Below are 56,973 nucleotides of genomic sequence, written 5' to 3'. Positions count from 1 at the left end.
TCGGGCATTCAGTTGATGCCGGGGATGACGAGCCAGCGGTTCACGAGGATGAGCCAGACCGCGACGAGCACGATCGCGGCGACCGTGAGCGTCAGGCCCGTTCGGCCGCGGGCGATGAGCGCGATCACGAGCACCACGAGCGTCGCGATTCCGAGCACGAGAGACCCGAACGGGATTCCCGGCAGGAACAGCGACAGCAGGAACAGGGCGGAGACGATGGTCTCGATGATTCCGACGACCGAGCCGCCGCGCCCGCGGAGACGTCTGATGCCGTCGATGAGGGCGAGCACGCCGCCGACGAGAGCGATGAGGAGGAGCCATGACAGGGTGATCACGGGTGAAGGGTCCTTCCGGTTGGTGTGGGTATGCACCGCGACGACGGAGAATACTCCATCGCCGCGGCCAGCCTATCCACGGCGTGGCGTCGACCGGGAGGGCTTGCGCGAGTCGTCCCCGGCACGGTATTCCGCGAGGGGAATGCGACCTGATGCTGCCAATCGACCGGTTTCGGAAATGAAACCGGAGGTAACGCCGTTTCGTTCACGGGCGAAGCCGTGATGGACTCGACCCGAACTCAACCCCCGCGTACGGCACCATGTCGCGGGCACAGCACTCCCCACGAACGGAGCTCCACATGTCTCGCGCACCCCGCGGTCGCACCCTGCTCGGCCTCGCCGCGGCATCCGTCGCCGTCGTCGCCCTCGCCGCCTGCTCGAGCGGCACGCCGGCATCGAGCGATGCGGCGACCGACAACGAGTTCGGACTCGTGAAGGCCGGAACGCTCACCGTCGCGACCGAGGGCACCTACCGTCCGTTCAGCTTCCACGAAGACGGCTCCGGCGACCTCGTGGGCTACGACGTCGAGCTCGCCGAGGCGGTTGCAGACAAGCTCGGCCTCGAGGTCGAGTTCCAGGAGACCCAGTGGGACGCGATCTTCGCGGGCCTCGATGCGGGCCGCTTCGACGTCATCGCGAACCAGGTGTCGATCAACCCCGAGCGCGAGGAGCAGTACCTCTTCAGCGAGCCGTACACGGTCTCGCCGGGCGTCATCGTCGTCAAGGAGGGCGACACCTCGATCTCGAGCTTCGCCGACCTCGCCGGCAAGACCACCGCCCAATCGCTCACGAGCAACTGGTACGAGCTCGCCCAGGAGTCGGGCGCGAACGTCGAGGCCGTCGAGGGCTGGGCGCAGGCCGTGGCGCTCCTCAAGCAGGGCCGGGTCGACGCGACCATCAACGACAAGCTCACCTACCTCGACGACGTGAACACCAACGGCGCCTCGGGCATCGAGATCGCGGCCGAGACCGACGACCCGTCGCTCAGCGCACTCGCGTTCACGAAGGAGAAGAAAGACCTCGTCGCCGCGGTCGACGAGGCGCTCGCCGAGCTTCGTGCCGAGGGCGTGCTCGCCGAACTCGGTGAGAAGTACTTCGGCGCCGACGTCTCGGAGTAGCCTCGTAGCCTCTCGACCAGACCGAAGGCGGTGAGGCGATGAGCGGCTGGCAGCTGTTCCTCGATTCCTTCTGGCCCCTCGTGTGGGGCGCCGTGAGCGGCACGATCCCGCTCGCACTCGCCTCGTTCGCGATCGGTCTCGTGCTCGCACTCGGGGTGGCGCTCATGCGGCTCTCGAAGAGCCGGGTGGTTTCGGGCATCGCCCGGTTCTATATCTCGGTGATCCGGGGCACGCCACTGCTCGTGCAGCTCTTCGTGATCTTCTACGGGCTGCCGTCGCTCGGGCTCGTCATCGACCCGTGGCCGAGTGCGATCATCGCCTTCTCGCTCAACGTCGGCGGGTACGGTGCCGAGGTGATCCGCGCCGCGATCCTCTCGGTGCCGAAGGGGCAATGGGAGGCCGGTTACACGATCGGGATGTCGAACGGCATGACACTTCGCCGGCTCATCCTGCCGCAGGCGGCCAGGGTGTCGGTGCCGCCGCTCTCGAACACCTTCATCTCGCTCGTGAAAGACACGTCGCTCGCCTCGGTCATCCTCGTGACCGAGCTGTTCCGGGTGTCGCAGGAGATCGCGGCCTTCAGCCAGGAGTTCATGCTGCTCTACCTCGAGGCGGCGCTCATCTACTGGCTCATCTGCATCGTGCTCGCCGGCGGGCAGGGAATGCTCGAGAAGAGGTTGGACCGCTATGTCGCGACGTGATGTGTCGAACAGCGACCCAGACGATGACATGAAGGGGCCGGATGCCTCGGGCGGCGACCCGCTCGCCCCGCTCGAGACCCCCGACGACTCGGTGCTGCTCTCGGCACGGGGCATCCGCAAGTCGTTCGGTGACAACGAGGTGCTGCGCTCGATCGACCTCGAGGTGCGGCGTGGCGAGGTCGTCGTGCTCATCGGTCCGAGCGGTTCGGGCAAGACCACCGTGCTCCGCGCGTTGAACGGGTTGGAGACGCCAGACGCCGGCACGATCGACTTCGCCGACGGCCCGGTGCTCGATTTCGCGAAGCCGATCTCGAAGGCCCAGCGCTTCGCGCTGCGCGATCGCTCGGCGATGGTCTTCCAGCATCACAACCTCTTCCCGCACATGACCGTCATCGAGAACGTCATCGAGGGACCGGTGCGCGTGCAACGAGTGCCGAAGGCGAAGGCGATCGCCGCGGCATCCGCTCTGCTCGACCGCGTGGGGCTCGGCGAGAAGCGCGACGCCTACCCGTTCGAGCTCTCGGGCGGGCAGCAGCAGCGGGTCGGCATCGTGCGCGCCCTCGCGCTCAAGCCGCAGTTGCTGCTCTTCGACGAGCCGACGAGCGCCCTCGACCCCGAACTCGTCGGCGAGGTGCTGCAGGTAATCAAGGAACTCGCCGACGAGGGCTGGACGATGGTCGTCGTCACCCACGAGCTGAGTTTCGCCCGGCAGGCCGCCGACGAAGTGCTGTTCATGGACGGCGGGGTCGTGGTCGAGCGCGGCGCGCCCGAGCGGATCTTCACCGACCCGACGCAAGAGCGCACACGGAGGTTCCTCGACCGGATCCTGCGGCCGCTCGACTGACGGGGGCGGCAGGCCGGGGGCGGCTAGCGTTGGAGCATGCCCCGCTCGCCCCGTATCAGCGCCGACAACGGGGCACGGGCACGGGCACGGGCACGGCGGGCGCTCGGCGTCTTTCGACTGGCGATCGCCGCGCTCGAGATCACGGCGCTCGTCGGCAACTTCCAGTACGTCCTCGGCTTCCGTCTCTTCGCGACGGCGAACTTCTTCAGCTACTTCACGGTGCAATCGGCCTTCGCTGCGGTCGTGACCCTCGGCGTCGCCGGCGTGTTCGCCCTGTCGGCCCCGCGCGACCCGGCGTGGCTCGGCGTGCTCCGCACCATGGTGACCGTGTACGTGCTCGTCTCGGGCATCGTCTTCGCGATCATCGTCGCGCAGGCGTCGACGCGCGACTACCGCATGGAGGTGCCGTGGTCCGACACGGTGCTGCACTTCGTCGTGCCCGCGCTCGCCGTCATCGCGTGGACGACCGACAGCGTGCTCGCGGTGAACCCGCGGGTGCCGTGGGCGACGGCGGGCTGGGTGCTCATCTTTCCGACGATCTGGCTCGTGTACACGCTGTTCCGCGGAGCCGACATCGGCTGGTATCCGTACTTCTTCCTCGACGAAGCTCAGGTCGACGGGCCTGTGGGAGTCGCGCTCTACTGCGTGCTCATCGTCGTGATCTTCGTCGCCCTGACGGCCGCGCTCGTGGCCGTCAACCGGTGGCTGTGGCGTAGGGCACGAGGTCGTCGAGCACCTCGGTCTGGAACGCCGGATCGTCGAGTGCCTCGAGCCGAGTCGCCTGCTCTGCGGCGATGACACCGAGGAGCACGGGTTCGCCGGAGTCCAGTCCGACGTCGATCCATGCGGCCACCCCGGGCGACTCGCCGACGATCGTGAGCACATCGGCGGCGGGCTCCGCTTCGGCATCGTCGGGCTGGTCCGCGGCATCCGCTCGCCAGAATGCCTGCTCGAAGCGCAACCAGACCGTGTCGACGACGCCCATGCCGAGCAGGGAGATCGCGCGCTGGTGCATGAGCGGCAGCGCCGGGCTGAAGCGCACGGTGTCGGTCTTCAGCACGCCCAGCGGCACCGTGACGATCGCCCGATCGACGTTGAGCGACTCTCCGGAGTCGAGGCGCAGGCTCACCCGCCGGTCGTTGTACGCGATGCGGGTGACCACGCTCGAGACGGCGATGTCGAGCGGTGCCGCGAGCTCGTCGACGTAGTCGGAGAGACGCCCGGTGATGAGATTGCCGAGTTGCTCGAGGCGCCGCGGGTCGTACTGGCCGGCCGAGACGACTGCGGCGGCAGCGCCCGTCGACGGCTTGACACCGCTGTTGATCGAATGCGCGAGCCAGTCGGCCGGGCTCACGCCGTCGGCGCCCGGTTCCGCCGACAGCGGCGCTGCGCCCGAACCCGCGAGAGCGGTCGCGAGGGAGACATCGTGCAGCTGGCTGCTCGCCCACTGCTGCGCAGTGGCGATCGCGTCGGCTCCGGTCGCGGGGATCGGCACGCGAACGCCCGCGGGAGTGGCGGCCGCCACGGTCGGCACGAACGGTCGGGTGTCGACGGATGCCTCGTGCAGTGCGTCGAGCAGGCCGTCGTCGTCGCCCGCGAACACGCTGCCGAGTTCGACCGGTGCGTCGAACCCCGCGGCGTCCACGGAGTGCGCGCGTCCGCCCAGCCGGTCGCGCGCCTCGATGACGACGACCTCGAACCCGGCGTCGACGAGTTCACGGGCCGCAGTGAGCCCCGCGATGCCGGCGCCGATCACGGCGACGCGCTCGCCGGCTTCGCCGAGTCGTGCGACGTCGGCAGCGGCTCGGATGCCCGACGCTCGCGCGCCCGCGAGGGTGCCCGGCGCGTCGGGGTCGGTCGCCTCGCCGGCGATGACGAGTCGATCGGCGACCGGCTCGCCGAGCGCTCGCCGCAATTCGGGCGTGCTCCCGACAGCATCGAAACTGAACGCGCCACGGGCGAACGGATCGGCTCCCCAACGGGAGCGCCGCATCGCCGTGGGCAGCGGAACGCCGTTCGTCGGTGGTGGCGGAGGAGTCGATGGCGTCCTCGTGGGCACCGGGCTCGGGTCGGGCTCGGGCCAGGTGCAGCTCGCGAGGGCGAGTGTCGCGAGTCCCGAAAGCGAGGCGGCGAGGAAGGTTCGCCGGGCCATGCCGCCCGGCGCTCCCCGTGATTCCATGGAATCAGGCTAGCCGACCGACCGGCGGGCCCACCCGGTGCGGCCGGTTACTCGGAATCGGGCATCCCGCTCACCGCGCGGCCGACGAGCCGCTCGCATGGAACGCGGCCGCGAATCGCGGCAGGCTCGCTTCGATCGTCTCCATCGTCGCGGTCAGGCAGATGCGGAAGAACCCGGGTGTCTCGAACATCCGCCCCGGCAGCACGAGCACGTCTTCTCGGTCGAGCGAGGCGGTGAATGCGGCATCGTCGGCGATCGGGGACTTCGGGAACAGGTAGAAGGTGCCTTCCGGCACGGTGACGTCGTATCCGATGTCCCGCAGCGCCGCCACCATGACGTCGCGCTTGCGCTGGAAGCCCGCGATGTCGAACTCCAGCGTCTCGAGGCGGGGGAGCGCGTACTGCATCGAGGCGTTGGGGAAGAGCCATCCGCCGGTGATCTGGATCGCCTCGATCGCGTCGCGGAGTGGCTCGCGGCCCGGCATCGCGGGCGATACGGCGAGGTAGCCGATGCGCTCGCCCGGCGAGAGCAACGTCTTGCCGTAGCTGTAGGCGAGGAAGCTCCATGGGTAGAACTCGACCGGGCTGCGGAAGCGTGCGCCGTCGTACACGATGCGGTTGTACGCCTCATCGGAGATGAGGAAGATGCGCCGGCCGTTGCGCTCCGAGGCCTCGTCGAGCAGAGCGGCGAGACGTCCGAGCGTCTCGACCGGATAGATGCGGCCGGTCGGATTGTTGGGGCTGTTGACGATCACGATGCGCGTACGCGGGGTGATGGCGGCCGCGATCGCGTCGAGATCGAGGTCGAAGGTCTCACGGTCGATCGACACCTTCACGGGCGCGAGGCCGGCCTCGCGGATGAGCCCCTCGTAGAGGAACCATGGCGGCAGGCTGTAGACGACCTCGTCGCCCGCATCGCCGACGAGCTTCAGCGCGGTCGAGATCGCCGCGAACCCGCCCGTCGTGAGGTGCACGTCGGCGGTCTCGAACGGGATGCCGACGTGACGTCGCAGGGATTCGGTCGCGGCCGCGATCGCCGTCGCATCGCCGAAGTTGTAGGCGAACCACAGTTCGTGCTGCGGGATCAGCGCGTCGCGCAGGATCTCGACGTAGGCCGTCGACGCCGGTTCGTGCGGGTCGCCGAACGTGAAGTCGAGCACGCCGGGTTCGTGTCGTCGTCGCTCGTAGCCCGAGAGCCGGTAGAACTCGTAGAGCAACTGGAACGGCGTTGCGGCCTGCACGTTCGCGACGCGATCGGAAGTGAGTCGGTCATCCATGAGCGCTTCCCTCGGGATCTGGGAGGCTCCGCCGACACGGAGTTCCCGTGAATGCCGCCATGGTACTCCGCAGCGAGGCGTGCGCCCTCAGGGATGTCCCGTATCGAGACATCGAGACCCGTCCCTATCGCTGGTCGAGTAGTGAGCGCCAGCGAACGTATCGAGACCCGTCCGCGGGCGGCCTACACGACGAGCGTTGCCGGGTCAGTGGTTCGAGGGGAAGCCGAGGTTGATCTGCGACTCGCTCGGCTCGGGCCAGCGGCTCGTCACGACCTTCGTGCGGGTGTAGAAGTGCACCGACTCGGGGCCGTAGATGTGCGAGTCGCCGAAGAGCGAGTCCTTCCACCCGCCGAACGAGTAGGCGCCGATCGGCACCGGGATCGGCACGTTCACGCCGACCATGCCGACCTCGATGTCGATCTCGAACCGTCGCGCGGTGCCGCCGTCGCGGGTGTAGACGGCGACGCCGTTCGCATAGCGATTGGCGTTGATCAGCGCGACGGCCTCGTCGTAGTTCTCGACACGCACGACCGAGAGCACGGGGCCGAAGATCTCGTCTTCGTAGACCTTCATACCGGGTTCGACGTGGTCGAGGAGCGAAGTGCCGACGAAGAATCCGTCGCCCTCGAACTCGGCGGCGGTGCCGTCGACGACGACGGTCGCGCCTTCGGCGGCGGCGCCGGTCACGTAGGAGGCGACCTTGTCGCGGTGCTCGCGGGTGATCAGCGGACCCATCTCGCTCGCGGAGTCGGTGCCGTCGCCGATCGTGAGCTTCGACATCCGCTCGGAGATCTTCGCGACGAGCTGGTCGGCGACCTCGTCACCGACGGCGACGAGCACCGAGACGGCCATGCAACGCTCGCCGGCGGAGCCGTAGGCGGCCGACACCGCGGCATCCGCTGCGCCCTCGAGGTCGGCATCCGGCATGACGACCATGTGGTTTTTTGCGCCGCCGAGCGCCTGCACCCGCTTGCCGTTCGCCGAGGCGCGCTCGTAGATCGACTTCGCGATCGGCGTCGAGCCGACGAACGAGATCGCGCGCACGACGGGGGAGTCGAGGATCGCGTCGACCGTGACCTTGTCGCCGTGCACGACGTTCAGGACACCGTCGGGCAGCCCGGCCTCTTGGAAGAGCTTCGCGAGGAACACCGAGGCGCTCGGATCCTTCTCCGACGGCTTCAGAACGACGGTGTTGCCGCACGCGATCGCCGAGGCGATCATCCAGAGCGGCACCATGACGGGGAAGTTGAACGGCGTGATCGCGCCGACGACCCCGACGGGCTGCTTCGTCGAGTGCACGTCGACGCCGCGCGCAACCTGCTCGGAGTGCTCGCCCTTCAGCAGGTGCACGAGGCCCGCGGCGAACTCGACATTCTCGATGCCGCGCGAGATCTCGCCGGCGGCGTCGGAGAGCACCTTGCCGTGCTCGCTCGTGACGATGGCCGCGAGCTCGGGCGTGCGCTCGACGAGCAGCTGGCGAAGGCGGAAGAAGACGTCGGCACGCTTGATCAGGCCGGTCGCGCGCCATCCGGGCAGCGCGGCCTCGGCTGCGGCGATGGCCTGCTCGACCTCGGCGACGGAGGCGAAGGCGACGTCGTGCTGCTGCGCACCGGTCGCCGGGTTGAAGACCGGGCCTGTGCGCCCGGCGAGCGCGGTGTCGCGGCCGGCGATGAAGTGCTGAACTCGAGCCATGCTGGTACTCCTCTGGAAGCGTGCCGGACAGATTGACCGAGTTTGGCGCCCTGAGCTTCTCGAAGGGAGCCGGACCTGTGGTCCCTTCGGCAAGCTCAGGAGACAGATGGGCGGTCTAGGCTGGTGCTTCCCAGCATGTCAGAGCAGGAGAGGTCAATCCGGTGGCAGACCGTCGCGAAGATGAGGCGATTCAGACGAATCGTCCGATGTTCGAGATGGCGGATGACGGCCTCCCGACGGTGCGCGAGATCCTGACGATCCCCGCGGTCGCCGACGGCCTGCCCGAAGTGCGCTCCGGCGGTGATGCGCTCGACGCGCACGTGCGCTGGGCGCACGTCTCGGACAGCGCCGGCGTCGCCAGGCTGCTCGACGGCGGTGAGTTGCTGCTGTCGACCGGCTCTGGATGGCCGACCGAGCCCGACGAGCTCGTCGCGTTCATCGGCGGTCTCGTCGAGGCGGGGCTCGCGGGCCTCGTGCTCGAGCTGGGCGTGCACCACCGCTCCGTGCCGACCGCCGTCGAAACGGTGGCGCGCGAGCGCGGGCTCGCCCTCGTGGCGCTCCACAGCGAGGTGAAGTTCGTCGCCCTCACCGAGGCGGTGCACGGCCGCATCATCTCGGCGCAGACGGCGGCGCTGCGAGCCCGCGACGAGGTGCGCGAGCGGTTCACCGCACTCGCCCTGCGCGGCTCGCCGGCCGACTTCATCGTGCAGCAGCTCGCCCAGACGCTCGGCGCCGCCGTCGTGCTCGAGAATCTCGCCCACGAGGTCGTGGCCGCCGACGTGCCCCTCGCGGTGGAGGAGGAGCTCTTCTCTCGGTGGGAGGCGCGCTCGAGGCAGGCGCACCGGGATTCCGAGCAGCAGCGCGCGCACGGCGTCCCCGCGGCCGGCGAGTGGCTCATCGTGCCGGTCGAGGCGCGCGGCATCCGCTGGGGCCATCTCATCGCGCTCCCCGGCCCGGCGCATCCGGCAGGGCGCACGAGCGTGCTCGAGCAAGGCGCGATCGCGCTCGCGCTCGGCCGACTCGCAGACGGCGCCACCGACGAGTGGGTGCGCATCGGACACCGTCGTCTCGTCGACGGACTTCTCGACGGCAGGTTCGCGGGGCTTGCCGCCGCGACGACCCGCATCGAAGCGGCCGGCCTCCAGCTCGAGGGTGCGCGGCTCTTCGGCGTCGTGGTGACGGGCGCGGTGGTCACTGCGGTGGTGGCGGATGCCGCGGCTCGCGAACTCGGCGGGCGGGCGCTCGTCGGGGGCGCTCGCGACGGATTCTTCGCCGCCCCCTCGGCGATCGTGCTGCTCTCGCTGCCGGCCTCCCGACTGCTCGACGATGCCGCGGCGCGGGCATTCGCCACGGCACTGGTGCCCGGCGCCCCGGCGGACCTTGAGCGGCTCGTGGTGTCGATCGGCTCCGAGGCGAACGGACTCGACGCGCTGCTGGGCTCGGTGCAGGAGGCGATCGACTTGGCCCGCAGCCCGGCACCACGCTCGGTGCGCGGCCCGGTGCTGCGCCGCTCTGACGATCGTCCGCTCATGCGGCTCGTGACGGGGCTCCGCGACGACCGCCGGCTGCTCGAACACGGGGAGCGCATGCTCGAGCCGCTCATCGACTACGACCTCGCCCGCAACGGCGACCTGCTCGACGTGCTCGGCGCGTTGCTCGCGAATCCGGGCAACCGCACGGCCGCGGCATCCGCTTCGCACCTGTCGCGTTCAGTGTTCTATCAGCGGCTCGCGCTCATCGGCGATCTGCTCGGGGTCGACCTCGACGACGGCGAGACCCTGACGGCGCTGCATCTCGCGCTGCTCGTGCGGCGGAGCGTCGTGCCCTGAATCGTTCGTCGAGTCGCGACGGAGGAGAGTATCGAGACCTCGCTCCCTGAGCCTGTCGAAGGGGCGGGGGTCTCGATCTGGCCGTGCCACGCCCGCTCGACCAACAGACTTTTACTTGCTATTGACAAGTTCACTTGCAAAGAGCAAGCTGAGTTTGCAACATCCCGCAGACCAATGACGATCCCCCGGAGGAGATCATGACCGCAACGAACATCTTCGTGAACCTGCCCACCACCGACCTCGAGCGCTCGAAGGCGTTCTACGAGGCGCTCGGGTTCAGCATCAACCCCATGTTCACCGACGAGAACGCGGCGTGCGTCGTGCTCGGCGAGAACATCTACTTCATGGTGCTCACCCGTGAGTACCTCGGCACCTTCACCGACAAGCAGATCATCGACCCGAAGACGCATGCCCAGGCGCTCATCGCGCTCGGTCGCGAGTCGCGCGATGACGTCGACGCAGTGCTCGGCAAGGGTCTCGCCGCCGGCGGCAACGAGCCGCGTGAGGCGCAGGACTACGGCTTCATGTACTCGCGCGACCTCGAAGACCCCGACGGCAACATCCTCGAGTTCCTCTACATGGACCCTGCGGCTGCAGACAAGGGCCCCGAGGCGTACTTGGCCGAGCAGGGAGCTTCGGCGCCTTCGGCGTCGGCCTGACCGGGCGAGTTCCATGGCGACACGCGCCGCACGCGGCTTCGGCCAGTACAGCGGCGCAGCACGGGCGCTCGAGCGGGTCGGGGATCGGTGGGCACTGCTCATCGTCCGCGACCTGCTCGTCGGCCCACGCCGTTACGGCGACCTGAAGGCCGGGCTGCCCCGCATCCCGACCAACATCCTGAGCGATCGGCTCAAAGAGCTGCAGGAGTCGGGCGTCGTGCGGCGGGTGCCGACAGTGCGCGGTGGGTACGAGCTCACCGCTCACGGGCGCGCGCTCGAGCCCGTCGTCATCGCCCTCGAACGCTGGGGCTGGTCGGTGTCCGGTGACCAGGCTGAAGGCGAGGTCGTCACTCGTGACGCGCTCGCCGTCGCGCTCCACGCTGCATTCCGTCCCGACGTCGCAGCCGAGCTGCCGACGACCGAGTACGTGCTGCACGTCGGCGACGTCTCGCTCTCGGCGATCGTCGCGGCCCGAGTGCTCGACGTGCTGCCGATCGGCCCCGGGGCGCTGCCGCAACCGCAACGAAGGGTGGAGCTCGACGTCGTTCCCGAGGCGGTGCTCGAACTCCTGCTCGAACCGGGGGAGTTCCGTGACCTGATCTCCGGGGCACTCGAAGCGCCCGCCGGTGTGTCGCCGCTCGCCCGGACAGCCCGTCGCGCGGGCCGCGTGCAGGTGCTCGCGGGCGACGGCGGCCTCGTCAGTCGCTTCACCCGCACCTTTCACATCGACCCGGTCGAACCGGCGCCTCGCGCATCGGGGGCGGCGAACGCCGAGGCATCCGTCGCCTGACCGGGAGCCCGCCGCCACCGTGCGAAAATGCTCCGGTGCGCTCCACCTCCAGGCGGCTCATCGCCGCATGCTCCCTTGCCCTCGTCGCCCTCGCTTCGCTGACCGCTTGTGCCGCCGACGCGGCCACTGACGCGGGTGATCGATTCGAGGCGAGGTTCGCTGACGCCCCGGGCGTCACAGAGGTGGTCATCGCCGGCAGCAACAACCTCCCGTTCTACGGATCCGTGAGCGGCACGCTCACCATCGACGACGCGGCCGACGAGGCGCGCGTGCGCGAACTCACCCACGAAGTCGCCGCATACATCGCCGACGACGCGCCCGACCGGATCGACTGGTCTGCCACCATCGACCACCGGGGCTTCCGGTTCGCCGTCGACGTCGATCGTGCGGCGAACGACGCACGCGTCGACCTCATCGGGCTCGCCCGATCGGGCTCAGCGGTCGGCGGGCACGTCGCGCCCATCAGCGTCGAATTCGAGGTGGCGCAACCGAGCTCCCTCCGCGCCGTGCGCGACCTCGCACTCGAGCACGCCCCATCGGTGCCGCTCGCCGCTGAAGGCACCGTCGACGCCTACTCGGGTGGCTCCGGCCAGGTCGACCGCGACGGGCGCGCCACCGACGCCGACTTCATCGCCTCGGGGCCGCTCGCCGACGACCTCGACGACGAGTTCACGGTGTTCGAGCGCGTGCTCTCGTCGTTCGAGCTCCGCGCAGCCGAGATCGAACCCGGCGTTCTGAGCCTGCGCACGAACACGGCGACCGACGGGAATGCCGCCCGCGCACTCGCGATCTCGCTCCCCGAGTCGGCGTCGCTCGCCATCAGCATCGACGGCATGGCGCTCACGGATGTCCCGACTCTCGCACCGCTCGGAGGGTGACCCCCGCCGCCGGTGGGCCGGGCACATCGGCGGCGGCCACGGACCGGCGACCGGTGCAGCGGGCAGGTCGACCATGTTCTCAGACCGGCCGCAGCGCCTCGTGATCACCGTCGGGGAGGGTGATCTCGACGACATCTCCCGCACGCACGACACCGTCATCGAGCACGATCGCCATGACCCCCGCGATGCGCACGATCTCACCGTCGTCGCCGCGTGACACGAGCCGCTTCATGAGGCCGTCGCCCAACTGGTCGATCTGCACGCACGGGTTGCGCAGGCCGGTGATCTCGATCTCCGCCTCGTCGCCGAGGCGCATGCGGGTACCGCGCGGCAGGCCGAGCAGGTCGACACCTCGCGTCAGCACGTTCTCGCCGAGCGCACCCGGCGACACCGAGTAGCCGTCGTCTGCGAGCTCGTCGAGCAGTTCAGCGTGGATGAGGTGCACCTGCCGGAGATTCGGCGTCGTAGGGTCGCGCCTGACCCGAGAGAGGTGCTGCACGGTGCGACCGAAGTGCGAATCACCCTCCACCCCGAGGCCCGCAACGAGTCGGATCTCCTCACGGAGCGGCTTGCTGAAGCGGTGCGCGTCGTCGCTGGCGACGGCGATCACGGTCGCGTCGGCGGGGGCTTCATCGGGCGCGATCATGTGTCGAGCCTACGACCGACCGGCACCCGCACCGGCACCCGGCAACGCGGCGCTTACGAGTCGAACCCGAGTCCGAGCGCGTCGAGGGTCTTCAGCAGCAGGTTGCGCTTGCCTCCGTTGTGGTCGGCGCGATCGAGCGACCATCGGGTCGCGTTGATGCCGATCGAGGCGGCAGGCTCGGGCGGGAAGGGCAGCGGGCGCTTGCGCACCATCTCGAGCGAGGTGCGCTCGTTCTCGCGCCCCTCGAGCAGGTCGAGCATGACCTCGGCCGCGAACCGGGTCGACCCGACGCCGAGCCCCGTGAAGCCCGCCGCGTAGGCGACGCGGTCGTCGCGCGCGGTGCCGAAGAATGCCGTGAACTGCGTGCTCGTGTCGATCGCGCCGGCCCACTGGTGGCTGAACCGCAGACCATAGAGCTGCGGGAAGGTCGTGAAGAAGTGGCTTGCGAGCTTCCGCCAGGTCTCGGGCCGGTTCTCGTACTCCGCGCGCACCTTGCGGCCGTAGTGGTAGATCGCGTCGTAGCCGCCGAACAGGATGCGATTGTCTTTCGTGAGCCGGGAGTAGTGGAACTGATTGGCGAGATCGCCGATGCCCTGGCGGTCCTTCCAGCCGATTTCGGCGAGCTGCTGCGTCGAGAGCGGCTCGGTCATGAGCACGAAGTCGTAGACCGGCACGGTCATCAGGCGATTGCGCTTCAGGAGCGACGGGAACACGTTCGTCGCGAGCACCGCCTTCCTCGCGTCGACCCGCCCGGCTTCGGTGATCACGGAGACGGCCCCCGTCGAACCCGGCGTGTCGATGCGTTTCACCGGGGAGTGCTCGAAGATCTCGACGCCGAGGTCCTCAGCGACCCGAGCGAGTTCGGCGGCGAGACGTGCCGGGTGCAGCATGCCGCTCGTGCGCTGCTCCCAGACTCCGGCGAGGAAGATCGGCGAAGCGACGGATGCCTGCACCTCGCGTTGATCGAGGAAGACGACCCCCTCCTCGCCGCGCTCGACGGCCTCGGTGCGCCAGTCGCGCAGCCACTGCACCTGATGCTCCTCGATCGCCGGCGCGAGCTCGCCGGTGCGTTCGAAGTGGAAGTCCATGCCGTACTCCGCCTCGGCGGCCTCGATCGCGTCGAGGTTCGCCAGGCCGAGCCGGTCGAGCGTCGCCATCTCCTTCGGCCATCGCGCCATGCCGTTCTCGCGCCCGTGGGTGAGGCTCGCCTCGCAGAAGCCGCCGTTGCGGCCGGAGGCCGCCCAGCCGATCGTCTTCGCCTCGACGAGCACGATGTGCGCGCTCGGGTTGCGGCGCTTGGCGAGCAGCGCACTCCAGAGACCGGTGTAGCCGCCGCCGACGACGACGAGGTCGGCGACATGGTTGCCCGCGAGCTTCGGGCGCCCACCCACTGCGCCGGTAGGCAGGTCGTCGAGCCAGAACACCGACCGCGCGGTGTGCTCGAGCGAATGAGTGACGACGGATGCCGGTGGCCGGCGTCGTTCGAAGACGGTCGTTCCCACGCGAATCACTCCGATGCGATTGTGGTGTCTCCATCCTCCCGCGCGGCGCCTGCCGCACGCCAGAGCGCGGCGTCCCGACATCCGCTCGTCGCCGGAGGCTGGCCGACGCCGCGCCGTGTGCCGACTACCGCCATCCACATATGCAGCAATTCAGGTGCGGAGGTGTGTCGGGTCGCCTGCCACACGTCGACACGCCGTGCGACACGCCTCCGCACCTGAATTGCTGCAGGGGTGCAGGGGTGCAGGGGTGCAGGGGCGGGCGAGGATGCTCAGAGCGGGGCGTGCGCCTCGAGGAACTGGTACACCTCGGTCTCGTCGACGCCCGGGAACGTGCCCGTGGGCAGCGCCGCGAGCAGCGAGGTCGGTGTGCGGGCGGCCGGCCACGAGGCATCCGCCCATCGATCGGCGAGCCCGCTGGGTGCCTGGCAGCACGCAGGATCGGGGCACCGAGATACCGCACGATGCGGTGTCTCGCGGCCGCGGAACCACTTCACGTGCTCGAACGGCACGCCGACCGAGACCGAGTACTCGCCTTCTTTCGCCTTCTCGATGCGGGAGGTGCACCAGAACGTGCCCGACGGGGTGTCGGTGTACTGGTACCAGGGGCTGAACCGGTCTTCGACGTCGAAGACCGTGCGGGCCGTCCAGTTGCGGCACATCGTCGTGCCCTCGATCGCGCCCAGCGCATCGCTCGGGAAGCGCACCCGGTCGTTCTCGTAGGCCTTGATGATCGTGCCCGACTCGTGCACCTTCGTGAAGTGCACCGGGATGCCGAGCCGCGCTGTCGCGAGGTTCGTGAACCGGTGCGCCGCCGTCTCGTACGAGACTGCGAAGGCGTCGCGCAACTCCTCCATCGAGATTCGGCGCAGGTTCTTCGCTTCGGTGAGGAAGCGCACCGCGGCCTGTTCGGGCAACAGGATCGCGGCCGTCAGGTAGTTCGTCTCGATGCGTTGGCGCAGGAAGTCGGCGTAGCCGCTCGGCTCCTCGTGGGCGAGCAGGTGACTCGCAAGCGCCTGCAGGATCGGCGAGCGGGAGTCGCGCGACGGCGACTGCTGCGTCGGCAGGTAGACGCGCCCGTTGCGCTTGTCGGTGACCGAGCGAGTCGAGTGCGGCAGGTCGCCCACGTAGTGCAGTGAGTACCCCAGATGCGAAGCCATGTCGGCGACGAGCTGGTGGGAGACCGGGCCGCCGGTGTGGCCGACGGCCTCGAGCAGCTCGGCGGCCTTCGCCTCGAGCTCGGGGTAGAAGTTGTCGCGGGCGCGCATCTCGGCGCGCAGCTGCGCGTTGGCCCGGCGCGCCTCCTCGGGTGTCGCCGCACGCTCACGGTGCAGCCGGTCGATCTCGTTGTGCAGACTCAGGATGGTCTGCAGCGTCTGGTCGTTCATGCCCTTCGCGACGCGGAAGGCGGGCAGCCCGAGTGCGGCGAACACCGGGCCGCGCTGGGCGCGTTCGACGGCGATCTCGAGGGCGGCGCGGGCCGAGGGGGGATCCGTTCGGAGCAGTTCGTCGACGGATGTCCCGAGCGCGAGTGCGATCGTACGCAGCATCGAGAGCCGGGGTTCGCGCTTGCCGTTCTCGATCGCCGAGACCTGCGAGGGCGCCCGGTCGATCGCGGCGGCGAGCTCGCCGAGGGTCAGGCCGCGGGCCGTGCGGCGGTCGCGGATGCGGCGGCCGAGTGTGAGCGCGTCGGGCGCTGCCGAGTCGGCGGCGAGTGCCGCCGAGCCCGTGCGATCCGCGATGACCATGCTTCGATGGTCACACGGGCGAACGGATGCCGCAAACAGAAGAATCGCGATTCATCTCCGATTCGCAAGCACCTGCCGCGCAAAACGGTCGATTGCTCCTGCTTCTCTACGGAAAGAACGCACTTCTGGGAGATTCGCTCGGCCGACGGTTGCGCGGCGCGCTTGTTCCGCGGAGCAGAAAGAGTGGGAAAGTTCACCCTCGAGATCGTGGGTGAGCGGGTACCCGGCGGGCGCAGAGTGGATGCCACAGACCCCGAACGACGTCGAGGCAGACGTCGAACGGAGACACCGAAGCATCCGCTCAGCACCACTCGGAGGACACCATGAGCACGACGAACCGCCCCGGCGACCAGACCCAGTCCGCTGCCGAACTGCAGCTCGAGTGGGATGCCGACCCGCGTTGGGAGGGTGTCAGCCGCGACTACACGGCCGCCGACGTCGTCGCCTTGCGCGGCCCGGTTCGCGAGGAGCGCACGCTCGCCAAGCGGGGCGCCGCGCGGTTGTGGGACGACATCCAGCGCAACACCGGCACGGCGTTCGCGCCGCAGGAGGACCCGAGGTGGTCGGCCGCGCTCGGTGCCCTCACGGGCAATCAGGCCGTGCAGCAGGTGCGCGCGGGCCTCAACGCGATCTACCTGAGCGGCTGGCAGGTCGCGGCCGATGCGAACCTCTCCGGTCAGACCTATCCCGACCAGTCGCTCTACCCCGCGAACTCGGTGCCGGCGGTCGTGCGCCGTATCAACAACGCGCTGCTGCGCGCCGGGCAGATCGAGCAGGGCACCGAGGCGCAGACCGGCATCAGCGACTGGATGGCCCCCATCGTCGCCGACGCCGAGGCCGGCTTCGGCGGCCCGCTCAACGCCTACGAGCTCATGCACCAGATGATCGAGGCCGGCGCCGCGGGCGTGCACTGGGAGGATCAGCTCGCGAGCGAGAAGAAGTGCGGCCACATGGGCGGCAAGGTGCTGGTTCCGACCAGCCAGCACATCCGCACCATCAATGCGGCACGACTCGCAGCGGATGTCGCCGGCGTGCCGTCGATCATCATCGCCCGTACCGACGCCCTCGCCGCGACCCTGCTCACGAGCGACCACGATGAGCGCGACCGTCCGTTCGTCACGGGGCAGCGCACCGCCGAGGGGTTCTACGAGGTGCAGAACGGCATCGAACCGGTCATCGCCCGCGGCCTCGCCTACGCCGAGTACGCCGACCTGCTCTGGGTCGAGTCGGCCGAGCCCGACCTCGATCTCGCACGCCGCTTCGCCGAGGCCGTGCACGCCACGTTCCCGGGCAAGCGACTGAGCTACAACTGCTCGCCATCGTTCAACTGGAAGCGCCACCTCGACGACGACCAGATCGCGAAGTTCCAGCGCGAGCTCGCCTCGATGGGCTACGCGTTCCAGTTCATCACCCTCGCGGGCTTCCACGCCCTCAATCACTCCATGTTCACGCTCGCGAAGGACTACAGCGAGCGGCACATGAGCGCCTACGTCGAACTCCAGGAGGCGGAATTCGCCTCGGAGGCATCCGGATACACCGCCACGCGCCACCAGCGCGAGGTCGGCACCGGCTATTTCGATCGGATTTCCACCGCGCTGAATCCCACCAGCGCAACGCTCGCCCTCGTCGGATCGACCGAGGAAGACCAGTTCTGACTCAACCGCCGGTCGAGTAGGCGCACCAGCGCCATATCGAGACCACGCAACGGGTCTCGATATGCGCTTCGCGCGACTCGCCAGCGATACCGAAGGAGACACGATCATGAACACGACACCCAGCATGACCATCGAGCGAACGGATGCCGCGGCATCCGAAACCCGCTTCGAATCGAGGCCCGTCACCGGCAGCTTCCAGACCGTCGAACCGCGTATCGAGATCACCGCGCCGCTCGGCGAACGGACTGAACTCGCCGCGCGGTATGGCGAGATCCTGACGCCCGACGCGCTCGCCTTTCTCGCCGAGCTGCACGACCGCTTCGCCGGCACCCGGCACGAGCTGCTCGCCGCCCGCTTGCAGACGCGGGTCGATGCCGCGAACGGCCGCGACCCGAAGTTCCTGCCCGAGACCGCCCCCATTCGCAACGATCCGTCGTGGCGGGTCGCCGGTGCCGGGCCGGGCCTCGAAGACCGCCGGGTCGAGATCACGGGACCGACCGACCGGAAGATGGCCATCAACGCGCTGAACTCGGGCGCGAAGGTTTGGCTCGCCGACCAAGAGGATGCCACGAGCCCGACCTGGGGCAACGTCATCGAGGGCCAACTGAGCCTCTTCGACGCGCTGCGCGGCCGGCTCGAGTACAACAGTCCCGAGGGCAAGCAGTACCGCGTCGAGCGCCCGCTCGCCGAGACGCCGACGATCGTGATGCGCCCGCGCGGCTGGCACCTCGTCGAGAAGCACCTGAAGTTCCACGACCGGGCCGGGCGGGCCATGCACGCCTCGGGTTCGCTCGTCGACTTCGGGCTGTACTTCTTCCACAACGCGCACGCGCTCATCGCCGCGGGCCGCGGGCCGTACTTCTATCTGCCGAAGCTCGAGTCGCACCGCGAGGCGAAGCTCTGGAACGACATCTTCGTCTTCGCGCAGACCCGGCTCAGTATCCCGCAGGGCACGGTGCGCGCCACCGTGCTGATCGAGACGATCCAGGCCGCATTCGAGATGGACGAGATCCTCTATGAGCTGCGCGACCACTGCGCCGGGCTGAACGCCGGCCGATGGGACTACATCTTCTCGATCGTGAAGACATTCCGGTCGCGCGGTCGTCGCTGGGTCATGCCCGACCGCAAGGCGATCACGATGACGGTGCCGTTCATGCGGGCGTACACCGAGCTGCTGGTCGCGACGTGCCACAAACGCGGAGCGTATGCCATCGGCGGCATGAGCGCGTTCATCCCGAACCGCCGAGACCCCGAGGTCACCGAGCGCGCGCTCGCCGCCGTCGCGGCCGACAAGAGCCGGGAGGCGGGCGACGGCTTCGACGGCACGTGGGTCGCGCACCCCGACCTGATTCCGACCGCTCGGGCGGAGTTCGACGCCGTGCTCGGCGACCGGCCGAACCAGCTCGGCCGGCTGCGAGACGATGTGCACGTGACCGCGGCGCAGCTGCTCGACATCCCGTCGATCGGCGGCGAGGTCACCGAGAGCGGGGTGCGCGACAACATCTCGATCGGCATCCGCTACATCGAGTCGTGGCTGCGCGGCACGGGCGCTGCGGCGATCGACAACCTCATGGAGGATGCCGCGACGGCCGAGATCTCACGCTCGCAGGTCTGGCAGTGGCTGAACGAGAACACCGTCACCGCCGAGGGCACGCGCGTCGACCAGACCTCGATCGTGCGGCTCATGGCGGCTGCCGTCGCCGAGCTGCCGCGCTTCGAGGGCGACCGGTTCGACGACGCGATCTCGGTGTTCCGCAGCGTCGCGCTCGAGCCCGAGTTCCCGACGTTCCTCACGGTGGGGGCCTACGCGCGCTTCCTCTGAGCGCTTCCTCTGAGACGGAATGCGGGTTGAGCCTGTCGAAACCGTCCTCCCGGGCAGGCTTCGACAGGCTCAGCCCGCACTGGTCTGGCAGAATCGATGCTCGTGACCCAGTCGACTGACACCGCCGTGCGCATCCGGCCGGCTGCGATGAAGGATGCCGCTGCGCTCTCGTCGCTCGCCGCCGAGACGTTCCCCCTCGCGTGCCCGCCCCACACCACCGCCGAGGCGATCGCCGACTTCATCGCCGAGAACTTCGGCGTGGATCGCGTCGAGCGCTACCTGGCTGACCCCGAGCGCATTCTGCTGGTCGCCGAGACCCTCGACGCAGGCCGTCTCCTCGGTTACACGATGCTCGTCGGCGGCGAGCCGGGCGACGCCGACGCCGCTCGCGCGGTGACGGCGAGGCCCGCGATCGAGGTGAGCAAGGTCTACGTGCTGTCGGAGTCGCACGGCACGGGCGCTGGCGCCGCACTCATGCGCGCGTCGCTCGATGCGGCGAAGGCGACCGGAGCCGTGACGGCCTGGCTCGGGGTCAACGAGGAGAACGCGCGGGGGCTCGCGTTCTACGAGCGCCACGGCTTCTCGAAGGTCGGCCGCAAGCACTTCGTCGTCGGCGGTCGCGTTGAAGACGACTGGGTGCTGGAGCGCTCACTCATTCTCTCGTCAGTCGAGTAGGCGCGCGGGTGGCGTGCCCTTTCGTCGGTCGAGTAGGCGCGCCAGCGCCGTATCGAGACCTCGTGACGGGTCTGGATACGCTTCTGCGTCGCGACTCGACCGGCGGGTGGCGCGTTCTTTCGTCGGTCGAGTAGGCGCGCGGGTGGCGTGCCCTTTCGTCGGTCGAGTAGGCGCGCCAGCGCCGTATCGAGACCTCGTGACGGGTCTCGATACGCTCCTGCGTCGCTACTCGACCAGCGGGGCGGGGTCAGCGCAGCGGCACGCCCACGTCGCTGCCACCCTCGGGCGTGAGCCTCGCGTTCATCGCGAGCAACGTCGGCGCGGGCACGAAGCCGCCCGCGAAGAGCGCCTCGCCCTGCCGGAACCACGGCGACCGCGCGATCAATGCCGCCGGTGCATACCCGAAGTACGTCGCGAGACCGTCGAGATCGATGGGGGAGCTCATCTTCATGAGGGCGAGGTTGTCGCACTGGGAGATGATGCCGGGGTGCACCTTCGACGGACGCTGCGTCGAGAGCAGGAGCCAAAGCCCGAACTTCCGGCCCTCGGCGGCGATCTGGATGATGCGCTCCCGCACGGCGACCGCGAGCGGTGAGCTCAGCTCGGGTGAGCAGAGATTGTGGGCTTCGTCGATCACGAGCAGCACCGGTCGCCGCTCCTCTCGACGGGCCCACAGCTCGTCGAGCACCGAGAGTGCGATGACGAGGTGCTGGTCGGGCGTCGAGAAGCCGCCGAGGTCGAGCACCGTGGCATCCGCCCGCTCATCGATGACGAGTGTCGCCTCGCGGTCGCGACCGGCCCAGACCTCCCAGGTCAGGATGCCCATGTTCTCGATGCGGAGACCGAGCGCGCGGCGCGCGGGGTCGTCGGATTCGAGCAACTCGGGCAACAACTCGCCCGGTTCGACCACGCTCAGCGTGTCGCGCAGGTGCACGGCCGCGTTGAACTCCTCGCGGTCGACCACGGGGTCGAGGCGGAGCACCGCCGCCTTCGCCTCAGTCGTCATCGCGGTGAACCGTGCGCGCAGCAGATCGGCACCTGCGGTGTTCGGGCGGAGCACCCGGATGTCGCGTTGCGCCAGCAGCTCGGCGGTGGGCCCGCTCGCATCGGGGTTCAGTTCGCCGAGCCGAACGAAGTCGGAGTTCGGGTCGAACACGACGACGGGCAGCGCCGTGTGCGCGATGAGCTGCTCGAGCACCACGCCGAGCGCGTAGGTCTTGCCCGAGCCGCTCTGACCGCACCAGAAGGTGTGCCGGTTGAAGCGATGCGACAACAGTCGTGCCGGCCGGCTCGGTGGGCTGAGGTTCACCCCGATCTCGAGGGTCGCGCCGAGCGCCGCGTGCACGAGGTCGATCGTGGCCGCGTCGGCCGCTGCCACGGCGCCGGCTACGAACCCGTGGCTGCCGCGTGCGTCGAAACGTGCGCCGTCGATCACGCCGAGGAGGCGTCCGCGCAGGGCCTCGGGCCCGCCCGCCGCGCCCGTCTCGCGCTCCTCGACGAGGGCGAGCTGCCGGCCTCGTCGGGTCGTGATGACGAGCAGGGTGCCGGCGATGAACGGGGTGCCCGAGGCATCCGGAATCGCGAACGATCGTCCGTCGTCGGAGTGCGCCTGAAGCTGCGTGCTGGGCTCGGCCATGCGCCGATCATGCCACGCGCTCGAGGCCGGGCGCAGTGCGACCGGCCGACGCGCCCTACGTCGTTATGCCGCCGACGAGGCCGTTCGTGCCGCGCGACGCGCGAGCCACCAGATGCCGAGGCCCGACACGAGGAAGATCGCGGCGAGCACGACCCAACCCGAGAAGCCGTTCGAGATCGCCGTCGCGTTGACGACGAGCGGGGCGGCGAGCGCGCCGACCGAGAAGCCCATGCCGAATACGCCCTGGTAGCTGCCCGCCTGCACGGGGTCGGCGAGTTCGAAACTGAGCCCCCAGCCGCCGGCCTGCGAGAACACCTCGGCGAAGGCGTGCGTGATCGCGGCGATCACGAGCACGGTGATCGCGAAGCCGATGGGGAGCCCTGCGGCCGAGGCGTACACGAGGCAGGCGGCGGCCATCAGCCAGGCCGCGATGCCAGACACTCGGGCCGCGACCCGCAGGTCGTGCGTGCCCCTCGAGAGCGGCACCTGGAAGATCACGACGATGACGGTGTTGAGGATGAGCAGTGCGGCGATGAGGGCCTCGGGCGCCGTGGTCTCGTTCGCGATCCAGAGCGGCACCCCCAACTCGGCGACGCCGAACTGCATGCCGAACACCGCGGTGAGCGCGGTGAGCAGCAGATACCTCGGGTCGCGCCACGGGGAGTGCCGGCGCCAGCTGCGACGCTCAGCCGCGGCTGCCTCGGCGCTGGCGGCGGCATCGAACGACCCGGTCGCGGTGGTCACCGGCGGCGTCGCGACCCTCGCGGGCGCATCGACGCTCGAGGGGAGCTTGACGAGTTGGATCAAGCCGAGCAGGTAGAGCGCGCCTGCGCCGAGGATGAGCGCGCGGTACGCCTCGGCTGTGCCGATGGCGAGCGCGAGCGCGCCGAGTCCTGAGCCGACGGCGATGGAGATGTTGGTGATCGCGCGCAGCACCGCCCGCGCGTTCACGCGGCCCTGACCTTCGAACGCCCGGGCGATGATCGCCGCCCGCGTCGAGTTCGCGGCCTGTCCGAAGCCGCCGCAGACGACGGCGATCGTGAGTGCGCTGATGAAATCGCCGGCGAAGACGTACGCGATCAGCGCGAGGCCCTCGATCGTGGTGAAGACGATGAGGAGGCGCTTGGCGCTGAAGCGGTCGGCGAGCCATCCGCCGGCGAGGGTCGCGCCGACCCCCGCGGCGCTCGACGCGGCGAGCACGATCGCGACCTCGTGCGGAGCGAGGCCGACGATGAAGGTGAAGTAGAGCACCGTGACGGTGAGGAAGATGCCGCGGCCGACGCGCGAGATGAGGGTCGCGCCGACGAGGATGCGCAGCACCGGGTCGGCCACGGATGCCGCGACGCGGGCGACGAGCGAGGGCTTCGGCGGTGATTCGGGGTCGACGGTCGGCACGGTTCCCGTGTCGGGGGGCGATGCGGGGGTAGGGCTCACTCGTTCAGTTCTTCCAGAATCGCCGCCGTGTCGAAATTGATGTAGCGTTCTGCTTCATGTTGCGATACGTGCTCAACGAGGGCGACGTCGCGGCCGTGCGCTTCGGCATCTCGCCGCTCTGCGAACTCGGACTGTCGCTGCGCGCGATCGACGACCCCGCCCGATTCCCCCTGCAGCTGCCGTGGCTGCGCCGCACCGAGGCGGCGCGTGCCGACCTCGACGTCGAGGCCCTGCACGGCCTCATCGACGAGCGACTGTGGACGCCCGACTTCATGAACCCGCGCCCCGAATCGCCGCTGACGCGCCTCGACGACGAGTTCGAGCAACTGCTCGCCACGCCCCCGCAGACCTTCATCGGCGACCTCGTCGCGGTGCACGGGCACGTGCCGGCCGTGTTCGCCGGCTCGCCGAAGACCGCCATTCGGCGCATCGTGCGTGCGCTGCACGAGCTCTGGGACGCCTCGTTCGCGCCGTACTGGCCGCGCATGCGTGCGGTGCTCGAGGCCGACGTCGTCTACCGGGGCCGCCAGATCGCGCAGAGTGGGCTGTCGACCATGCTGAACGGCATCTCGTCGACGGTCGACTACGAGGGCGGTGTCGTCTCGGTGCGACTGAGAGACCCGAACGACCGCCTGCAGCGCATCGACGGCCTCGGCCTCACGCTCGTGCCGACGATGTTCACGCGCCGGGGCTCTGCGCCGGTCGGCGACGGCCCGCCGATGATCATGTACCCGGCACGCGGGCAAGGCGCGCTCTGGGAGACCGAGCAGGTGGCCAACCCGGCCGCGGTCGCCGCGATCATCGGCGAGGCGCGGGCGAGCCTGCTCTCCGCGCTCGGCGACCCGGCGTCGTCGACCGAGCTGGGGGTGCGCTTCGGCGTCACCCCATCGGCCGTGAACCAGCACCTCCGCGCCCTGCGCGATGCCGGCCTCCTCGTCTCGACGAGGTACGGGCACAGCGTGCTCTACCTCCGCAGCGAGCTCGGCAGCGCACTGCTCGACGCCCGCACCGGCTGAGGAACCCGCGGGCGTGCTCGCTGAGCTCGTCGAAGCGGGCTTCTGTCGATGAGCGCAGGGTGAGCGCGCGACGAGCTCAGGCCGGGTCGGGCGAGACCCGCAGCACGAGCTTGCCGCGCACGTGCCCCGCTTCGAGCAGGCGGTGCGCCTCGGCACCCTCCTCGAGCGGCAACTCCCGCTCCACGTGCACACGCACGGCACCGTCGTCGATCAGCCGCGTGATCACCGAGAGCGTGCGGGCATCGGGCGAGACGGTGTAGCCGCTCGAACGGATGCCCCGGGCCGCCGCCTCCTCGGCCATGGTCGGCCACGAGCCGGTGGGCACCGTCACGATCAGCCCGGCCGGACGCAGCACGTCGAGGGAACGGGTGCCCGTGGCATCCGTCGCATTGCCGATCAGGTCGATGACCACATCTTGGTCGGTGGCGACCTCTTCGAATCGTTCGGAGTTGTAGTCGATGATGCGGCGTGCACCGAGGCCGCGCACGAAGTCTGCGTTGCGGGCGGAGGCGGTGGCGGTGACGACGGCGCCGAAGTAGGCGGCGAACTGCACGGCGAAGTGGCCGACACCGCCGGCGCCGGCGTGGACGAGCACCCGCTGGCCGTCGTGCACGCGCGCCGTATCGACGACCGCGCCCCACGCGGTGAGCGCCGCGAGCGGCACCGCCGCCGCTTCGGCGAACGAGAGGGATGCCGGCATGCGGGTGATGCCCATCGAACTCACCGAGATCAGTTCGGCGTAGCTGCCGCCGGTGCGGGGCACCCGGCCCATGCCGTAGACGCGGTCACCCGGCTGCAGCGGATGGGCCGTGTAGGGCACGGCCTCGACCACGCCGGCGAAATCGCCGCCGAGCACTGCCGGGTAGGCGGGGATCGCCCTGGAGACGCCGCGCCCGGCTCGGGTTTTCGCGTCGATCGGGTTCACGCCCGCTGCAACGACCCGCACGAGTACCTCGTCGCTGATACGAATCGGGTCGGGCACTTCGGCCATGTGCAGCTCGTCGGCTCCGCCGGTCTGATCGATCACCAATGCCCGCATCGACACACCCTCCTGAGATTGCCCTTTGCACAGTATCCGTCATCGCTATGATCGCACCGACCCCCGGGTGGCCGTGGTTTCGCCGAATCTGGGGAGTGCGCATGCGTGCGGTAAGGGGCGCCCCCTCGTCGGCCGAGTAGGCCGCTTGCGGCCGTATCGAGACCTCGTGACGGGTCTCGATACGCTTCTTCGTCGCTACTCGACCAGCGGGGAGGCGACACCGCTGTATCGAGGGCGTCGCTCCTCGACGAGCGTTGCGGTCGTCAGGCGCGCGTGTGCTGCAGCCAGCGGGCGATGCCCTCGCGCAGCAGCGCCGTCTGCACGGGCAGCCCGTCGTCGCGAGCCGGCAGTTCGACGAGTGGCGCGTCGAGAGCGGTAGCCCATCGCTCGGCGAGGGCGTACGGATGCACCGGGTCGCGGGGGGCACCGACGACGAGTGACTGGATGCCGCGGGCCCCGAGCCCGGCGAGCTCGGAGTCAGCCGTGAACGCGCGGTTGCGCGGCATCTCGACGAGCCGCATCGCCCGCCGCGCGGCATCCGGAGCCGTGAACTGCGTCAGCAGCCCTCGTCCACCCGCGGGCGAGACCGACGCGATGTACTGGAAGATCGAGCGCTCGCGGAACTCCTGCATGCCGGCCGGCCCCGCATCGGCGAGGATCTGGCCGATCACCGGGAACGCCCGCAGATTCTCTGGCAGCGACTCGTCGCTGAACGACGGCCGAACGAACACGGCACGTTCGATCGGCAGCAGTTCGTCGAGCGCGAGCCGCAGCGCGAGAGCGGCACCGAGGGAGACGCCGATGACGGTCAGCGGTGCGGATGCCTCGGGCGCCGGGCCGCCGGCATCGGAGATCGTCTCCCGTACGCTCGCGGCGACTTCGGCGGCGAGCCGGTCGATGCGGAAATCCTCGGGCTCGCCGACCGTGAGGAACCCGCCGTGCGCACGGATATCCGGTGCGATGATGAGCTCGTCGGGCCCGCTCGCGGCGCGCACCGCCGGCGTGAACAGGTCGAGGGGTTGTCGACGGTCGGCACCGAGGCCGTGCAGGAGGATGGTCGTCACGCGAGAGCACCCGGCCGGTAGATCGCGCGCGGGTCGTGGTCGGCGCCGGCGGGCCGGATCGCAGTGAGCAGCTCGTTCGCGAACCCCACGAGGATCGCGATCTGGTCGTCGTCGCGGTCGACCCAACGGCACTGCGGCTCGGCGGCGACCGGAACGAAGTCGTCGTGCTGCTCCCACACGACGAGCGTGCGCTCGGCGCCGAGCACGTACTGCTGCCACCAGACCTGGCGCAGGTACCCGCGTGGGATGCCGCGCCACGGCTTGGAGGTCGTCTTGATCTCGCAGAGTTCGAGGGTGCCGTTCGACGTGATCCTGAGGCCGTCGGGCGTCGCGAGGTGACGGCGTTCGAACTCCGAGTGGAAGAGCAGCGTCGACGGCTCGATGCCGTGACTGTTGCGTGCCCACTCGGCGATGACGGGTTCGCGCTCCCGGCCGTGGTCGGTGTACCGGCTCCCGCCGAAGCTGTACCGGCTGCCGTGCAGCTTCTCGTGCGCCGCGGTGCGCACCGATTCGCGGGTCGCGAGCTTCGCGGCATCCGTCGCAGTGATGCCCTGCGAGCGCGCCCGCAACCAGCCGACCCGATCACTCGAGTCGGCCACGACGCGCGACTGGCACGCATGCCGCGGGCGTTCGTCGACCGCGACCGCCGTCGTCACGCTCTCGAGATCGAAGAGGGCGAAGGGGGTATCCGGCACCTTCCGAGCGTACCGCTGCGCGCGGTCATCGGGGCGCCGCACGCGCGGTCTCCTGCAGCAATTCAGGACGGGAGGAGCGTGTCGCGGCGTGTCGCGGGGTATTCGCGGCGGATCGTGGGCGCGACACACCTCCCTTCCTGAATTGCTGCAGTGGTCGCGTGGCGAGGTGGTCGCGTGGCGAGGTGGGCGGGTGGCGAGGTGGGCGCGTGACGGGGTGGGCGCGTGGCGAGGTGGGCGGGCGCCGCGAGCAGGGGCAGCGGATGCCGGGTCAGCGCGCTGCGAGCGCGTCGATGCCCTCGGGGGAGAGCGCGTGGTGGATCGCGAGCATGCTCGCGCCGAGCACAGCAGCATTCTCGGCCGCGGCGGACTGCACGATCGCGAGGTGCTCGGTCGCGAGCGGCATCGAGCGGGTGTAGACGACCTCTCGCACGCCGGCGATGAGGTGCTCACCGGCTCTCGCCATCGAACCGCCGATGGCGACCACAGAGGGGTTCACGAGGCTGACGCACGCGGTGAGCACCTCGCCGATGTCGCGGCCGGCCTGGCGCACCGCCTGGATCGCGTCGATGTCGCCGCGCTTGACGAGTTCGACGACGTCGTTGCCGGATGTCGCGTCGACACCCTGTTCGCGAAGCGCCCGGGCGATGGCGGGGCCCGAGGCGAGGGCTTCGAGGCATCCGCGGTTGCCGCAGTGGCAGGGCACCTCGCTGCCGCGCGCGACGCGCACATGGCCGATGTCGCCCGCGATGCCCTGCGCACCGCGCTGCAGCAGGCCGCCCGAGATGATGCCGGAGCCGATGCCCGTGGCGACCTTCACGAACATGAGGTGTTCGACCTGCGGCCAGGCGAGGGCGCGTTCGCCGAGCGCCATGATGTTCACGTCGTTGTCGACGAGCACCGGCACCTCGAGGTGCTGCTGCACCCAGCCGGGCACGTCGAAGCGATCCCAGCCGGGCATGATCGGGGGGTTCACCGGGCGGCCGGTGGAGTGTTCGACCGGCCCGGGCACGCCGATGCCGATGGCCGCGAGCTCGTGCCGGTCGCGGCCGAGTCCTTCGATGAGTGCTCGGCCGGCGTCGACCATCCAGCCGAGCACGGCATCGGGGCCCTCGGCGATGTCCATGCGCTCGCCGTGTGAAGCGAGCACCGTGCCGGTGAGATCGGTGACGGCGAGCGTGGCGTGCGAGGCGCCGAGGTCGGCGGCGAGCACGATGCGCGCCGCCGGGTTGAGCGCGAACTGCGAGGGCGGCCGGCCGCCGGTCGAAGCGGCATCGGCCACGGGGGAGACGAGCCCGAGCTGCATGAGTTCGTCGACGCGCGTCGCGATCGTCGATCGTGCGAGACCGGTGGTGGCGGCGAGGGACGCCCGGGTGCGGGGTGCGCCGTCACGGAGGAGCTGGAAGAGCTCGCTCGCCCCCGAGGCGCCGAGTGCTGATCCCCGGCTGATGTCAACCATGCACTGAGTAAAGCACACGGTCTTCGCTCACACGTAAATCTCGAAGGTGTAACGACTTCGGCAACTTTTGACGAATGACTAGCAGAAGTCTCGATCCTTGTGTCACCATGTCGACCATGACAACGGACGTCATCGCCCCGACCCGCACTCTTCGTGCCGGCTTCGTCGGTGGCGGCTTCATGGCCGCCGTGCACTCCCGGGCCGCTCGCGCCGCACGGGCCGAGCTCACGGGCGGTGCATCCTCATCGGCTGATCGAGCTCGCGATGCAGCGCGACGGCTGGGGCTGACCACGGCGTTCGACTCGGTCGACGCACTGCTCGACGACCCCGACATCGACGTCGTGCACGTGTGCACGCCGAACGCGACGCACGCGGCGATCGCACGGGCCGCCCTCGAGGCCGGCAAGCACGTCATCTGCGAAAAGCCGCTCGCGACGTCGGTGACGGATGCCGCGGCGCTGACCGCGCTCGCCGACGAGCGCGGCCTCGTGGCCGCCGTGCCCTTCGTCTATCGATTCCACCCGATGGCTCGCGAGGCACGAGCCCGCGTCGCCCGCGGCGAGACCGGGCGCCTGCTCAGCGTGCAGGGTGCATATCTGCAGGACTGGCTCGCTGCACCCCATGACGACGACTGGCGGGTCGACGCCGCGCTCGGGGGGCCGTCGCGCGCCTTCGCCGACATCGGCTCGCACCTCGTCGATCTGCTCGAGTTCGTCTCGGGGGAGCGCATCGAACGGCTCAGCGCCTCGACCCGCACCGTCTACGAGGCCCGCGCCACGCACGACGCCATCGCCACCGAAGACCTCGTCGCCGTCGTCGTCGAGCTCACCTCGGGCGCCGTCGGCACACTGCTCGTCTCGCAGGTGGCGCCCGGGCGTAAGAATGCCCTCTCGATCGAACTCGCGGGCACCGAGGCGAGCGTGCGGTTCGAGCAGGAGCGCCCCGACACCCTCTGGCTCGGGCGCACCGACGCGTCGAGGGTCATCGAGCGCGACCCGGCACGGCTCGCCGAAGACGCGGCCCGGCTGGCGATCGTGCCGGCGGGGCATCCGATGGGCTATCAAGACGCGTTCAACGCCTTCATCGCCGACGCCTACGCGGCGATCGGCGGCGCATCGCCAGAGGGGCTGCCGCGCTTCGACGACGGCCTGCGCGCAGTGCGCGTCACTGAGGCGGTGCTGGAGTCCGCGGCATCCGGCAATTGGGTGGAGGTGGCCGCATGAACGCCCAGCAGCAGCCGACGGGCGAAGACCGGCGCGGCGCTGTGCTCGCCGCCGAGCCGGTGCTCGTGGCCATGGGGCTCGAGAAGTCGTTCTTCGGCGTCACGGTGCTGCACGGCGTCGGCCTCACGCTCCGGCCGGGCGAGGTGCACGGCCTCGTCGGCGAGAACGGCGCGGGCAAGTCGACGTTCATGAAGATCCTCGCGGGCGTCTACGAACGAGACGCGGGCACCATCACGCTCGGCGGCACCGAGGTGGCGTTCAGCCACCCCGTCGAAGCGGCACGCGCGGGGCTCGCCACCGTCTTCCAGGAGTTCAACCTGCTGCCAGAACGCACGGTCGCGCAGAACGTGTTCCTCGGCCGCGAGCCGCGGCGCGGCGGCTTCGTCGACAAGAAGGCGATGCTCGCCGAGACGCGGTCGCTGCTCGCCGACCTCGGCATCGACACGATCGACGCGGATGCCCCGGTGCGCACGCTCACCGTCGCCGAACAGCAGATCGTCGAGATCGTGAAGGCGCTCTCGGTCGACGCCAGGGTCATCCAGATGGATGAGCCGACGGCCGCGCTCGCCGACCACGAGGTGGAACTGCTCTATACGATCGTGCGGCGGCTCGCCGAGCGCGGCGTCGCGATTCTCTACGTCTCGCACCGGCTGAAGGAGATCTTCGACCTCTGCGACACGATCACCGTGCTGAAAGACGGCGCGCTCATCTCGAGCGGCCCGGTCGCCGAGCTCGACACCGACGAGCTCGTGCGCCGCATGGTCGGACGCCCGATCTCCGCGTACTTCCCCGGGGTCGAAGAGGGCACGGTCGTCGGCGATCCGCGGCTCGAATTGCGCGGCGCGGGCAACGCCTACGTCGACGGCATCGACCTCGAGCTGCGCGCCGGCGAGATCGTCGGCGTCGCCGGACTGCAGGGCTCGGGTCGCACCGAGCTCGTCGAAGCGCTCTTCGGCATCGCGCCGTTCACCCGCGGCGAGCTGCTCCTCGACGGACGGCCCGTTCGCATGACCTCGGCCCGGCAGGCCGTGAAGGCGGGCATCGCGCTCATCACCGAAGACCGCAAGGCCCAGGGGCTCGCCCTGAATCAGTCGGTCGGCGACAACGCACTGCTCGTGATCCGCTCGGTCTTCGCTCGTCGCACGAGCGAGGCGCGCCGCGAACTACCGGGGGTGCTCTCCTCGCTCGAGGTCGCCTCGCGCGGCGTCGACCAAGAGGTGCAGTACCTCTCGGGCGGCAACCAGCAGAAGGTCGTGCTCGCGAAGTGGCTCGCGACGAAACCGCGCGTCGTGCTGCTCGACGAGCCGACCCGCGGCATCGACGTCGGCGCGAAGGTCGCCGTGTACACGCTCATGCGACGGCTCGCGAAAGAAGGAGTCGCCATCCTCATGATCTCCTCCGAACTGCCCGAGGTCATCGGCATGTCCGACCGCATCATCGTCATGCACGACGGCCGTGCCTCGGCAGAGCTGCCGGCGCGCAGCGATGAGGCGACGATCCTCTCGGCGGCCACCGGCACGCTGAGGGTCGGCGGCGCGAAGGTCGTCGGTACAGCGGATGCTTCGGAGGGCGATTCGACGGGCTCAGTGAGCGACACGGATGCCACGGACGAGGAGGCCGGCCGATGAGCACCGTCACCGCGACATCCGCTCGCCGAGGCCGTCGTCGTCGCCTCGACGCGAGCCTCATCGTGGGCATCGCGCTCGTGGGCGTCATCATCATCGGTGCCATCCTCGTCGCGAGCGTCGGCCGCAACTTCTTCAGTGCCGGCAACATCCGCGACATCCTCACGGGCATGAGCGTGCTCGGCTTCGTCGCGATCGGCCAGACCCTCGTGATCCTGTGCGCCTCGCTCGACCTGTCGGTGCCCTACGTCGTCAGCCTCTCGAGCCTCATCGCGGCCGACACGATGCGGGGCAACCCGGCGAACATCCCGATCGCGGTGCTCGCGGTGCTCGTCGTCGCCGCACTCATCGGCCTCGCCAACGGGCTCATCGTCACGAAGCTCAAGGTCAACGGGTTCATCGCGACCCTCGGCACGGGCCTCATCATCAAGGGCTACCTCGACACGAACTACAAGGGCACGAGCGGCGAGGTGCCGTGGGAGTTCCAGCTGATCGGCGCGACCGGCGTCGGCCCGGTGCCCGTGTCGACCCTCATCATGCTCGTCGTCGCGCTCGCCGGGGCCTTCTTCCTCGCCCGCACGCGGGTCGGCAACCACATGTTCGCCGTCGGCGGCAACGAACAGGTCGCGCGCCTCTCGGGCATCCGCACGGCACGGCCGGTCATCGTCGCACACATGCTGTGCTCGATCACCGCCGCGCTCGCCGGGCTCCTGCTCGCGAGCCGGCTCGGCGTCGGCAGCCCCACCGTCGGCACTCAGGGCGGTTACGACCTGCTCTCGATCGCCGCCGTCGTGCTCGGCGGCACCCTGCTCATGGGCGGTCGCGGCTCGATCTGGGGCACGATCGGCGGGGTCGCGATCTTCGCCGTCGTCGACAACGTCATGAGCGTCATGCAGGTCAACCCCTTCCTGAAAGACGTCGTGCGCGGGGTCGTCATCGTCGCCGCGGTCGCCGTCTACACGAGTCGATCGCTCGACCGGCGACGGCCGCGATTCGGCGCAGGGTCGCCGACGCCCGGCGCGGATGCGGCAGGCTCCGCCGCTGCACGCACCGGGTCCGACCGGCCCGACTCCGGAGGCGGACCCGCCGGACCGCCGGTCGCCGTGCATGAGAAGGAGGGATCGGCATGAGCGCCGCGACATCCGATCAGCCCACCGCCGGCCAACGCCTCGCCGGTCTCGGCCGCACGCTCGTGAGCCCGCGCGGCGCCGTCTTCCTGCTGCTCGTCGTGCTGCTCGTGGCGATCACGGTGCTGAACCCGTCGTTCGCCGAGCCCTCGCAGTTCATCCGCTTCGTGCAGCGGGTCGCGCCCGTCGCCATCGTCGCGATCGGACAGTACTTCGTGATCGTCGGGGGCGAATTCGACCTCTCGATGGGCTCGGTCGTCACCGCCCAGGTCGTCATCGCCGGCAACCTCATCGGCCAAGACGAGGCGAAGTCGCTGCCGGTGCTCGTGTTCATGCTCGCCTTCGGCGCCGTCATCGGCCTCGTGAACGGCCTCATCGTCACCCTGCTCAAGGTGCCGAGCTTCATCGCCACGCTCGGCATGATGCTCGCCCTGCTCGGCGCCACCCTCTACTGGACCGGCGGCGCCGCGACCGGCAACCCCGCAGACGGGTTCCGCGAGATCGGCCGCGGCGGCATCCGGAACCTGCCCGTGATCGAGATCCTGCCCTGGTCGGTCGTCGTGCTCGTCGTGGTGCTCGTCATCGCGATCTGGTTCGCACGTCGCCCGTTCGGCCGCACGATCATCGCCCTCGGCGACAACCCGACGACCGCCCGCTACTCAGGCGCCCGCAACTGGTGGGTCAAGACCTCGACCTTCGTGATCTCCTCGCTCTCGGCGACGATCGCCGGCGTGCTGCTCGTCGGCTACGCCGGCGTGCACCCGAGCGTCGGACGCGGCTACGAGTTCACCGCGATCACCGCGGTCGTGCTCGGCGGCGTAGTGCTCGGCGGCGGTCGCGGCTGGGTCGTGGCCGCCGCGGCCGGCGCCTTCGCGCTCGAAGCACTCTTCACCCTGCTGAACTTCGCCGGGGTGCCCTCGACCTACCGCGACGCAGTGCAGGGCGCGATCATCATCCTCGCCGTCGCCTACGCGGCCACCACCATTCGCGCGCGCCGCAAAGGCCGCGCCCTCGAAGCGCCCACGATCTCGCCGACTCCGCCATCGGAGCCGCCGACCCAGACTTCGCCGGCACCGGCGGAGGAGCAGGATGCCGCGGCATCCGCTCGCCCTGCACCCATTCCCTCGACGCTGAGGGCTGACAACTAAACCAAGGGAGGTTCGTGATGCGACGCAGGTATGCAGTGGCATCCGCCATGGTCGCCGCTCTCGCGATGATCGCACTGGCCGGATGTACCACCGACCCGAATGTGGCCGCGCCGTCGGATGACGCCGGAGCCACGGAGGAAGCGGTCGAGTGGTTCGACCAGGAGCTCTACGACAAGCAGTACGCCGAACGGTCCGTCGTGCCCGAAGGGCCCGAAGGCCAGCCGTGGCTGCAGTACATCAACGCCGAGATGATCGACACAGCCGAATACGCGGGAACGGGCGCGAAGAAGGCATGCTTCGCGAACGCCTCGATCTCGAACCCGTGGCGTCAGACCGGCTGGATCACCATGAATCAGCAGCTGAAGGTGCTGCAGGACGCAGGGGTCATCTCCGAGATGGAGACCCGCGACGCGCAGGACTCCGACGACACGCAGATCGCCGACATCGACTACTTCATCAACGAGGGCAACTGCGACGTCTTCATCATCGCGCCGAACTCCACGGCGGCCATGACCCCGGCCGTCGAGCGGGCGTGCGACACCGGCAAGCCCGTCGTGGTCTTCGACCGCGGTGTGCAGACCGATTGCCCCGTCACGTTCATCCACCCCATCGGTGGTTTCGCGTGGGGCATCGACACGGCGGAGTTCCTGATCGAGGAGCTCGAGCCGGGATCGAAGGTCGTCGGGCTCCGGATCCTGCCGGGCGTCGACGTGCTCGAGCAGCGCTGGGCCGCGGCTGAGAAGCTCTTCGCGGAGAACGACATCGAGGCGGTCGACTACTTCACCGGAGCCGACCCCGCCGAGATCAAGAAGATCATCTCCGACGAACTCGCCAAGGGTGACGTCGACGGCGTGTGGATGGATGCCGGTGACGGCGCCGTCGCGGCCATCGAGGCGTTCGAAGACGCCGGCGTCGACTACCCCGTCATGACGGGTGAAGACGAGATGAGCTTCCTGCGCAAGTGGAAGGAGACGGGACTCACCGGTCTCGCACCCGTGTACTCCAACTTCCAGTGGCGCACGCCGCTCCTCGCCGTGCAGAAGATCTTCGCGGGCGAGCAGGTCCCGAAGGAGTGGGTGCTGCCGCAGTCGCCGATCACCGCTGAAGAGGTCGACCAGTACCTCGAGGCGAACGACGGAATGCCCGACGGTCACTACGCCAAGTTCGGCGGAGAAGACCTGCCCGGCTACCCGCAGGTGTGGCAGGAGCGCATCATCCCGTAACCGGCGACGCCGGTCACGCAGAACCAGCACCACCGCACCACCAGTACCACCGCACCACCGCACCACCGCACCACCGCACCACCGCACCACCAGTACCACCGCACCACCAGCACCCCGCAGCAATTCAGGAGCGGAGACGTGTCGCGGGCCCGATCAACCGATTGCGGCCCGCGACACGCCCGTGCCAACCTGAATTGCTGTNCCCCCCCCCCCCCCCCCCCCCCCCCCCCCCCCCCCTCCCCCTCCTCCCCCCCCCCCCCCCCCCCCCCCCCCCCCCCCCCCCCCCCCCACGCCCGTGCCAACCTGAATTGCTGCGGGTTCAACGAACGTCGGTAGCCTGGCATCCGCCGCAAGGAGGCAGCATGCGCCGCATCATCGGCGTCAACACCTGGGTCTGGACATCGCCGCTCGACGATGCCGCGCTCGCCGAGATCGCCGCGAAGGCTGCGGGCATGGGATTCGGCGCCATCGAGCTGCCGGTCGAGAACCCCGGCGATTGGTCACCGGATGCCGCGGCCGAGGTGCTGCACGAGCACCGGCTCGCTCCCGTGGTGGTCGGTGCCATGGGCCCGGGCCGCAACCTGATCGCGGCGCCCGGCTCCGAAGTCGTCGCCACGCAGAACTACCTCGTGCACTGCGTCGGCGTGGCCGAGCGCCTCGGCGCCCGCATCGTCGCCGGCCCCTTCACCGCGGCCACCGGGCGAACCTGGCGCATGGACGCCGAGGAGCGTGCGGAGCGCTATCACGAACTCAGAGGCAGCCTCGGGCCGGTCGTGCGGGCGGCGGAGCGCAGCGGCATCCGGCTCGCCATCGAACCGCTCAATCGCTACGAGACGAGCCTCATCAACACCGTCGAGCAGGCCCTCGAGGCGCTCGGCCCGTTGCTCGGCCCCGGGCTCGGCCTCGCGCTCGACAGCTACCACCTGAACATCGAAGAGCAGCGCATCGGCGACGCCATCCGCCTGGCGGGCGAGCATCTCGCCTACGTCCAGGTCTGCGGCAACGACCGCGGCGCGGTCGGCGACGACCACATCGACTGGCCGGACTTCCTCGACGCGCTCGACGACGTCGGCTACAGCGGCCCGCTCGGCCTCGAGAGCTTCACCGGCGACAACGACACGATCGCGGTCGCCGCCTCGGTGTGGCGCCCGCTCGCCGCGTCGCAAGACGAACTTGCGGAACGAAGCATCCGCTATCTCACCGCGCTGCAAGACGAAAGGGAACGACGATGACCCTTCAAGAGCCGCGGGCCGGCGCCGACGCGGCGGCACAGGGCGAGGCGGCACAGGGCGAGACGGATGCCGCGGCATCCGCAACCCACCCGGTCACCCTCTTCACGGGCCAATGGGCCGACCTGCCGTTCGAGGAGGTCGCCCGCCGCGCCGCGGAGTGGGGATACGACGGCCTCGAGATCGCCTGCTCGGGCGACCACCTCGACCTGAAGCTCGCCGAAGAAGAGCCGGGCTACCTCGACGAGCGGCGCGAGATCCTGCAGCGATACGGGCTCGAGGTGTACGCGATCTCGAACCATCTGACCGGCCAGGCCGTCTGCGACGACCCGATCGACTTCCGCCACCAGGCCATCGTGCGGCCCTACACGTGGGGCGACGGTGACGCCGAGGGTGTCAGGCAGCGCGCCGCCGACGACATGAAGCGTGCGGCACGCGTCGCCCGGGCGCTCGGTGTCGACACCGTCGTGGGGTTCACCGGTTCGAAGATCTGGCCGTACGTGGCGATGTTCCCGCCCGTGCCGGCCTCGGTGATCGACGCCGGGTTCGAGGACTTCGCGAACCGGTGGAACCCGATCCTCGACGTCTTCGATGCCGAGGGCGTGCGGTTCGCCCACGAGGTGCACCCGTCGGAGATCGCGTACGACTACTGGAGTTCGGTGCGCACTCTCGAGGCGATCGATCGGCGACCGGCGTTCGGCTTCAACTGGGATCCGTCGCACATGATGTGGCAGCACATCGACCCGGTCGGCTTCATCTGGGACTTCAAGGACCGCATCTACCACGTCGACTGCAAGGACACGCGGATGCGCCCGGCCAACGGCCGCGCCGGCGTGCTCGGCTCGCATCTGCCGTGGGGCGACCCGCGCCGCGGCTGGGACTTCGTGTCGACGGGTCACGGCGACGTGCCCTGGGAGGACGCATTCCGCGCGCTCGATGCGATCGGCTACGACGGGCCGATCTCGGTCGAGTGGGAGGACGCGGGCATGGACCGGCTGCACGGCGCAGCTGAGGCCGTCGGATACATCCGCTCGCTGCTCTGGCCGAAGCCCGCGACCTCGTTCGACGCGGCCTTCTCGAACCAGTAGCGCTCGAACTTTCTCGAACCAGTAGCGCTCGAACCGGCAGCGCCGAGCGCCGACTACTCGGCGATGCTCCAGTAGTAGGCGATGCCGCCTGGGTGCAGCTCGGTGATCGCCATGTCGACCGAGCGGTCCCATGTCGCATCGGTGTGGCCGGCGTAGAGGATCGTGACCGAGCCGTCGGCGGCGGTCTCGACCGAGGTCACGATGCCCGTGTGGTCGCGGTCGCCCGAATCGTCCCAGTCGAACTGCACGACGTCGCCGACCTTCACCGAGGCGCGCTCGTCATCAGTGAGCGCGGTCGCGCGCTCGGGGTGCTCCTCGAGGTAGTACATGAGCGAGGTCGAGCTGATCCACGCGTCGGCGCTGCCGTAAGCGTTGCCCGACTCGTCGTACCACCACTCCTCGTCTTCGATCCAGCCGCGGGCGAGCAGTGACTGGCTCGCGAAATTCACGCAGTCGTTCTCGTCGACGTATCCGAACCGGTCGCTCTCGGTGTCGTTCCAGTGTTCGTGGACGTACGACAGTTGGGCTGCGACGGCAGTTGAATACATCGAGAAGTCGACGACCTCGGCTTCCGATTCGGATGCCTCGCGGCCGGCTTGCTCGACTCCATCGGTCGTCTCGGCGGCACCGTTCGCCTCGACTTCGACGGCGCCCTGCTGACCGAGCGACCAGGCGATGGTCGCCCCGCCGATCACGAGCGCGACGACGGCGATCGCGGCGAGGACCAGCGCACGGCGGCGACGGAATGGACGGGGTCGAGCGGAGTGGGACATCCATTCCAGCGTATGAACGCTGCCTGTGTATCACCCGGACGGGGTGGCGATGAAGGTGGCGGACGACTCAGTCCACGACGCTCCAGTAGTACACCTTCGTCTCGGGATGCTGCGGATGCTCGTCCACGGAGCGGTCCCACGTGGCATCCGTGTGCCCTGCGTAGTACACGTCGATCCGCCCGTCGTCGCCGTCGCGCACGGCGGTGACGATGGCGGTGTGGTCACGATCGCCCGAGTCGTCCCAGTCGAATTGCACGATGTCGCCGGGCTTCACCTTCGCGCGCTGACGGTCGGAGAGCGACGTCGCCCGTTCGGGGTGCGAGGCGAGGTAGTCGTGGAACATCGTCGACGAGCGCCACGCAGGGGAGTGGGCGTACGCGTCCCCGTCCTCCGAGTACCACCATTCCTCGTCGGTCTCCCAGCCGCGCTCGATGAGCGATTGGGAGGTGAAGTTCACGCAGTCGTCGTCGCCGAGCACCCCGTAACGCTCGCTCGAGTCGGCGTTCCATCGATCGCGCACGTACTCGAGCTGACGCAGCACGGGCGCCGACAGCTCGGAATCGAGTTCGAGCGCAGCCTGGTTCGGATGGCTGCCGTCGCCGCCCTGCGTTCCCGGCCCGGTGGGGGCGCCGGCGGCGACGACCGCCGTGACGATCGCGATGATGAGCCAGACGACGAGCGCGACGGAGATGAGCGCTGCGCCGCCCACGAAGACACGACGCCGCAGGTAGATCTCACGGGCGGGGCGTTCGGGCGGCGGGCTCATTCCATCCACGGTAGGCGCCGATCGTCGTGCGCGATGTCGGGGGTGACGGGTGTCGCGCGAATGGGCCCGGATCGGCCAGTCGCGCCTGGCCCGAACGCGCGATGCTCGGCGGTGGCCCGTGGCGGTGGAATCGGTGATATCCGATCGGCCTGCCCGAGACCCGTGCGATTCGGCCGAGAGGTGCGCGAACAGCCCGAAGACGGGTGCGCAATCAGCGCCAAGACGGTGCAGCAATTCAGGTGCGGAGTCGGCGTGTCGCAGCATGGACGGCGGGTCGCGGGTAGCGACACACCTCCGTACCTGAATTGCTGCACACCTCGGATGCCGCGGCGAGCATCACACGCACCGTCGGCGGATGCCGCGGCGAGCGAGCTGCGCCGGGGCATCCGCTGCCCGTCGTCGCCGTCAGCGCTCGGTGACCGTGCCGTTCTTGATGTGCAGCCGTCGTTCGGCGCGCTTGGCGACGGCCGAGTCGTGCGTGACGACGATGAGGGTGAGGCCGCGGTCGCGCCAGAGCCCCTCGAGAAGGCTCATGATCTCGTCACGGGTCTCCTCGTCGAGGTTGCCGGTGGGTTCGTCGGCGAGCAGTACGTCGGGTTCCTTCACGAGCGCCCGGGCGATCGCCACCCGCTGCTGCTGCCCGCCCGAGAGCTCGCCCGGCACGTGCCCGGCGCGGTCGGCGAGACCGACCGAGTCGAGCGCGGCGAGGGCGCGGCGGCGTCGCTCGTCACCCGAGATGCCGAGCGGCTCAAGGGCCGTCTCGACGTTCTCCTGCGCGGTCAGCGTCGGGATGAGGTTGAACCCCTGGAAGACGAAGCCGACCTCCTTCGCGCGGATGCCGGCGAGCTTGCGGTCGGGCAGGTGCGAGAGCTCCGACTCACCGAGCGCGACGCGGCCCGTGCTCGGCCGATCGAGCGCCCCGAGCATCTGCAGGAGCGTCGACTTGCCACCGCCGGTCGGCCCCTGAATCGCGACGAGCTGTCCCTTCGGAATGGTCAGTGTCACATCCTTCAAGGCGGTGACGGTGCGCTTGGACTGGGCGTAGGTCTTCGACACGTGTTCGAGCGTGTACATGCGGGTTCCTTTCGTAGTGCGTCGGTCGGAGTGCGCCGGCGTCAGGCGACGCTGCGGAGGGCTTCGGCCGGGCGGAGCTTCGAGGCGCGCCAGCCGCCGAATGCGCCGGCGAGGAGGCCTCCGGCGATCGCGAGTCCGATGGCGATCACGATGACGCTGATGGTCACGGGTGCGTTCAGCACGACCTCGGCCGATGACACGGCCGACTGCACGGGGCCGCCGAAGGCCCCGCCGCCGCCGCCCGGACCGCCCTGCATGACCATCTCGCGGCCGCTTCCGGGGCCGCCCGCGACCACTTCGGAGCCGGAGCTGCCGCCGATCGTCGGCGCGATCAGGTTGATCACCCAGATGCCCGCGAGTCCGAGTACGAGCCCGACGCCACCGCCGATGAGTCCCTGCACGAGCGACTCGCCGGCGACCTGGCCGACGATGCGCCCGTTCGACCAGCCGATCGCCTTCAGCGTGCCGAACTCACGGGTGCGGCGCGTCACACCCTGGATGGTGAAGAGGATGGCGATGAGGAACGCGGCGACGAGCACCGCGAGTGAGATCCACAGTCCGAGGTTCGAGATGAGGCTCGACGCACTCGCGAGCGAGCCCGAGACGGATGCGGCGAGATCGGACTGCGTCGAGACCGTGGCATCCGGCAGCGTCTCTTCGATCTCGGCCTGCAGCGCGTCGATGCGATCAGCGGAGGTCGCCTGCACCGAGATGCTCGAGATCATGCCATCTTCGCCCGAGATCGACTGGGCGAGGTCGAGTGGAATGTACACGTTCGACGCGGTTTCGACGTCGGCAGAGGTCGAGGTGACGGTGCCGACGATCTCGAACTCCGTACCCCCGACGTCGATGACGTCGCCGACGGCGAGCTCGGCACTCGTGGCGTAGCTCGCGTCGAGCACCGCGACGGCCTGGCCGGCATCGGATGCCTCGAGCCCACGCCCATCGCCGAGCTCGACCGCGGAGAGGGGGCCGACGGCGGCGCCGGCGGGGTCGAGGCCGAGGACGGTGAAACTGTCGACATCGAACGCGCTGCCGCCTGCGCCGTCGAATCCGCCCTCGGGCGGGGCGGCCGGCTGCTCGCCCTCGGCCGGCGCACCCTCGATGTCGTCGCTCTGCCGGGTCTGCGCGAAGTCGGGCATCTCGCCGTTGAAGGTCGTGTTCGTCAGCGAGAGGGTCGCCGCCGCTGCAGCGACGTCGTCGAGTCCTTCGATGGATGCCAGGGCCTCCGCGTCGAAGGTGCTCGAGCCGAAGCCCGCGGAGAGGCGTGACTGGCTGATCTCGGTGGAGCCGTCGGTCGTGGTTCCGGATTCGGCGCCGAACTCGAACCGCGGGCCGCCGCCCTCGCCCTCGGCCGGCGGGGTCGGCGTCTGCGCGACCGTGAGATCGGTGCCGACGCCGTAGACGGACTCGAGCACTGAAGCTTGCGCGTCGCGAACGCCGGTGGAGACCGAATTCACGATCATGACGAGCGCGATCGCGAGCGCCATGCCGATGGCGACGATCGCGGTCTGTCTGCGTCGCCCGGCGAGTTCGCGCCGGAGGTAGGTGAAGAACATGTGCGTCCTCGGGGTCGGGGGAGGCGCACCGACCGGAGCGCTGTACGGGACGCTAGGGACGGCACCTGTGGGCGCACATTGGCTCAGCCATGTGCCGGCTATGAAATGTGCCGGCTCTGACATGTGTTCGGCTCTGGTGCGCGCGGGCGTCGAGGTGGGGACGCGCGAGTAGTCTTGACCGACGGACGGCGCCACACTCCGCGCTGCGCGCCGAATCCCGTGGAGAACGAGTGCCTGCGATCCGGATCACCTCACGCAACGCCCGCTTCCAGTTGCTCCAGACGTTGCTGACGAACCGCACGAAGCGCCACCGCGCCGGTGAGTTCATCGTGCAGGGTGTGCGCCCGATCAACCTGGCAGTCGAGCACGGCTGGGAGATCCGTAGCCTCATCCACGACATCGACCGGAAGCTCTCCACCTGGGCGCGCGACATCCTGAACCGCAATCGGGACGCCGAGGAGATCGCGATGGCTCCGGATCTCTTCATGGAGCTGAGCGAGAAGTCCGACGGTGCCGCCGAGCTGCTCGCCGTCGTTGCGATGCGCCCCGACGAGCTGGACAGGATTCCGGTCGCCCCCGATTTCCTCGGCGTGGTCTTCGACCGGCCCACCCAGCCGGGGAACATCGGCTCGATCATCCGCTCCGCCGACGCGTTCGGCGCGCACGGGGTCGTCACCACCGGTCATGCCGCGGACGCGTACGACCCGAAGTCCGTGCGCGCGTCGACGGGATCCTTCTTCGCGGTGCCCACCGTGCGTGCGGCCTCGCCGCGCGAAGTCGTGGAGTGGGTGGAGGCGCAGCGGGCGGCGGGCACGCCGATCGTCGTCGTCGCCACCGATGAGGTCGGCGACGCCGACGTGTCCGCGTTCGACCTGACGCAGCCGACGCTGCTGCTCATCGGCAACGAGACGTCGGGGTTGTCCCAGGGTTGGCGTGAGGCTGCCGATGTGACGCTCTCGATTCCCATGGCGGGAGCCGCGAGCTCGCTCAATGCGGCGAACGCGGCGTCGATCGTGCTCTACGAAGCGAGGCGCCAGCGGCTCGCGTGACGCTGTGCGCCATGCCGCGCATGCTCTGCGGGCACCGCTGGACCGTAGCCAGCGGCATCCGGCGTCACAGAATTGACCCTGCTTCACCCCCCGAATAGGGTAGGAATCAGCGGTCCATCTGAATCGATTCACTACTCCGCACGGCGCTGTGCATCGATGCCCGCCGTGCTCGAAAGGGCAGGCATGGCGACCTTCAACGATCTCGCGCTCTCGAGGCGGCAGCTCCTCGGCTACTCGGCGGCGGCGGCCGCGGCAGGGGTGCTCGTCGCGAACGCCGCGCCGCAGTCGGCCGGTGCGGCGGCCGGCTCGGTGCTTCCCGCTGGCAAGGGCAACGCCTTCGGCATCGCCGAGTTCGCCGACCCCGGCTCCGGGCTCGCGCCGAAGTTCCGCTGGTGGTGGCCGAACGGCCAGGTCGAGGTCGACGAGATCGTGCGCGAGGTGAACCAGGTCGCCGACGCCGGATTCGGCGGACTCGAGATCGCCGATGTGCACCACAGCGTGGCATCCGGTGACCTCGACATCGACGGGTTCCCGTGGGGCGGCGACCGTTGGTGCGAGGCGGTCGAGGCCGCCCTCGCGCAGGCGAAGCGCCGCGACATCCGTCTCGACATCACGCTCGGTCCGTCGTGGCCGGCCGCCGTGCCGACCATCACCCCGCAGCACGAGGCGGCCCTCACCGAACTCGTGCACGGCGTCGTCGAACTCGCACCCGGCCAGGCCCACAGCGGCGCCGTGCCCGTGCCGGCGATCGGCCCGGAGCACGGGGTCGACGAAGAGGTGCTGCTCTCGGTGCAGGCCTTCGAGATCGTCACGAAGCCCGTCAAGGGAAACATCGTGCTGAAGCGCTCGACCGGAGTCGACCTCACCGACACCGTCGTCGACGGAGCGGTCGAGTGGACCGCCCCGGCCGGCACCGCGAGCTGGGTGCTCTTCGCCTTCTGGCGCCGCGGCTCGGGCCAACTCGCCGAGGGCGGTGCGCACACGAACCCGACGTCGTACGTCGTCGACCACTTCAGCGCGGCGGGCGCACAGGCCGTGATCGACTTCTGGGAGTCGGAGATCATCTCCAAGCGCATGTCGAAGCTGCTCGCCCAGGCCGGGGGCGCCTTCTTCGAGGACTCGCTCGAGATCGAGACGGGGGCCACGATCTGGACCCGGAACCTGCCCGAGGAGTTCAGGGCGCGCCACGGCTACGAGCTCATGCCGTTCCTGCCCGTCGTCATCGAGCTGAAGGAGAAGTATCTCTACGACTTCGACGACATCGTGACGACGCGTGTGCGCGACGATTTCAACCAGGTGCTGAGCGACCTCTACTCGGAGTACCACCTCTTGCCGTTCCGCGACTGGGCGCACTCCCACGGGCTCGAGTACCGGGTGCAGGCCTACGGCCTCGAGCAGGATTCGATCGACCAGGCCGGCATCGTCGACATCCCCGAGACGGAGTCGCTCGGCGCGAAGAACGTCGACGACTACCGGGTGCTCGCGAGCGGCCGCGACATCGCGGGCAACACGATCCTCTCGTGCGAGTCGGCTGCCTACTTCGGCAAGGCGTACTCCGCGACGATCGCCGAGGTGCTGTCGACGCACGGTGAGATGTACGCCGGCGGCGTCAACCAGTCGGTGCTGCACGGGTTCCCGTACGCGAGTGCGCCGGGGGCCGGCTGGCCGGGCTTCGCGGCCTTCAGTCCGTATTACGACGACGCGGTCGGCTACTCAGAGGCATGGGGCCCGCGGATGCCGGTCTGGGCGCACATGCCCGACGTCGCCGCGTACCTCGCCCGCACGCAGTGGGTGCTCCGCGCCGGACGCCCGCGCTACGACATCGTGTTCCTGCGGCAGAAGGGCTGGGCGCAGACGGGCATCGGCGCTCCGTGGGCGACCGCATCGGGCATCCCCGTCGGCTGGACGCACGGGTTCCTCACCGGGTCGAGCCTCGACCGCGCGGGCGCGGTGCTCGCAGGCGGGCGGCTTGCTCCCGAGGGCGGCGCGTACAAGGCCGTGATCGTCGACATCGACCGGTTCCGCGGCAACGAGGCGACGCTCACCGTCGCGACCGCCGAGCGCCTGCTCGGCTTCGCCGACGCCGGGCTGCCCATCGTGCTCTTCGGCGACTGGTCGAAGCCCGGTGCCGTGGGCTTCCGCTCCGATGAGGAGAACGCCCGCGTCGCCGAGCTGGTCACGGCACTGCGCGACTCGCCCTCGGTCGCACTCGCCGCGGCGAACGCCGACATCCCGATCGCGCTCGCGAGCCTCGGGGTGGCGCCCGACGTCGACCACGAGACGTCGAACCTCAAGCACATCCGGCGCGTCGACGGCGGTGTCGACTACTACTACCTCGTGAACGCGAAGCACAATCCCGGCAAGGACAAGCTCGTGCCCATCGACCACGACATCGTGCTCACTGCGGAGCACGCAGACAGCGTGCCCTACGAACTCGACGCATGGTCGGGTGAGGTGCGGCCGCTCGTCGCGTATCGTCGCGACGGCGCGCGCGTCACGGTTCGGGTGCGCCTGCAGCCCGCGCAGTCGACGGTCATCGTGCTGGCACCGCGCGACTGGGCCGGTAAGAAGGCGCCGAAGGAGCAGGTCATCGAGACCGACGCCGTCTCGGTGCGCGCGGCCAAGAAGGGCGTCGAGCTCGTGACGGATGCCGCGGGGCGCTTCTCGGTGCGCTTCGCCGACGGTCGCACGGCGAGTGCGACGGTGAAGGAGCTGCCCGCGCCGATCGAACTCACGTCGTGGACGCTCCGTGTCGAGGACTGGCAGCCCGGGGCTTCGGCGACCGAGACGGCGAAACCGGTCGTGGAGGTTCCGCTCTCGGGCCTGGTGCCGTGGAACGCGATCCCGGGGCTCGCCGACAGCTCGGGCATCGGGCGCTACACGACGCGTATCAAGCTCGGCAGCGAGTGGAAGAAGTCCGGCGCCGGTATCCGCCTCGAGCTCGGCCGCGTCGTCGACACCTTCCGGGTTCGCGTCAACGGCAAGCTCGTCGAAGACCGCGACCTCACGAGCCCGACCGTCGACATCAGCGAGTTCGCGCACCCGGGCAACAACACGGTCGAGGTCGAGGTCGCCTCGACGCTCATCAACCGCCTGCGGGTCGTGAACCCCACGGTGTACGGCGGCGTGAAGCGCGCCGACTACGGCATGCTCGGCCCGGTCGTGATCCGCGCCTACGGCGTGGCCGAGGTGCGCTGACCCGGTACCGGCAGCGCCACGTCGGGCGAGCGGATGCCACGAGCGGAGGGTCGCGGCATCCGCTCGCTTCGCTGCGTCTCATGGCCACGCGGCATCCGCTCATGGAAGTCATAGGGAACGCATAGCCGCGCGCGGATACTGGAAGCATGAGCACTGCACCGACTTCGGCCCCGCATCGCGCCCCCGCCATCGCGAAGGGCGACGGGTCGATGGTGCGCGTGCTCGTGGTCGATGACGAGCACTCGCTCACCGAACTGCTCAAGATGGCGCTGCGCTACGAGGGGTGGGACGTGCGTACCGCGAGCGACGGTTACTCCGCAGTCAAGATCGCGCGCGAGTTCCGCCCCGACGCGATCGTGCTCGACATCATGCTGCCCGACATCGACGGACTCGAGGTGCTGCAGCGGGTGCGGGCAGACGGTTCGGAGACGCCCGTGCTCTTCCTCACCGCGAAGGACTCGCTCGACGATCGCATCGCCGGTCTCACCGCGGGCGGAGACGACTATGTCACCAAGCCGTTCAGCCTCGAAGAGGTCGTGGCGCGCCTGCGCGGACTCATCCGCCGGTCGACGCTCACGCTCGCCCAGGCCAAAGATCCGGTACTCGTCGTCGGCGACCTGACGCTCGACGAGGACTCCTACGAGGTCGCCCGCGCCGGCGTGCCGATCGAGCTCACCGCGACCGAGTTCGAGCTGCTTCGCTTCCTCATGCGCAACCCCCGTCGGGTGCTCTCGAAGGCGCAGATCCTCGACCGGGTCTGGTCGTACGACTTCGGCGGCAAGGAATCCGTCGTCGAGCTCTACATCTCGTACCTGCGCAAGAAGATCGACGCCGGCCGCGAGCCGATGATCCACACCGTGCGCGGCGCGGGCTACATGCTGAAGGCCGTCGGATGACCCGGCCGGGCGATCCCGGCCATGCGACGTCTGCGCGGGCGAACGTGACCGCGCAGGCCGCCCCGACACGCGATTCAGGCGGCGGCGACGCCGGCAGCGGCCGGGACAGGGGCGGCGGGGACAGGGGCGGCAGCGGTGCGACGGCGGATGTTCGGTCGGGCCGTCGTTCGTGGACCTTGCGCTCCAGACTCCTCGTCGTCGTGGCTGCACTTCTCGTGGCCGTGAGCGCCGTCGTCGGCCTCGTCAGCGTCGCGGTCTTCCACAGCTCCTCCGTCGCCCGGCTCGACGCGAACCTCGATTCCACGATCTCCCGTGCGAATCTCGCGATCTCCGGGCAGCCGCCGGGATTCCCCGGGGACCCGTCGGCCGCGCCGTCGCTCATCCTCAACATTCCGGGTCAGCAGGCGGGCACCCTCGCAGCACTGACGCAGGCCGACGGCTCCAACCGAGCCGGTTACATCACCGAGCACGGTCGGGTGCTCGACCTCCCCACCGAGCTCGCCGACGTGCTCGCCTCAGTTCCGACCGACGGCGATCCGCACTCGGTCGACGTCGGACAGCTCGGCGAGTACCGCGCCCTGGCGATCGCGCAGGAGGAGTGGGAGGGGGTCACGATCGTGCTCGCGCTGCCGCTCGCGCAGGTGAACGCCGACACGACGCAGCTCGCCGTGACGATCGCGGTCGTCGCGCTCGCCGGCCTCGTGCTCGCCCTCGGCTTCGGCTCGCTCATCGTGCGGCGCGCGCTCAGCCCGCTCGCGCGCGTCACCGCGACGGCGCAACGCGTCTCGGAGCTTCCGCTCGATCACGGCGACGTCGCACTCGCCGAACGGGTCGACGTCGACGACGAACGCACCGAGGTGGGGCAGCTCGGTGGTGCGTTCAACCGCATGCTCGGCCACGTGGCATCCGCTCTCTCGGCGCGTGAGCAGAGCGAGCAGAAGGTGCGCCGTTTCGTCGCCGACGCGAGCCATGAGTTGCGCACGCCGCTCGCCTCGATCCGCGGCTACGCCGAGCTCACTCGCCTGCACGGCGGTGAACTGCCGCCCGACGTCATGCACGCGATCGGCCGCATCGAGTCGGAGTCGGTGCGCATGACCGAGCTCGTGGAAGACCTGCTGCTGCTCGCTCGCCTCGACGAGGGGCGCGAGCTCTCGGCGCTGCCGGTCGACCTCGGCCGGGTCGTCGTCGAGGCGGTCGGCGATGCGCAGGCAGCCGGCCCCGGCCACGAGTGGGAGGTGCGGCTTCCGGATGCTCCGTTGACCGTGATCGGCGATGAGCCGCGTCTGCGCCAGGTCGTGACGAACCTGCTCGCGAATGCCCGCGTGCACACGCCAGAGGGCACCTCGGTCGTCGCGTCGCTCGTGCGAGACGGCGACGATGTCGTGCTCTCCGTCGAGGACGACGGGCCCGGCATCCCACCCGAACTGGTGGACTCGCTCTTCGAACGCTTCGCTCGCGGCGACTCGTCACGATCGCGTCTTGCCGGCAGCACCGGTCTCGGGCTTGCGATCGTGCGTGCGGTGGTCGAGGCGCACGGCGGCGACGTGTCGGTGTCCACCGAGCCCGGGCGCACCGAGTTCGTCGTCGAGCTGCCGCTCGCCCCGGAGGTCGCGCCTGCAGCACGAGCGGGGTAGCGCTGCACCGGGGGTAGGCGGGCCGGGCGGACCGGGCGGGCCGGGCTGGCCGGGCGGCCGGGCGCGCTGACCGCGGCGCTGGCAGGCACCGAACCACGCTGCTGCGGTGCTCGCGCTTAGGCTGGTGTCGTCCGCCATCGCAGCGACCCGAGACTTCACATGAGCCTGCAGCAGTTGATCACCCGTATCGCCGTCGAACTCGGGTGCCCGGCCCTCGTCGAGGACCATCGTCGGCGCGTCGTCGCGTACAGTCCGCATCCCGACGAGATCGACGATGTGCGCCGGCGCTCCATCCTCGAGCATCGGGCAGATCCAGCGGTTCACGCCTGGCTGAGCCGGCTCGGCGTCTACTCGGCGGTCTCCGCCGTCCGTGTTCCGGCCAGTTCCGAGCTCGGCATGCTCCCGCGCGTGTGCGTGCCGATCAGTCGATCCGGTGTCGTGTTCGGTCACCTCTGGTTCATCGAGCCGGCGGGGTTCGCGAAACGGCTGGACCTCGCGCGAGTCGGTGACTGCGCCGAGCAGGTCGCCGACGAGTGGGCGCGCGTGCGGATGTCAGAGAACCTCGAGTCCGCACACGAGCATGGGCTGGCCCGCGAGCTGGTCCTCGGCCGCGCCGAGGTGCGGCGCAGAGCCGCCGACGAACTCGTCGAGTCGGGCCGGTTCGAGAGCGGATCGCTCCGCGTCTACGTGCTGGATGCCGGGTCGTCGTCGATCGCGCACGACGAATCGGTCCGTGAGGCGCTCGAGCGTGCCGCGCGCCGCGCGCGTCAGACGCTCGGCGGTCGCGGCGTCGTAGCGCTGGTCAGGCGGGACCACGCGGCGGTCGTCGTTCCATCCTCGCCGGGGCGCTTCGCCGACTGCGACCGCATAGCGGAGGTCATCGCGGAGTCGGCGGTCGACGCCGCCGCCGCCGGCCTCGGCGCGCTGCGGGTCGCGGTCGGCGGTGAGGCCTCGGTCGTCGCCGCTCGCGCGAGTTACCGGCAGGCTCGCCGGACGCTCGGCATCGCTTCGTCATTCGGCCTCGACGGGACCGTCTGGCATTGGGATCGCCTGGGTGTCTATCGCGGATTGGATGCAGCATCCGCCTTGGGGCTCCGGTCGAGCGACTTCCAGCCCGGGCTCGAGCGCGTGTCGGCCGAGCGGGACGGCCACGCTCTGATCGAGACGCTCGAGTGCTACCTCGCGGCGGCCGGGCACGTGCAGGAGGCTGCAGCGCACTTGGGCGTGCATAGAACCTCCCTCTACAACCGACTGGCCCGTGTCGAGCGGATCCTCGACATCGACCTCGGCAACGGTCTCGACCGCTTGGGCCTGCACGTCGCGCTCCTGCTGCGGGCCGGCGCAGCGGTGGATCGCGGGAGCCGCGGCCACGGAACCTCCGCGGTCGCGTGAGCGTTCCGGTTCCGGTTCCGGTTCCGTCGCCGCGTCGACATCTGTCGATCGAGGCCCGAGCCTGCCGCAACATCTGACGCGTGCCCCGGGATGCCCCTGTGCTTAGCCTGTGGGTGCCACCGGGTGGTCGCCCTCGCCTGCATCTGCAGACGGCGGATGCCCCCGACCACGTTCGAAGGAGCATCCCATGACACCAGCGGTCCCATACGCCGGCGGCCGACGGCACGGTCGCACCGTCGCCATCGCCCTGACGTCGGCACTCGCGCTCGGCCTCGTCGCGGCGACTCCCGCGCATGCGGCGCCGGAGCCGGCACCGGCCGAGCCGACCTTCCAAGACGGCCTCTCGCAGGCGGTCTTCACGAAGGTGTCGACCGAGTGGATCAACGAGGAGGCGTGGGTCGAGAGCGAAGTCGACTCGGATCGCGACGGCAGGCCGGACCTCGTGCACATCGATGTGAGCCGCGTGCCGGAGACCGCTGACGGCCTCAAGGTGCCGGTGCTCATGGAGATGAGTCCCTACTACGCCGGCGGCACGGATGTCTCGAACTGGCCGGTCGACCACGAGATCGGCTCCCCGCCGACGGAGAAGCCCGCATGGCCGACCTTCACGCCCACGAATCGCACGAGCCCGCGCATCTCGGGCTCGCTCGAAAGCACGTGGGTACCTCGCGGCTTCGCGGTCGTGCACGCCGAGGGGCTCGGCAGCGGCTGGTCCGAGGGATGCCCGACCTCGGGCGGCGAGAACGAGTCGCTTGCCGGCAAGGCGGTCGTCGACTGGCTGAACGGCCGAGCGACGGCGTACACCGCCCCCGATCGAGCGTCGACGGTCTCTGCAGACTGGACGACCGGAAACGTCGGCATGATCGGCACCTCGTACAACGGAACGTTGCCGATCGGCGTTGCGAGCACGGGCGTCGAGGGCCTCGAGGCGATCGTCCCGGTGTCAGCGATCTCGAACTGGTACAACTACTACCGCTCGAATGGCGCGGTGCGTGCACCGGGCGGCTACCAGGGCGAGGATCTCGACGTGCTCGCCGACTACGTGTACACCCGGTTCGACCAGGAGATCTGCAAGCCGGTCATCGACGAGCTCCGTGCGAACCAGGATCGCGCCACCGGTGACTCGAGCGCGTTCTGGGAAGAGCGCGACTATCTCGCTGACGCCGACCAGATCACGGCCGCCACACTCGTCGCACACGGTCTGAACGACTGGAACGTCATGACGAAGAACGCCTCCGACCTCTACGAGGCCCTGAAGGCGCGCGGAGTGCCGCACCAGATCTACCTGCACCAGGGCGGCCATGGAGGCAACCCGAACGACACGTTGCTCAACCGCTGGTTCACGCGGTATCTCTACGACGTCGAGAACGGGGTCGAGCAGTTGCCGAAGGCGTACGTCGTCCGCGAGGACAGGACGCTCACCGAGTACCCGGAGTGGCCGGACCCGGCTGCGGATTCGGTCAAGCTGAAGTTCGCACCGGCAACTGTGGCCGACGGGGTCGGCGGGCTCGCCGTCTCCCGAAACGGTTCGCGTGCGACCGAGAACCTCATCGACGACGCGGGCATCCGGGCATCGGCGCTCGCTGCGGCGGAGTCCTCGCCGAACCGACTCGCCTACCGAACCGCCGTTCTCGGTGAGCCCATGCGCCTCTCCGGCACGCCGTCGGTCTCGCTCGAAGTCGCGGTGGGCCGTTCGAAGGCGAATCTCTCGGCACTGCTCGTGGAGTACCCGGCATCGGGATCGCCGAAGATCATCACGCGCGGCTGGATGGATGTCGAGAACCGCGGTTCTTCGGCCGTGACCGAGCCGATCGCGCCGGGGGAGTCGTACACCTTCGACTTCGACTTCGAGCCGAAGGACTACGTGTTCTCCGCCGGCTCGCGGATCGGCGTGGTGATCATGTCGTCCGACAACGAGTACACGGTGCGCCCGGCGCCCGGCACCGAGTTGACGCTCAAGCCGTCGGCATCGACGGTGCACCTGCCGCTCGTCGGCGGCATGGGCGCACTGCAGAAGTCGCTGCACTCGGCGAAGTGATGCGGGCGGGCGCCGGCTGCCTCCAGTGAGGCGGCCGGCGCTCGCGGTCAGTCGCCGAGGCGACCGAGCAGCTCGGCGAACATCTCGATCTCGTGCGGCTGCCAGGTGCTGAGCCGTTCGCGCAGTTCGGCCTGGTTGTCGCGTCGGATGGTGCTGATGCGCTCGGCCGCAGCGGGCGTCGCGGCGAGCAGTCGTGCACGGGCGTCGTGCTCGTCGACGCGTGACTCGATGAGCCCGAGTTCTTCGAGCATGCGCACCTGCCGACTGAGCACGCTCTTGTCGGTGTGCAGTTCCTCGGCGAGGGAGCCCGCGTGTGAGGGCCCCCTCGCGACGAGGGACGACACGACCTTGTAGCCCAGGGGCTGCAGGTCGGGGTGCAGCTGCGTGGCGTAACGCTTCCAGTTGGCACGCACACGGTGGAACAGCCGGCCGAACTGCAGCTCGACGGCCGCGATGGCCTGCTCGGTGTCGAGGGTGGGTTCGGCGGTCATGCTGCCCATTTTAGGCTCGGCCGCCCCTCGCGCCTGCATCGGCGTCGACGGCCGGGATGGCGCCGGTCACGGGAACCGCGACCGAGCCTTCCGACACCTCGAACAGCTCTTCACCGGCCTGCTCGAGCTCACGCTCGAGCGGGGACCCCGAACGCTGCTCGGCCTTCGCGCGCTGGATGGCGCTCTGGGTGCCGAGATCGGCGTTGGGCAGGAAGATCACGGCGATGAGGGTGACGATCGCGAGCGGCACCGCGGCGAGGAAGACGTTGCCGACTCCCGTGCCGTAGGCCGACTCGACCACGACGCGGAGGAAGTCGGGCAGCGCGCTGATCTGGGGGATCGTGCCGCCGGTGCCGAGCGCCTCTGCCGCCTGCGCCTGCTGCTCGGGCGGAAGCCCGCCGATGCCGGTCTTGATGTTCTCGGCGACGACCGTGCCGAGGATCGAGCCCATGACCGAGACGCCGATCGTGCCGCCAAGGCTGCGGAAGAACGTGACGGCGCTCGTGGCGACGCCCATGTTCTTCACGGCCGTGGTGTTCTGCACGACGAGCACGAGGTTCTGCATGACCATGCCGACGCCGGCGCCCAGCACGAACATCGAGACGCCCACGTACCAGAAGTTCGTGTCGTAGTGCAGCTGGGCGAGCAGCAGGGTGCCGACGGTCAAGAGCGCGCTGCCCAGGATCATGTAGGACTTCCACTTGCCGCGCCGGCTCACGAGTGCGCCGATGACGGTCGAGGAGATGAGCACGCCCGCCATCATCGGGATCGTGAGGAGACCCGACTCGGTGGGGGTCGCGCCGCGCGCGAGCTGCATGTACTGGCTGAGGAACACCGAGGTGCCGAACATCGCGACACCGACCGAGATCGACGCGACGACGGAGAGCGTGAAGGTGCGGCTCTTGAAGAGGCCGAGCGGGATCACCGGCTCCTTGACTTTCAGCTCGACGACGACCGCGATGATCAGGAGGAGCACAGCGCTGCCGGCCATGAGGAGGCTCGGCGCGGAGATCCAGTCGAAGTCGTTGCCGGCGAAGGTGACCCAGAGCAGCAGCAGCGAGACGCCCGCCGAGATGAGCACGATGCCGAAGTAGTCGATCGTGACTTTGGTCTTCGGTCGCTTCGGAAGGTGGAGGGTGCGCTGCAGCAGGATGAGCGCGGCGACCGCGATGGGCAGGCCGACGAAGAAGTTCCACCGCCAGCCGGCAGCGTCGGTGATGACGCCGCCGAGCAGCGGACCGCCGACGGTCGCGACGGCCATGACCGCACCGAACAGACCGGCGTACTTGCCGCGCTCACGCGGGCTGATGATGTCGGCCATGACGATCTGGCTGAGGGCGGCAAGGCCACCGGCGCCGAGACCCTGGAAGACGCGCATCGTGATGAGGGTGGCCGCGTCTTGCGAGAAACCGGCGAGTGCCGAGGCGACCACGAAGATCACGAGGGCGAGCTGCAGGAGCAGCTTGCGGTTGAAGAGGTCGGCGAGCTTGCCCCAGATGGGCGTCGAGACGGTGGTGGCGAGCAGTGTCGCCGTGACGACCCAGGTGAACGCCGACTGGTCGCCCCCGAGGTCGGAGATGATAACCGGCAGCGAGCTGCCGACCACCGTCGAGGCGATCATCGACACGAACATGCCGAGCAACAGGCCCGAGAGCGCGGTGAGCACCTGACGATGCGTCATACCGCTTTCAGTGAGTTCGGCGCGTGCTGCAGGGTTCTGTTCCTGCTGTGATGCGCGGGTGTTCTTGGGTGCGCGATTGCGCGAGGCGAGTGCCATTTGACTCCTGCAGATTGATTGACGAGGATCAACTATAAATGAATAGTAGACCTATGTCAACTAACGGAGGAGCCATCGGAACTCACTCGATGACCGCGGTCGCCTCCAGCTCGACGAGCGCATCGGTGCGACCCAATTCGGCCACGATCAGCACGGTCAGCGCCGTCGGTTGCGTGCCCCACACTCGCGCCGACGCCGCGTAGCCCTCATCGACGGATTGCCCTGCGGCGAGGTAGACCGCGAGCCGCACGACGTTCGACTGGTCGGCGCCCACCTCGGCGAGCACGGCGAGCACGTTCCTGATGGCCTGCTCGGTCTGAGGGCCGAGGCCGCCGGGAACGATCGCGCCGGAAGGATCCGTGCCGTTCTGGCCGCCGACATGCAGGGTGCGGTGTGCTCCACTCACGAGCACACCCTGGCTGAAGGCCGGATTCGTGTGCAGCGTCGGGGGGTTCAGATGTGTGATCTCCATGTCGCGAGTCTGCTCTCGTCCACCGACATCGGCCAGCCCTTGCAGACCTCGTGATTGCCGACATCGTCTCCGGGGATCGCAGCGCGGCGGTCGCCGATTTGGCGGATGCCGGGGCATCCGTTAGCCTGTTCGGAGCCGAAGACCGCTGGTTGTCGTGCGCCTTTCTGTGTTCATCGCAGAGGGGTTGCGACCGAAGTCTTGCGAAAGCAAGGGCCCGCGCAGGTGTGACGAAGACTTCCGGGCGACCGGCCAAGCTCCGCGCAACTGCGCCGGAGCTTTTTTCTTTCCCACGACCAGTTCATCGAGAACAGCCCAGCGCTCCAGGCCGTGCACCGCTTCCGCGATGCACGTTGAAGACACAAGGAGTGGCCATGGCGAACAAGGAAGCCTCGGTTGCCGAACTCACGAACCTGTTCGAGAGCTCGACCGCCGTTCTGCTGACCGAATACCGCGGCCTCACTGTTGCTCAGCTCAAGACGCTGCGCAAGTCCATCAGTGAGGACGCGAGCTACGCCGTGGTGAAGAACACGCTGACCAAGATCGCAGCGAACAAGGCCGGAATCTCGTCGTTCGACGACGAGCTCGCCGGTCCGTCCGCGATCGCATTCGTGCACGGTGACCCGGTCGCCGTCGCGAAGGCCCTGCGTGCCTTTGCCAAGGCGAACCCTCTCCTCGTGGTCAAGGGCGGCTATTTCGATGGCAAGCCCCTGACCGCCGAAGAGGTAGGCAAGCTCGCCGACCTCGAGTCCCGCGAAGTGCTGCTGGCGAAGCTCGCCGGCGCATTCAAGGCCTCGCTGTTCGGAGCCGCATATCTGTTCAACGCACCGCTGTCGAAGGCCGTTCGCACGGTCGACGCGCTGCGTGAGAAGCAGGAGTCCGCTGCGTAGGCGAGAGCCTCTCAAGCGGTGAGTAACCACAGAATCTAAGGAGAATAATCATGGCGAAGCTGTCCACTGAAGAACTGCTCGAGCAGTTCAAGGGCCTGACCCTCATCGAGCTCTCTGAGTTCGTCAAGGCATTCGAGGAGACCTTCGAGGTCACCGCGGCCGCCCCCGTCGCCGTTGCCGGCGTTGCGGGCCCCGCTGCCGCTGTTGAAGAGGTCGAAGAGAAGACGGCGTTCGACGTCGTCCTCGAGACGGTCGGCGACAAGAAGATCCAGGTCATCAAGGTCGTCCGCGAGCTCACCTCGCTCGGCCTCGGCGAGGCCAAGGCCGTCGTCGATGGTGCACCCAAGGCCGTGCTCGAGGGCGCGACCAAGGACGCCGCTGACAAGGCGAAGGCTGCTCTCGAAGAAGCCGGCGCAACCGTCACCGTCAAGTAGTCGCCGCCTTCGAAGAAGGCAGCACTCAGACGGCAACCGTCACCGTCAAGTAGTCGCCGCCTTCGAAGAAGGCAGCACTCAGACGGCAACCGTCACCGTCAAGTAGTCGCCGCCTTCGAAGAAGGCAGCACTCAGACGGCAACCGTCACCGTCAAGTAGTCGCCGCCCTCGCGAGAGGAACGCAGCTTGACGTGACGAGCGTCACCTGAATACACGGATGCCCCGTGGCTCACGAGCCACGGGGCATCCGTCGTCTCGGAGAGGCGTCAGGAGCAGTGCCCGTTCGCGACCTTCGCGTCGACGTCGACGTACCGCGGCCGGTAGTTGTCGACCTCCTCGTAGAGGTCGTTCGTGTCGAAGCTGTTGACGTTGTAGGTGACCATGAGGGTGTGCCCGTTGCCGAGCTCGGGGTGGGCCTTCGCGTTGTAGGTGAAGACGTTTCCCGAGGTCTCAGGGGTGTGGTAGAGCTCGGTCTTGCCGGTGAACGGTCCCTCGAGGCTCGTGCTGCGGTACATCACGATGCTGGCGCTCAGCACCTCGGTCGCGTCGCCGGTGACGAGGGTGAACCGCCCTTGAAAGCGGCTCACGCTGAACTCGTTCGACACGCCCTCGAGGATGCGTTTGGATGCGGCGGGGTCGTTCGTCCAGCCGGTGTCGCCGAGGTACTCCCAGGTCTGGGTCGTCAGGCCGCTGGCGGGCACCCGCGCGAGGTGAGCGAACTTCTGCGCCTGGAGGTCTTCGACACCGTAGACGTAGGTGTAGCCGTCGTCGGGGTTCTCGTAGATCGCCAAACCCCACTGCACGCCGGCCGATGGCACGTCGTCGACCGCGACGAGCTGCATGCCGTCGAGGTCGAAGCTCGCGACGGCGCTGTTCGCGAACCGGAAGTCCCAGATGCCGTCGCCAGTGCGCTCGAACTCGAGCAGCATGACCTCCAGCTGATCGCCCGCGACGGTTGCGTCGCCGAACCAGTACCAGTTCTGCGTCTCCTCGCCGCCCTCGACGTGCACGAGGGAGGTGGGTGCCGCCTCGGTGCCGCCCGTGTACGTCGTCAGCTCGCCATCGTCGTCGACGATGATCGAGTTGTGCACGAACGTGGAGTCGAGCGGACGCCCGTGATCGTCGTCGACCTCGCCGAGGAAGGTGTCGGAGTAGATCCACGCGATGCTGCCATCGGGCAGCGG

The 56,973-nt window shown here is 69.3% G+C and carries 48 protein-coding genes (1 of these 48 running past the window's edge); 27 read left to right on the top strand and 21 right to left on the bottom strand.

Translation table 11 applies throughout. From position 1 onward, the window contains the following. Positions 1 to 8 precede the first annotated feature (8 nt). A complete protein-coding gene (locus tag AC1C2S_RS05235; protein WP_495351476.1) occupies positions 9 to 335 on the bottom strand; it encodes a hypothetical protein in 327 nt (108 codons plus the stop codon). A gap of 299 nt (positions 336 to 634) precedes the next feature. Between AC1C2S_RS05235 and AC1C2S_RS05230 the strand changes: the two genes are divergently transcribed. From AC1C2S_RS05230 to AC1C2S_RS05215, 4 genes are read left to right on the top strand one after another with little or no spacing between them, the layout of a single operon-like run. Next, positions 635 to 1,453 (top strand): amino acid ABC transporter substrate-binding protein, encoded by an 819-nt coding sequence (locus AC1C2S_RS05230; RefSeq protein WP_495351475.1) that lies wholly within the window; start codon positions 635 to 637, stop codon positions 1,451 to 1,453. A 38-nt stretch (positions 1,454 to 1,491) separates the two neighbouring features. After that, the gene (locus AC1C2S_RS05225) at positions 1,492 to 2,154 is read left to right on the top strand and encodes an amino acid ABC transporter permease (protein WP_495351474.1); all 663 of its coding nucleotides are present in this window, start codon (positions 1,492 to 1,494) and stop codon (positions 2,152 to 2,154) included. Beyond that, complete coding sequence (locus AC1C2S_RS05220) at positions 2,141 to 2,998, top strand: amino acid ABC transporter ATP-binding protein (protein ID WP_495351473.1); 858 nt, start codon at positions 2,141 to 2,143, stop codon at positions 2,996 to 2,998. The genes AC1C2S_RS05225 and AC1C2S_RS05220 overlap by 14 nt, the downstream gene beginning before the upstream one ends. Before the next feature lie 36 nt (positions 2,999 to 3,034). Continuing rightward, positions 3,035 to 3,796: a Pr6Pr family membrane protein gene (locus AC1C2S_RS05215; RefSeq protein WP_495351472.1), complete on the top strand. Its 762-nt coding sequence runs from the start codon at positions 3,035 to 3,037 to the stop codon at positions 3,794 to 3,796. Here AC1C2S_RS05215 and AC1C2S_RS05210 read toward each other — a convergent pair. The 3 genes from AC1C2S_RS05210 to AC1C2S_RS05200 all read right to left on the bottom strand — a co-directional run bounded on the left by AC1C2S_RS05210 (position 3,693) and on the right by AC1C2S_RS05200 (position 8,145). Then, on the bottom strand, positions 3,693 to 5,177 hold the full coding sequence (locus tag AC1C2S_RS05210) for a flavin monoamine oxidase family protein (RefSeq protein WP_495351471.1): 1,485 nt from the start codon (positions 5,175 to 5,177) through the stop codon (positions 3,693 to 3,695). The two genes, AC1C2S_RS05215 and AC1C2S_RS05210, sit on opposite strands and share 104 nt — an antisense overlap. Positions 5,178 to 5,247: 70 nt before the next feature. Continuing rightward, on the bottom strand, positions 5,248 to 6,453 hold the full coding sequence (locus AC1C2S_RS05205; protein ID WP_495351470.1) for an aminotransferase class I/II-fold pyridoxal phosphate-dependent enzyme: 1,206 nt from the start codon (positions 6,451 to 6,453) through the stop codon (positions 5,248 to 5,250). 204 nt (positions 6,454 to 6,657) lie between these two features. Next, positions 6,658 to 8,145, bottom strand: coding sequence for a CoA-acylating methylmalonate-semialdehyde dehydrogenase (locus AC1C2S_RS05200; protein WP_495351469.1), 1,488 nt, complete (start codon positions 8,143 to 8,145; stop codon positions 6,658 to 6,660). A 206-nt stretch (positions 8,146 to 8,351) separates the two neighbouring features. Here AC1C2S_RS05200 and AC1C2S_RS05195 point away from each other — a divergent pair, with 206 nt between their 5' ends. The 4 genes from AC1C2S_RS05195 to AC1C2S_RS05180 all read left to right on the top strand — a co-directional run bounded on the left by AC1C2S_RS05195 (position 8,352) and on the right by AC1C2S_RS05180 (position 12,301). After that, positions 8,352 to 9,974 (top strand): PucR family transcriptional regulator, encoded by a 1,623-nt coding sequence (locus AC1C2S_RS05195; protein WP_495351468.1) that lies wholly within the window; start codon positions 8,352 to 8,354, stop codon positions 9,972 to 9,974. 197 nt (positions 9,975 to 10,171) lie between these two features. Further along, positions 10,172 to 10,633, top strand: coding sequence for a VOC family protein (locus tag AC1C2S_RS05190; RefSeq protein WP_495351467.1), 462 nt, complete (start codon positions 10,172 to 10,174; stop codon positions 10,631 to 10,633). A gap of 13 nt (positions 10,634 to 10,646) precedes the next feature. Further along, on the top strand, positions 10,647 to 11,423 hold the full coding sequence (locus tag AC1C2S_RS05185) for a winged helix-turn-helix transcriptional regulator (protein WP_495351466.1): 777 nt from the start codon (positions 10,647 to 10,649) through the stop codon (positions 11,421 to 11,423). A 35-nt stretch (positions 11,424 to 11,458) separates the two neighbouring features. Next, positions 11,459 to 12,301 (top strand): hypothetical protein, encoded by an 843-nt coding sequence (locus AC1C2S_RS05180; protein WP_495351465.1) that lies wholly within the window; start codon positions 11,459 to 11,461, stop codon positions 12,299 to 12,301. Between the two features lie 79 nt (positions 12,302 to 12,380). On the opposite strand, the gene AC1C2S_RS05175 is transcribed toward AC1C2S_RS05180, so the two are convergent. From AC1C2S_RS05175 to AC1C2S_RS05165, 3 genes are all read right to left on the bottom strand, one after another. Then, the gene (locus tag AC1C2S_RS05175) at positions 12,381 to 12,947 is read right to left on the bottom strand and encodes an MOSC domain-containing protein (RefSeq protein ID WP_495351464.1); all 567 of its coding nucleotides are present in this window, start codon (positions 12,945 to 12,947) and stop codon (positions 12,381 to 12,383) included. Positions 12,948 to 13,000: 53 nt separating this feature from the next. Beyond that, complete coding sequence (locus AC1C2S_RS05170) at positions 13,001 to 14,449, bottom strand: NAD(P)/FAD-dependent oxidoreductase (RefSeq protein ID WP_495351463.1); 1,449 nt, start codon at positions 14,447 to 14,449, stop codon at positions 13,001 to 13,003. A 269-nt stretch (positions 14,450 to 14,718) separates the two neighbouring features. Next, positions 14,719 to 16,194 carry a helix-turn-helix domain-containing protein gene (locus tag AC1C2S_RS05165; RefSeq protein ID WP_495351462.1) on the bottom strand — a complete coding sequence of 492 codons (1,476 nt, stop codon included), beginning with the start codon at positions 16,192 to 16,194 and terminating at the stop codon, positions 14,719 to 14,721. 323 nt (positions 16,195 to 16,517) lie between these two features. On the opposite strand from AC1C2S_RS05165, the gene aceA reads away from it, so the two are divergent. The 3 genes from aceA to AC1C2S_RS05150 all read left to right on the top strand — a co-directional run bounded on the left by aceA (position 16,518) and on the right by AC1C2S_RS05150 (position 20,346). After that, positions 16,518 to 17,849, top strand: a complete 1,332-nt coding sequence (gene aceA / locus AC1C2S_RS05160) for an isocitrate lyase (RefSeq protein ID WP_495351461.1) — start codon at positions 16,518 to 16,520, stop codon at positions 17,847 to 17,849. Between the two features lie 106 nt (positions 17,850 to 17,955). After that, a complete protein-coding gene (gene aceB, locus AC1C2S_RS05155; protein ID WP_495351460.1) occupies positions 17,956 to 19,671 on the top strand; it encodes a malate synthase A in 1,716 nt (571 codons plus the stop codon). Positions 19,672 to 19,773: 102 nt separating this feature from the next. Next, positions 19,774 to 20,346: a GNAT family N-acetyltransferase gene (locus tag AC1C2S_RS05150; RefSeq protein WP_495351459.1), complete on the top strand. Its 573-nt coding sequence runs from the start codon at positions 19,774 to 19,776 to the stop codon at positions 20,344 to 20,346. A 247-nt stretch (positions 20,347 to 20,593) separates the two neighbouring features. On the opposite strand, the gene AC1C2S_RS05145 is transcribed toward AC1C2S_RS05150, so the two are convergent. Both AC1C2S_RS05145 and AC1C2S_RS05140 read right to left on the bottom strand, forming a co-directional pair. Then, on the bottom strand, positions 20,594 to 21,982 hold the full coding sequence (locus AC1C2S_RS05145) for an ATP-binding protein (RefSeq protein WP_495351458.1): 1,389 nt from the start codon (positions 21,980 to 21,982) through the stop codon (positions 20,594 to 20,596). A 63-nt stretch (positions 21,983 to 22,045) separates the two neighbouring features. After that, positions 22,046 to 23,416 carry an MFS transporter gene (locus AC1C2S_RS05140; RefSeq protein WP_495351457.1) on the bottom strand — a complete coding sequence of 457 codons (1,371 nt, stop codon included), beginning with the start codon at positions 23,414 to 23,416 and terminating at the stop codon, positions 22,046 to 22,048. A 56-nt stretch (positions 23,417 to 23,472) separates the two neighbouring features. Between AC1C2S_RS05140 and AC1C2S_RS05135 the strand changes: the two genes are divergently transcribed. Then, on the top strand, positions 23,473 to 24,432 hold the full coding sequence (locus AC1C2S_RS05135) for an ArsR/SmtB family transcription factor (protein ID WP_495351456.1): 960 nt from the start codon (positions 23,473 to 23,475) through the stop codon (positions 24,430 to 24,432). Between the two features lie 76 nt (positions 24,433 to 24,508). On the opposite strand, the gene AC1C2S_RS05130 is transcribed toward AC1C2S_RS05135, so the two are convergent. From AC1C2S_RS05130 to AC1C2S_RS05115, 4 genes are all read right to left on the bottom strand, one after another. Further along, positions 24,509 to 25,471, bottom strand: coding sequence for an NADP-dependent oxidoreductase (locus tag AC1C2S_RS05130; RefSeq protein WP_495351455.1), 963 nt, complete (start codon positions 25,469 to 25,471; stop codon positions 24,509 to 24,511). 263 nt (positions 25,472 to 25,734) lie between these two features. Then, entirely contained in the window at positions 25,735 to 26,535 is an 801-nt protein-coding gene (locus tag AC1C2S_RS05125) for an alpha/beta fold hydrolase (protein WP_495351454.1), read from the bottom strand. Further along, complete coding sequence (locus AC1C2S_RS05120; protein WP_495353197.1) at positions 26,532 to 27,191, bottom strand: YqaJ viral recombinase family protein; 660 nt, start codon at positions 27,189 to 27,191, stop codon at positions 26,532 to 26,534. Before AC1C2S_RS05120 ends, AC1C2S_RS05125 begins: the two co-directional genes overlap by 4 nt. 307 nt (positions 27,192 to 27,498) lie before the next feature. Further along, on the bottom strand, positions 27,499 to 28,686 hold the full coding sequence (locus AC1C2S_RS05115; protein ID WP_495351453.1) for an ROK family transcriptional regulator: 1,188 nt from the start codon (positions 28,684 to 28,686) through the stop codon (positions 27,499 to 27,501). 116 nt (positions 28,687 to 28,802) lie between these two features. Between AC1C2S_RS05115 and AC1C2S_RS05110 the strand changes: the two genes are divergently transcribed. The 7 genes from AC1C2S_RS05110 (at position 28,803) to AC1C2S_RS05080 (ending at position 37,349) form a co-directional block, all read left to right on the top strand. Next, on the top strand, positions 28,803 to 29,909 hold the full coding sequence (locus AC1C2S_RS05110; protein WP_495351452.1) for a Gfo/Idh/MocA family protein: 1,107 nt from the start codon (positions 28,803 to 28,805) through the stop codon (positions 29,907 to 29,909). After that, complete coding sequence (locus AC1C2S_RS05105; protein ID WP_495351451.1) at positions 29,906 to 31,537, top strand: sugar ABC transporter ATP-binding protein; 1,632 nt, start codon at positions 29,906 to 29,908, stop codon at positions 31,535 to 31,537. The genes AC1C2S_RS05110 and AC1C2S_RS05105 overlap by 4 nt, the downstream gene beginning before the upstream one ends. Then, positions 31,534 to 32,664 carry an ABC transporter permease gene (locus AC1C2S_RS05100; protein ID WP_495351450.1) on the top strand — a complete coding sequence of 377 codons (1,131 nt, stop codon included), beginning with the start codon at positions 31,534 to 31,536 and terminating at the stop codon, positions 32,662 to 32,664. Before AC1C2S_RS05105 ends, AC1C2S_RS05100 begins: the two co-directional genes overlap by 4 nt. Further along, positions 32,661 to 33,809, top strand: a complete 1,149-nt coding sequence (locus tag AC1C2S_RS05095) for an ABC transporter permease (protein ID WP_495351449.1) — start codon at positions 32,661 to 32,663, stop codon at positions 33,807 to 33,809. The genes AC1C2S_RS05100 and AC1C2S_RS05095 overlap by 4 nt, the downstream gene beginning before the upstream one ends. 17 nt (positions 33,810 to 33,826) lie before the next feature. Continuing rightward, positions 33,827 to 35,032 (top strand): substrate-binding domain-containing protein, encoded by a 1,206-nt coding sequence (locus tag AC1C2S_RS05090; RefSeq protein ID WP_495351448.1) that lies wholly within the window; start codon positions 33,827 to 33,829, stop codon positions 35,030 to 35,032. 362 nt (positions 35,033 to 35,394) lie between these two features. Then, entirely contained in the window at positions 35,395 to 36,264 is an 870-nt protein-coding gene (locus AC1C2S_RS05085; RefSeq protein ID WP_495351447.1) for a sugar phosphate isomerase/epimerase family protein, read from the top strand. After that, positions 36,261 to 37,349, top strand: coding sequence for a sugar phosphate isomerase/epimerase family protein (locus AC1C2S_RS05080; protein WP_495351446.1), 1,089 nt, complete (start codon positions 36,261 to 36,263; stop codon positions 37,347 to 37,349). The genes AC1C2S_RS05085 and AC1C2S_RS05080 overlap by 4 nt, the downstream gene beginning before the upstream one ends. A 53-nt stretch (positions 37,350 to 37,402) precedes the next feature. On the opposite strand, the gene AC1C2S_RS05075 is transcribed toward AC1C2S_RS05080, so the two are convergent. From AC1C2S_RS05075 to AC1C2S_RS05060, 4 genes are all read right to left on the bottom strand, one after another. Further along, the gene (locus AC1C2S_RS05075; protein WP_495351445.1) at positions 37,403 to 38,122 is read right to left on the bottom strand and encodes an amidase domain-containing protein; all 720 of its coding nucleotides are present in this window, start codon (positions 38,120 to 38,122) and stop codon (positions 37,403 to 37,405) included. Positions 38,123 to 38,189: 67 nt separating this feature from the next. Then, positions 38,190 to 38,888, bottom strand: coding sequence for an amidase domain-containing protein (locus AC1C2S_RS05070; protein WP_495351444.1), 699 nt, complete (start codon positions 38,886 to 38,888; stop codon positions 38,190 to 38,192). 405 nt (positions 38,889 to 39,293) lie between these two features. Beyond that, positions 39,294 to 39,962, bottom strand: a complete 669-nt coding sequence (locus AC1C2S_RS05065) for an ABC transporter ATP-binding protein (RefSeq protein ID WP_495351443.1) — start codon at positions 39,960 to 39,962, stop codon at positions 39,294 to 39,296. A gap of 41 nt (positions 39,963 to 40,003) precedes the next feature. Beyond that, on the bottom strand, positions 40,004 to 41,521 hold the full coding sequence (locus AC1C2S_RS05060; protein ID WP_495351442.1) for an ABC transporter permease: 1,518 nt from the start codon (positions 41,519 to 41,521) through the stop codon (positions 40,004 to 40,006). Positions 41,522 to 41,751: 230 nt separating this feature from the next. Here AC1C2S_RS05060 and AC1C2S_RS05055 point away from each other — a divergent pair, with 230 nt between their 5' ends. From AC1C2S_RS05055 to AC1C2S_RS05030, 6 genes are all read left to right on the top strand, one after another. Beyond that, a complete protein-coding gene (locus AC1C2S_RS05055) occupies positions 41,752 to 42,570 on the top strand; it encodes a TrmH family RNA methyltransferase (RefSeq protein WP_495351441.1) in 819 nt (272 codons plus the stop codon). 183 nt (positions 42,571 to 42,753) lie between these two features. Beyond that, the gene (locus AC1C2S_RS05050; protein ID WP_495351440.1) at positions 42,754 to 45,768 is read left to right on the top strand and encodes a glycosyl hydrolase; all 3,015 of its coding nucleotides are present in this window, start codon (positions 42,754 to 42,756) and stop codon (positions 45,766 to 45,768) included. Positions 45,769 to 45,914: 146 nt separating this feature from the next. Beyond that, on the top strand, positions 45,915 to 46,664 hold the full coding sequence (locus tag AC1C2S_RS05045) for a response regulator transcription factor (protein WP_495351439.1): 750 nt from the start codon (positions 45,915 to 45,917) through the stop codon (positions 46,662 to 46,664). Positions 46,665 to 46,864: 200 nt separating this feature from the next. Further along, complete coding sequence (locus AC1C2S_RS05040) at positions 46,865 to 48,298, top strand: sensor histidine kinase (protein WP_495351438.1); 1,434 nt, start codon at positions 46,865 to 46,867, stop codon at positions 48,296 to 48,298. A gap of 159 nt (positions 48,299 to 48,457) precedes the next feature. Continuing rightward, positions 48,458 to 49,690 (top strand): PucR family transcriptional regulator, encoded by a 1,233-nt coding sequence (locus tag AC1C2S_RS05035; RefSeq protein WP_495351437.1) that lies wholly within the window; start codon positions 48,458 to 48,460, stop codon positions 49,688 to 49,690. A gap of 187 nt (positions 49,691 to 49,877) precedes the next feature. Continuing rightward, on the top strand, positions 49,878 to 51,728 hold the full coding sequence (locus AC1C2S_RS05030; protein WP_495351436.1) for a Xaa-Pro dipeptidyl-peptidase: 1,851 nt from the start codon (positions 49,878 to 49,880) through the stop codon (positions 51,726 to 51,728). Between the two features lie 47 nt (positions 51,729 to 51,775). On the opposite strand, the gene AC1C2S_RS05025 is transcribed toward AC1C2S_RS05030, so the two are convergent. The 3 genes from AC1C2S_RS05025 to AC1C2S_RS05015 form a co-directional block, all read right to left on the bottom strand. Continuing rightward, complete coding sequence (locus AC1C2S_RS05025; RefSeq protein WP_495351435.1) at positions 51,776 to 52,219, bottom strand: MarR family winged helix-turn-helix transcriptional regulator; 444 nt, start codon at positions 52,217 to 52,219, stop codon at positions 51,776 to 51,778. A 10-nt stretch (positions 52,220 to 52,229) separates the two neighbouring features. Further along, entirely contained in the window at positions 52,230 to 53,900 is a 1,671-nt protein-coding gene (locus tag AC1C2S_RS05020; protein ID WP_495351434.1) for an MDR family MFS transporter, read from the bottom strand. A 178-nt stretch (positions 53,901 to 54,078) separates the two neighbouring features. Beyond that, positions 54,079 to 54,468, bottom strand: coding sequence for a RidA family protein (locus AC1C2S_RS05015; RefSeq protein WP_495351433.1), 390 nt, complete (start codon positions 54,466 to 54,468; stop codon positions 54,079 to 54,081). A gap of 371 nt (positions 54,469 to 54,839) precedes the next feature. On the opposite strand from AC1C2S_RS05015, the gene rplJ reads away from it, so the two are divergent. Continuing rightward, the gene (gene rplJ, locus AC1C2S_RS05010) at positions 54,840 to 55,355 is read left to right on the top strand and encodes a 50S ribosomal protein L10 (RefSeq protein ID WP_139418069.1); all 516 of its coding nucleotides are present in this window, start codon (positions 54,840 to 54,842) and stop codon (positions 55,353 to 55,355) included. Positions 55,356 to 55,405: 50 nt separating this feature from the next. Beyond that, entirely contained in the window at positions 55,406 to 55,789 is a 384-nt protein-coding gene (gene rplL, locus AC1C2S_RS05005) for a 50S ribosomal protein L7/L12 (protein WP_495351432.1), read from the top strand. A 266-nt stretch (positions 55,790 to 56,055) separates the two neighbouring features. On the opposite strand, the gene AC1C2S_RS05000 is transcribed toward rplL, so the two are convergent. After that, positions 56,056 to 56,973, bottom strand: the 3' portion of a protein-coding gene (locus AC1C2S_RS05000) for a DUF5005 domain-containing protein (protein ID WP_495351431.1). Its footprint extends 216 nt past the window's final position; the window shows 918 of its 1,134 coding nt (coding positions 217-1,134); its start codon lies beyond the right edge, outside the window; its stop codon occupies positions 56,056 to 56,058.

The organism is Agromyces sp. Y782, from assembly GCF_059445405.1.
Note: the sequence above shows the minus strand (reverse complement) of the source record. Positions and strands in the feature narration are given on the sequence as shown.

What these genes read in the sequence shown, in the direction of transcription:
- AC1C2S_RS05230 (WP_495351475.1), top strand. Translation starts at nt 635, where the DNA reads ATGTCTCGCGCACCCCGCGGTCGCACCCTGCTCGGCCTCGCCGCGGCA.
- AC1C2S_RS05225 (WP_495351474.1), top strand. Translation starts at nt 1,492, where the DNA reads ATGAGCGGCTGGCAGCTGTTCCTCGATTCCTTCTGGCCCCTCGTGTGG.
- AC1C2S_RS05220 (WP_495351473.1), top strand. Translation starts at nt 2,141, where the DNA reads ATGTCGCGACGTGATGTGTCGAACAGCGACCCAGACGATGACATGAAG.
- AC1C2S_RS05215 (WP_495351472.1), top strand. Translation starts at nt 3,035, where the DNA reads ATGCCCCGCTCGCCCCGTATCAGCGCCGACAACGGGGCACGGGCACGG.
- AC1C2S_RS05210 (WP_495351471.1), bottom strand. Translation starts at nt 5,177, where the DNA reads ATGGAATCACGGGGAGCGCCGGGCGGCATGGCCCGGCGAACCTTCCTC.
- AC1C2S_RS05205 (WP_495351470.1), bottom strand. Translation starts at nt 6,453, where the DNA reads ATGGATGACCGACTCACTTCCGATCGCGTCGCGAACGTGCAGGCCGCA.
- AC1C2S_RS05200 (WP_495351469.1), bottom strand. Translation starts at nt 8,145, where the DNA reads ATGGCTCGAGTTCAGCACTTCATCGCCGGCCGCGACACCGCGCTCGCC.
- AC1C2S_RS05195 (WP_495351468.1), top strand. Translation starts at nt 8,352, where the DNA reads ATGTTCGAGATGGCGGATGACGGCCTCCCGACGGTGCGCGAGATCCTG.
- AC1C2S_RS05190 (WP_495351467.1), top strand. Translation starts at nt 10,172, where the DNA reads ATGACCGCAACGAACATCTTCGTGAACCTGCCCACCACCGACCTCGAG.
- AC1C2S_RS05185 (WP_495351466.1), top strand. Translation starts at nt 10,647, where the DNA reads ATGGCGACACGCGCCGCACGCGGCTTCGGCCAGTACAGCGGCGCAGCA.
- AC1C2S_RS05175 (WP_495351464.1), bottom strand. Translation starts at nt 12,947, where the DNA reads ATGATCGCGCCCGATGAAGCCCCCGCCGACGCGACCGTGATCGCCGTC.
- AC1C2S_RS05165 (WP_495351462.1), bottom strand. Translation starts at nt 16,194, where the DNA reads ATGGTCATCGCGGATCGCACGGGCTCGGCGGCACTCGCCGCCGACTCG.
- aceA (WP_495351461.1), top strand. Translation starts at nt 16,518, where the DNA reads ATGAGCACGACGAACCGCCCCGGCGACCAGACCCAGTCCGCTGCCGAA.
- aceB (WP_495351460.1), top strand. Translation starts at nt 17,956, where the DNA reads ATGAACACGACACCCAGCATGACCATCGAGCGAACGGATGCCGCGGCA.
- AC1C2S_RS05145 (WP_495351458.1), bottom strand. Translation starts at nt 21,982, where the DNA reads ATGGCCGAGCCCAGCACGCAGCTTCAGGCGCACTCCGACGACGGACGA.
- AC1C2S_RS05135 (WP_495351456.1), top strand. Translation starts at nt 23,473, where the DNA reads ATGTTGCGATACGTGCTCAACGAGGGCGACGTCGCGGCCGTGCGCTTC.
- AC1C2S_RS05130 (WP_495351455.1), bottom strand. Translation starts at nt 25,471, where the DNA reads ATGCGGGCATTGGTGATCGATCAGACCGGCGGAGCCGACGAGCTGCAC.
- AC1C2S_RS05115 (WP_495351453.1), bottom strand. Translation starts at nt 28,686, where the DNA reads ATGGTTGACATCAGCCGGGGATCAGCACTCGGCGCCTCGGGGGCGAGC.
- AC1C2S_RS05110 (WP_495351452.1), top strand. Translation starts at nt 28,803, where the DNA reads ATGACAACGGACGTCATCGCCCCGACCCGCACTCTTCGTGCCGGCTTC.
- AC1C2S_RS05105 (WP_495351451.1), top strand. Translation starts at nt 29,906, where the DNA reads ATGAACGCCCAGCAGCAGCCGACGGGCGAAGACCGGCGCGGCGCTGTG.
- AC1C2S_RS05100 (WP_495351450.1), top strand. Translation starts at nt 31,534, where the DNA reads ATGAGCACCGTCACCGCGACATCCGCTCGCCGAGGCCGTCGTCGTCGC.
- AC1C2S_RS05095 (WP_495351449.1), top strand. Translation starts at nt 32,661, where the DNA reads ATGAGCGCCGCGACATCCGATCAGCCCACCGCCGGCCAACGCCTCGCC.
- AC1C2S_RS05090 (WP_495351448.1), top strand. Translation starts at nt 33,827, where the DNA reads ATGCGACGCAGGTATGCAGTGGCATCCGCCATGGTCGCCGCTCTCGCG.
- AC1C2S_RS05085 (WP_495351447.1), top strand. Translation starts at nt 35,395, where the DNA reads ATGCGCCGCATCATCGGCGTCAACACCTGGGTCTGGACATCGCCGCTC.
- AC1C2S_RS05080 (WP_495351446.1), top strand. Translation starts at nt 36,261, where the DNA reads ATGACCCTTCAAGAGCCGCGGGCCGGCGCCGACGCGGCGGCACAGGGC.
- AC1C2S_RS05075 (WP_495351445.1), bottom strand. Translation starts at nt 38,122, where the DNA reads ATGTCCCACTCCGCTCGACCCCGTCCATTCCGTCGCCGCCGTGCGCTG.
- AC1C2S_RS05070 (WP_495351444.1), bottom strand. Translation starts at nt 38,888, where the DNA reads ATGAGCCCGCCGCCCGAACGCCCCGCCCGTGAGATCTACCTGCGGCGT.
- AC1C2S_RS05065 (WP_495351443.1), bottom strand. Translation starts at nt 39,962, where the DNA reads ATGTACACGCTCGAACACGTGTCGAAGACCTACGCCCAGTCCAAGCGC.
- AC1C2S_RS05060 (WP_495351442.1), bottom strand. Translation starts at nt 41,521, where the DNA reads ATGTTCTTCACCTACCTCCGGCGCGAACTCGCCGGGCGACGCAGACAG.
- AC1C2S_RS05050 (WP_495351440.1), top strand. Translation starts at nt 42,754, where the DNA reads ATGGCGACCTTCAACGATCTCGCGCTCTCGAGGCGGCAGCTCCTCGGC.
- AC1C2S_RS05045 (WP_495351439.1), top strand. Translation starts at nt 45,915, where the DNA reads ATGAGCACTGCACCGACTTCGGCCCCGCATCGCGCCCCCGCCATCGCG.
- AC1C2S_RS05035 (WP_495351437.1), top strand. Translation starts at nt 48,458, where the DNA reads ATGAGCCTGCAGCAGTTGATCACCCGTATCGCCGTCGAACTCGGGTGC.
- AC1C2S_RS05030 (WP_495351436.1), top strand. Translation starts at nt 49,878, where the DNA reads ATGACACCAGCGGTCCCATACGCCGGCGGCCGACGGCACGGTCGCACC.
- AC1C2S_RS05025 (WP_495351435.1), bottom strand. Translation starts at nt 52,219, where the DNA reads ATGACCGCCGAACCCACCCTCGACACCGAGCAGGCCATCGCGGCCGTC.
- AC1C2S_RS05020 (WP_495351434.1), bottom strand. Translation starts at nt 53,900, where the DNA reads ATGACGCATCGTCAGGTGCTCACCGCGCTCTCGGGCCTGTTGCTCGGC.
- AC1C2S_RS05015 (WP_495351433.1), bottom strand. Translation starts at nt 54,468, where the DNA reads ATGGAGATCACACATCTGAACCCCCCGACGCTGCACACGAATCCGGCC.
- rplJ (WP_139418069.1), top strand. Translation starts at nt 54,840, where the DNA reads ATGGCGAACAAGGAAGCCTCGGTTGCCGAACTCACGAACCTGTTCGAG.
- rplL (WP_495351432.1), top strand. Translation starts at nt 55,406, where the DNA reads ATGGCGAAGCTGTCCACTGAAGAACTGCTCGAGCAGTTCAAGGGCCTG.